General features: G+C 66.7%; 49 protein-coding genes and 1 pseudogene (2 of these 50 only partly in view). 38 read left to right on the plus strand and 12 right to left on the minus strand.

Features of this window, described 5'->3' with window-relative positions:
- On the minus strand, positions 1-1,024 hold the 5' portion of the coding sequence (locus tag ACFWF1_RS16155; RefSeq protein ID WP_379282754.1) for an NAD(P)-binding domain-containing protein. 557 nt of this gene lie to the left of the window's left edge; the window shows 1,024 of its 1,581 coding nt (coding positions 1-1,024); it begins with the start codon at positions 1,022-1,024; the stop codon falls past the left edge of the window.
- A 9-nt stretch (positions 1,025-1,033) separates the two neighbouring features.
- Positions 1,034-2,434: a class I adenylate-forming enzyme family protein gene (locus tag ACFWF1_RS16160; protein ID WP_379282756.1), complete on the minus strand. Its 1,401-nt coding sequence runs from the start codon at positions 2,432-2,434 to the stop codon at positions 1,034-1,036.
- 314 nt (positions 2,435-2,748) lie between these two features.
- Between ACFWF1_RS16160 and ACFWF1_RS16165 the strand changes: the two genes are divergently transcribed.
- The 10 genes from ACFWF1_RS16165 (at position 2,749) to ACFWF1_RS16210 (ending at position 18,156) form a co-directional block, all read left to right on the plus strand.
- Complete coding sequence (locus ACFWF1_RS16165; RefSeq protein ID WP_379282757.1) at positions 2,749-3,246, plus strand: YbaB/EbfC family nucleoid-associated protein; 498 nt, start codon at positions 2,749-2,751, stop codon at positions 3,244-3,246.
- A gap of 142 nt (positions 3,247-3,388) precedes the next feature.
- On the plus strand, positions 3,389-5,995 hold the full coding sequence (locus tag ACFWF1_RS16170) for a hypothetical protein (protein ID WP_379282759.1): 2,607 nt from the start codon (positions 3,389-3,391) through the stop codon (positions 5,993-5,995).
- Positions 5,992-6,801 (plus strand): ESX secretion-associated protein EspG, encoded by an 810-nt coding sequence (locus ACFWF1_RS16175; protein WP_379282760.1) that lies wholly within the window; start codon positions 5,992-5,994, stop codon positions 6,799-6,801. The genes ACFWF1_RS16170 and ACFWF1_RS16175 overlap by 4 nt, the downstream gene beginning before the upstream one ends.
- Positions 6,802-6,866: 65 nt before the next feature.
- Positions 6,867-8,180: a hypothetical protein gene (locus ACFWF1_RS16180; protein ID WP_379282762.1), complete on the plus strand. Its 1,314-nt coding sequence runs from the start codon at positions 6,867-6,869 to the stop codon at positions 8,178-8,180.
- Between the two features lie 100 nt (positions 8,181-8,280).
- Positions 8,281-11,205, plus strand: coding sequence for a BTAD domain-containing putative transcriptional regulator (locus ACFWF1_RS16185; protein WP_379282763.1), 2,925 nt, complete (start codon positions 8,281-8,283; stop codon positions 11,203-11,205).
- 229 nt (positions 11,206-11,434) lie between these two features.
- Positions 11,435-14,098 (plus strand): tol-pal system YbgF family protein, encoded by a 2,664-nt coding sequence (locus tag ACFWF1_RS16190; protein ID WP_379282764.1) that lies wholly within the window; start codon positions 11,435-11,437, stop codon positions 14,096-14,098.
- A gap of 26 nt (positions 14,099-14,124) precedes the next feature.
- Positions 14,125-15,024, plus strand: coding sequence for a phosphotransferase enzyme family protein (locus tag ACFWF1_RS16195; RefSeq protein ID WP_379282765.1), 900 nt, complete (start codon positions 14,125-14,127; stop codon positions 15,022-15,024).
- 841 nt (positions 15,025-15,865) lie between these two features.
- Positions 15,866-16,615 carry an SDR family NAD(P)-dependent oxidoreductase gene (locus ACFWF1_RS16200; protein ID WP_379282766.1) on the plus strand — a complete coding sequence of 250 codons (750 nt, stop codon included), beginning with the start codon at positions 15,866-15,868 and terminating at the stop codon, positions 16,613-16,615.
- An 11-nt stretch (positions 16,616-16,626) separates the two neighbouring features.
- Positions 16,627-17,010, plus strand: coding sequence for a MerR family transcriptional regulator (locus ACFWF1_RS16205; RefSeq protein ID WP_379282768.1), 384 nt, complete (start codon positions 16,627-16,629; stop codon positions 17,008-17,010).
- A 237-nt stretch (positions 17,011-17,247) separates the two neighbouring features.
- Positions 17,248-18,156: a hypothetical protein gene (locus tag ACFWF1_RS16210; RefSeq protein ID WP_379282769.1), complete on the plus strand. Its 909-nt coding sequence runs from the start codon at positions 17,248-17,250 to the stop codon at positions 18,154-18,156.
- 111 nt (positions 18,157-18,267) lie between these two features.
- Here ACFWF1_RS16210 and ACFWF1_RS16215 read toward each other — a convergent pair whose 3' ends face one another.
- Positions 18,268-19,272 (minus strand): LacI family DNA-binding transcriptional regulator, encoded by a 1,005-nt coding sequence (locus ACFWF1_RS16215; RefSeq protein WP_379282770.1) that lies wholly within the window; start codon positions 19,270-19,272, stop codon positions 18,268-18,270.
- 171 nt (positions 19,273-19,443) lie between these two features.
- Here ACFWF1_RS16215 and ACFWF1_RS16220 point away from each other — a divergent pair, with 171 nt between their 5' ends.
- From ACFWF1_RS16220 to ACFWF1_RS16235, 4 genes are read left to right on the plus strand one after another with little or no spacing between them, the layout of a single operon-like run.
- Positions 19,444-20,520: an ABC transporter substrate-binding protein gene (locus ACFWF1_RS16220; RefSeq protein ID WP_379282771.1), complete on the plus strand. Its 1,077-nt coding sequence runs from the start codon at positions 19,444-19,446 to the stop codon at positions 20,518-20,520.
- 22 nt (positions 20,521-20,542) lie between these two features.
- Entirely contained in the window at positions 20,543-22,078 is a 1,536-nt protein-coding gene (locus tag ACFWF1_RS16225) for a sugar ABC transporter ATP-binding protein (protein WP_379282772.1), read from the plus strand.
- Positions 22,071-23,039, plus strand: a complete 969-nt coding sequence (locus ACFWF1_RS16230; protein ID WP_379282773.1) for an ABC transporter permease — start codon at positions 22,071-22,073, stop codon at positions 23,037-23,039. The genes ACFWF1_RS16225 and ACFWF1_RS16230 overlap by 8 nt, the downstream gene beginning before the upstream one ends.
- The gene (locus ACFWF1_RS16235; RefSeq protein ID WP_379282774.1) at positions 23,036-24,055 is read left to right on the plus strand and encodes an ABC transporter permease; all 1,020 of its coding nucleotides are present in this window, start codon (positions 23,036-23,038) and stop codon (positions 24,053-24,055) included. The genes ACFWF1_RS16230 and ACFWF1_RS16235 overlap by 4 nt, the downstream gene beginning before the upstream one ends.
- Before the next feature lie 106 nt (positions 24,056-24,161).
- On the opposite strand, the gene ACFWF1_RS16240 is transcribed toward ACFWF1_RS16235, so the two are convergent.
- Entirely contained in the window at positions 24,162-25,097 is a 936-nt protein-coding gene (locus ACFWF1_RS16240) for a LysR family transcriptional regulator (RefSeq protein WP_379282775.1), read from the minus strand.
- A gap of 153 nt (positions 25,098-25,250) precedes the next feature.
- On the opposite strand from ACFWF1_RS16240, the gene ACFWF1_RS16245 reads away from it, so the two are divergent.
- Positions 25,251-25,562: an EthD family reductase gene (locus ACFWF1_RS16245; protein WP_379282776.1), complete on the plus strand. Its 312-nt coding sequence runs from the start codon at positions 25,251-25,253 to the stop codon at positions 25,560-25,562.
- Positions 25,563-25,636: 74 nt separating this feature from the next.
- Here the strand turns inward: ACFWF1_RS16245 and ACFWF1_RS16250 are convergent, their stop codons facing one another.
- Complete coding sequence (locus ACFWF1_RS16250; protein WP_379282778.1) at positions 25,637-27,088, minus strand: glycosyltransferase family 39 protein; 1,452 nt, start codon at positions 27,086-27,088, stop codon at positions 25,637-25,639.
- Between the two features lie 624 nt (positions 27,089-27,712).
- On the opposite strand from ACFWF1_RS16250, the gene ACFWF1_RS16255 reads away from it, so the two are divergent.
- The 4 genes from ACFWF1_RS16255 (at position 27,713) to ACFWF1_RS16270 (ending at position 32,890) form a co-directional block, all read left to right on the plus strand.
- Complete coding sequence (locus ACFWF1_RS16255; protein WP_379282779.1) at positions 27,713-28,549, plus strand: SDR family oxidoreductase; 837 nt, start codon at positions 27,713-27,715, stop codon at positions 28,547-28,549.
- 89 nt (positions 28,550-28,638) lie between these two features.
- Complete coding sequence (locus tag ACFWF1_RS16260; protein ID WP_379282780.1) at positions 28,639-29,688, plus strand: 3-oxoacyl-ACP synthase III family protein; 1,050 nt, start codon at positions 28,639-28,641, stop codon at positions 29,686-29,688.
- Between the two features lie 3 nt (positions 29,689-29,691).
- Positions 29,692-30,633 (plus strand): hypothetical protein, encoded by a 942-nt coding sequence (locus tag ACFWF1_RS16265; RefSeq protein ID WP_379282781.1) that lies wholly within the window; start codon positions 29,692-29,694, stop codon positions 30,631-30,633.
- 229 nt (positions 30,634-30,862) lie between these two features.
- The gene (locus ACFWF1_RS16270; RefSeq protein WP_379282782.1) at positions 30,863-32,890 is read left to right on the plus strand and encodes a LuxR C-terminal-related transcriptional regulator; all 2,028 of its coding nucleotides are present in this window, start codon (positions 30,863-30,865) and stop codon (positions 32,888-32,890) included.
- 10 nt (positions 32,891-32,900) lie between these two features.
- On the opposite strand, the gene ACFWF1_RS16275 is transcribed toward ACFWF1_RS16270, so the two are convergent.
- The 3 genes and pseudogenes from ACFWF1_RS16275 to ACFWF1_RS16285 form a co-directional block, all read right to left on the minus strand.
- The gene (locus ACFWF1_RS16275; RefSeq protein ID WP_379282783.1) at positions 32,901-34,118 is read right to left on the minus strand and encodes an MFS transporter; all 1,218 of its coding nucleotides are present in this window, start codon (positions 34,116-34,118) and stop codon (positions 32,901-32,903) included.
- Between the two features lie 226 nt (positions 34,119-34,344).
- Positions 34,345-35,040 (minus strand): LysR family substrate-binding domain-containing protein, encoded by a 696-nt coding sequence (locus ACFWF1_RS16280; RefSeq protein WP_379282784.1) that lies wholly within the window; start codon positions 35,038-35,040, stop codon positions 34,345-34,347.
- Positions 35,041-35,131: 91 nt separating this feature from the next.
- Positions 35,132-35,305, minus strand: a pseudogene (locus ACFWF1_RS16285) (LysR family transcriptional regulator); the annotation flags it as partial.
- 194 nt (positions 35,306-35,499) lie between these two features.
- Here ACFWF1_RS16285 and ACFWF1_RS16290 point away from each other — a divergent pair.
- Genes ACFWF1_RS16290 through ACFWF1_RS16305 form a run of 4 tightly spaced genes read left to right on the plus strand, consistent with a single transcriptional unit; the run spans position 35,500 to position 37,797 of the window.
- A complete protein-coding gene (locus ACFWF1_RS16290) occupies positions 35,500-35,946 on the plus strand; it encodes a DUF4267 domain-containing protein (protein WP_379282785.1) in 447 nt (148 codons plus the stop codon).
- The gene (locus ACFWF1_RS16295; RefSeq protein WP_379282786.1) at positions 35,943-36,443 is read left to right on the plus strand and encodes a DUF1772 domain-containing protein; all 501 of its coding nucleotides are present in this window, start codon (positions 35,943-35,945) and stop codon (positions 36,441-36,443) included. Before ACFWF1_RS16290 ends, ACFWF1_RS16295 begins: the two co-directional genes overlap by 4 nt.
- Entirely contained in the window at positions 36,440-36,859 is a 420-nt protein-coding gene (locus ACFWF1_RS16300; protein ID WP_379282787.1) for a DUF2871 domain-containing protein, read from the plus strand. Before ACFWF1_RS16295 ends, ACFWF1_RS16300 begins: the two co-directional genes overlap by 4 nt.
- Before the next feature lie 2 nt (positions 36,860-36,861).
- A complete protein-coding gene (locus ACFWF1_RS16305) occupies positions 36,862-37,797 on the plus strand; it encodes an NADP-dependent oxidoreductase (RefSeq protein WP_379282904.1) in 936 nt (311 codons plus the stop codon).
- 55 nt (positions 37,798-37,852) lie between these two features.
- Here the strand turns inward: ACFWF1_RS16305 and ACFWF1_RS16310 are convergent, their stop codons facing one another.
- A complete protein-coding gene (locus tag ACFWF1_RS16310; RefSeq protein ID WP_379282905.1) occupies positions 37,853-38,842 on the minus strand; it encodes a LysR family transcriptional regulator in 990 nt (329 codons plus the stop codon).
- Between the two features lie 323 nt (positions 38,843-39,165).
- On the opposite strand from ACFWF1_RS16310, the gene ACFWF1_RS16315 reads away from it, so the two are divergent.
- Positions 39,166-40,245 carry a transcriptional regulator gene (locus tag ACFWF1_RS16315; protein ID WP_379282788.1) on the plus strand — a complete coding sequence of 360 codons (1,080 nt, stop codon included), beginning with the start codon at positions 39,166-39,168 and terminating at the stop codon, positions 40,243-40,245.
- 17 nt (positions 40,246-40,262) lie between these two features.
- Here ACFWF1_RS16315 and ACFWF1_RS16320 read toward each other — a convergent pair whose 3' ends face one another.
- The 3 genes from ACFWF1_RS16320 to ACFWF1_RS16330 form a co-directional block, all read right to left on the minus strand.
- A complete protein-coding gene (locus tag ACFWF1_RS16320) occupies positions 40,263-41,042 on the minus strand; it encodes a class I SAM-dependent methyltransferase (protein WP_379282789.1) in 780 nt (259 codons plus the stop codon).
- Between the two features lie 9 nt (positions 41,043-41,051).
- Positions 41,052-42,113, minus strand: a complete 1,062-nt coding sequence (locus tag ACFWF1_RS16325) for a hypothetical protein (RefSeq protein ID WP_379282790.1) — start codon at positions 42,111-42,113, stop codon at positions 41,052-41,054.
- Positions 42,114-42,298: 185 nt separating this feature from the next.
- Entirely contained in the window at positions 42,299-43,498 is a 1,200-nt protein-coding gene (locus ACFWF1_RS16330; RefSeq protein WP_379282791.1) for a sensor histidine kinase, read from the minus strand.
- A gap of 742 nt (positions 43,499-44,240) precedes the next feature.
- Between ACFWF1_RS16330 and ACFWF1_RS16335 the strand changes: the two genes are divergently transcribed.
- The 14 genes from ACFWF1_RS16335 to ACFWF1_RS16400 form a co-directional block, all read left to right on the plus strand.
- A complete protein-coding gene (locus ACFWF1_RS16335; protein WP_379322191.1) occupies positions 44,241-45,062 on the plus strand; it encodes a hypothetical protein in 822 nt (273 codons plus the stop codon).
- Between the two features lie 541 nt (positions 45,063-45,603).
- Complete coding sequence (locus ACFWF1_RS16340) at positions 45,604-46,161, plus strand: flavoprotein (protein WP_379282793.1); 558 nt, start codon at positions 45,604-45,606, stop codon at positions 46,159-46,161.
- Between the two features lie 7 nt (positions 46,162-46,168).
- On the plus strand, positions 46,169-48,754 hold the full coding sequence (locus ACFWF1_RS16345; RefSeq protein ID WP_379282794.1) for a hypothetical protein: 2,586 nt from the start codon (positions 46,169-46,171) through the stop codon (positions 48,752-48,754).
- Complete coding sequence (locus ACFWF1_RS16350) at positions 48,751-49,524, plus strand: SDR family NAD(P)-dependent oxidoreductase (protein WP_379282796.1); 774 nt, start codon at positions 48,751-48,753, stop codon at positions 49,522-49,524. Before ACFWF1_RS16345 ends, ACFWF1_RS16350 begins: the two co-directional genes overlap by 4 nt.
- A 12-nt stretch (positions 49,525-49,536) precedes the next feature.
- Positions 49,537-50,007, plus strand: a complete 471-nt coding sequence (locus tag ACFWF1_RS16355) for a hypothetical protein (RefSeq protein WP_379282797.1) — start codon at positions 49,537-49,539, stop codon at positions 50,005-50,007.
- Positions 50,004-51,272 carry an aldehyde dehydrogenase family protein gene (locus ACFWF1_RS16360; protein ID WP_379282799.1) on the plus strand — a complete coding sequence of 423 codons (1,269 nt, stop codon included), beginning with the start codon at positions 50,004-50,006 and terminating at the stop codon, positions 51,270-51,272. Before ACFWF1_RS16355 ends, ACFWF1_RS16360 begins: the two co-directional genes overlap by 4 nt.
- Positions 51,259-51,717 carry a hypothetical protein gene (locus ACFWF1_RS16365; RefSeq protein ID WP_379282800.1) on the plus strand — a complete coding sequence of 153 codons (459 nt, stop codon included), beginning with the start codon at positions 51,259-51,261 and terminating at the stop codon, positions 51,715-51,717. Before ACFWF1_RS16360 ends, ACFWF1_RS16365 begins: the two co-directional genes overlap by 14 nt.
- Positions 51,710-53,065 (plus strand): AMP-binding protein, encoded by a 1,356-nt coding sequence (locus ACFWF1_RS16370; protein ID WP_379282801.1) that lies wholly within the window; start codon positions 51,710-51,712, stop codon positions 53,063-53,065. Before ACFWF1_RS16365 ends, ACFWF1_RS16370 begins: the two co-directional genes overlap by 8 nt.
- On the plus strand, positions 53,047-54,078 hold the full coding sequence (locus ACFWF1_RS16375; protein ID WP_379282802.1) for a beta-ketoacyl synthase N-terminal-like domain-containing protein: 1,032 nt from the start codon (positions 53,047-53,049) through the stop codon (positions 54,076-54,078). Before ACFWF1_RS16370 ends, ACFWF1_RS16375 begins: the two co-directional genes overlap by 19 nt.
- A gap of 2 nt (positions 54,079-54,080) precedes the next feature.
- Entirely contained in the window at positions 54,081-54,341 is a 261-nt protein-coding gene (locus tag ACFWF1_RS16380) for an acyl carrier protein (RefSeq protein WP_379282803.1), read from the plus strand.
- Positions 54,338-54,943, plus strand: a complete 606-nt coding sequence (locus ACFWF1_RS16385) for a hypothetical protein (protein ID WP_379282804.1) — start codon at positions 54,338-54,340, stop codon at positions 54,941-54,943. Before ACFWF1_RS16380 ends, ACFWF1_RS16385 begins: the two co-directional genes overlap by 4 nt.
- 2 nt (positions 54,944-54,945) lie before the next feature.
- Complete coding sequence (locus ACFWF1_RS16390) at positions 54,946-55,563, plus strand: hypothetical protein (RefSeq protein WP_379282805.1); 618 nt, start codon at positions 54,946-54,948, stop codon at positions 55,561-55,563.
- Complete coding sequence (locus ACFWF1_RS16395; protein WP_379282806.1) at positions 55,560-56,009, plus strand: MaoC/PaaZ C-terminal domain-containing protein; 450 nt, start codon at positions 55,560-55,562, stop codon at positions 56,007-56,009. The genes ACFWF1_RS16390 and ACFWF1_RS16395 overlap by 4 nt, the downstream gene beginning before the upstream one ends.
- An 11-nt stretch (positions 56,010-56,020) precedes the next feature.
- Positions 56,021-57,406 carry the 5' portion of a thiamine pyrophosphate-binding protein gene (locus tag ACFWF1_RS16400; RefSeq protein ID WP_379282807.1) on the plus strand. It continues 207 nt past the right edge of the window, so only the first 1,386 of its 1,593 coding nucleotides appear in the window; it begins with the start codon at positions 56,021-56,023; its stop codon lies off the right edge, out of view.

Here is a 57,406-nt window from a genome sequence, read left to right on the forward strand (position 1 = left end):
AGCCGCTGGTGGACTTCTTGAAATCGCGTTCCTGGGTGATCGTGCCCGCGAAGTACAGGCCGGGCACATCGGTCGACTCCCAGGCCGGGGTCTGCGCCGGGAATCGGTCGTTGATCGCCAAGGCGGGCCGGCATTCCGGCGCGAAGATCGAGGCGTCGAACCGAAACCCGGTCGCCACGATCACCCGGTCGTAGCGGATGTCCTTGGTGACTTCGTCGGCCCGGGAGAAGCTCACCGTCACCAGATACGACGAGTCCGACTGCCTGGCGATGTCGACGACGTTGCCGTCCAGGAGCGCGTTCTGCGATTTGAGCTGGTAAGTGTCCAGGAAGTTGTTGTTGACCGCGCGCAGATGCCCCACGAAGTGCGACTGCCAGGCCAACCGGATGGAATGCGGCCCGGCGACGTGGATGACGGCGGCGTTCTCGATCAGGTTGTCGGCGGTCTCGAAGGCGGAGTTGCCTTTTCCGATGATCAGCACCCGCTGGTTGGTGAATTCCGTTGGGTCCACCGACATTTCGTTGTACAGCTCCGCCGTCTCGATGCCGGGGATCGCGGGGACATAGGGTTTCGAGACACCGGTCGCCACGATCAATCGTCGCGCACGCAGCACGTCGCCGTGCTGATCGACCGCCTCGAACACGTCCGGCCTGCTGATCCGTTCGATGCGCGTGTTGTACCGGACCGACAACCCTTGTGCCGCAGCGAAATCGCCGAGGTAGCGGACCATATCATCGGCGGCGGGGAAGAACCGCTGCGTGTATTCCTTGAACGGCCGCCCGCCCAGCAGCGAGTTCCAGTCCATCCGCAGGTTCAGCTCGGGATCGTCCCAGCCGGTGTAGACCTTGTTGATCGAGATCAGCTTGCGGTGCCGGGGGAATCTGCTGAAGAACGTGCCTGCGGCCTCGCCCGCTTCCACGATCAGATAGTCGCGGCCCGCCTGCTGTAGGTGGTGGCCCAGCTGGAGACCGGCCGGCCCAGCGCCGATCACCAGGTAGTCGAGTTCGGACAAGGTTCCTCCCAAGATCGTGTTCTACCGTCGATACAGCTCCATCAAGGCTTTCTTGTCCGGCTTGCCGCTCGCCGCGATCGGCGCGTCCGGCACCACCGTGTAGGTCTGGGGCACGCTCGACTCGCCGAGTTCGGTGCGCACCAAGGCGGACAAAACGGTCGAGTCCGGCGCGTGGTCGGCGCGGGGCACGATGAAGGCGTGCACGGCCTCGCCGCGGCGGTCATCGGGTGCGCCGACGACGTATGCCTGGTCGACGTCCGGATGCTCGCACAGCACTCGCTCGATGGGACCGGCGTACACCGGCAGCGCGTCCACGATGATGACGTCGCGTGCCCGGCCGGTCAGGTAGAGGTATCCGTCGTCGTCGAGGTAGCCCAGGTCACGGGTGCGCATCCAGCCGTCGACGAGCACATCGGCGGTTTCCGCCGGGTCGCCGAGGTACTCCGACATCATGTAGTCGTTGCGCACGTAGATCTCGTTGTCCCGGATGTCGACCCGCACTCCGGGCAGCGGACGGCCGACCGAGGTGAGCACGCCCGCGCCGATCTCGTGCGGTGTCAGCGCGGTGAGACCACCGGTTTCGGTCTGCCCGTAGGCCTGATGCACCACCGGGCCCAGCACCTGCACGGCTTCGGTCAACCGGTGTGCGGTCAGTGGCGACCCGGCGACCACCATCGCGCGCAGGCTGCTGGTGTCCATCGGCGAGGCGCGCAGATCGCCCAGCATTTGGTAGAGCCGGGGGACGTTCATGATCGTGGCGGTGATCCGCAGCCGCTCGATGACGCCGGGGAACAGCGGCGTGCCGTCGGGTTCCGGGATCACCGCGGTGCCGCCGCCTAGCAGGCACAGCGCGAGGTAGTCCTGCACTACCGCGCTGGCCAGCGTGCCGAACAGCAGGTAGCGCTCGGCACAGGCCGCCAATTCCGCGGTGTGCTGACTCCAGGTTTCATGGCCCCAGGACCAATGCGCGGACATCGCCCGATATGTCTGCGCGCAGCCCTTGGGCAGGCCGGTGGTGCCACTGGTGTAGGCCACCCGGGCGATGTCACTCGGTCGCGCTTCGATTGTCAACGAGTTCGCTGGGCCGCGCAGCAGGGCCGCCACCTGCTGGTCGTCCAGCACGGCGTCCACACCGTTGCGCAAAACATGGGCTTGCTGTCGCTCGCTGAGGCCGGGCCGCACGCCGATGACACGGCAGCCGAGGGTGTACGCCGCAAGGTATGCGGCCAGCGATTCGGCGCTGACGTCCACGACCATCGCAACGCCACGTCCCGGCCCGAGCCCGGACCTGCGCAGCCCCCCGGCGATCCGGCCCATCATGGTGACCAACTCGGCCCGGGTGACCGTGCGCGCACCGTGCTCGACCACCACTTTTTCCGGAGCGGCATGCAGTGCCTGCACGATCGACTCAGGAAAGCTCACCGAACAGATGATAGTGAGTCCGGCCTCGAGATACTTTGAGATTCAACAAGTTTGGCCGCTCCGCCAAAGCCGGTACGAGCTCCCGCACCGGCCGCTCGCCGACGGTGGCACGTGGCGATGCGTCCAGATCGATTCCCCGCCGAACGTTACCCGCACCACGTTGCCCCGAAAGTCCTCGTCTACCCGGTGATTACGTCGCGCTTATGCGCTGGCTTATGCGCGAATTACCCGGGCCGTGTTGAATGCCACTGGGTGACAACTGGGCTCAGCGCGGCGCTGCGATACGAGCTCGACCTACGATGCGGAGGCTTCTGGTGGCGAACGAACGGCTGCAAGCCGATGCCGCGATGATGATGGAAGCGCTGCAGGAGCAAATGCTGGGCCTCGCGAAGATTCACCGGGACCGGTTCAGCCTCACCGCTACCGCCACCGCGTGTGACGAGCGAATCAGCGTGACCGTCAACGCCAACGGCGTTCTCATCGACACCGAGTTCGCCGACGACATCGACGACCTGACGTACGCCGAGATCGCCACGGGGATGACCGAGGCCGTGCAAGCCGCCGCCCAAGAGGTGAACGAGCAGGCCCGGCAGCTGCTGGCGCCGCTGCGCGAGCACAAATCGCAGTTGCCGCGGCTGTCCGATCTCATCGAGGGCGCCCCGGACCTCGGGTCCGTGCTGCCGGTGGTGCCGCCCGCGTCGGTCGCGCCGCCCAATTCGCCGGAACGGCGCGATGAGGACGCGGGCTCCGGTTTCGGTGCTGAGCGCGGCTTCGAGAGCCGTCGGTCGATGATCAGCGATCACGACGCCTGAGGCTGCGGCGGAATGGGACTGGATCTTCCGCTCGCGCTCCGCGGACCGGGGTTCGCGGGTGGTGCGTGGTTCGACGGTGTCGTGACCGAGGTCTGGGATATCAAGTCGCGATCTACGTCGGAGACCACGAGGAGCAATTCAGATGGGTGATGGAACGGTTCGCGACGACTGGAAAGGTCTGCGCGCCAAAGCGGATAACCACTCGCTGAATTTCAAGGGGGTGAAGCTCGATCCGAAGGTTTTCGCCGACTGTGCACAAGCGTGTCACGACCTGATCGGACGATTGGTGTGGTATCAGAACTTCATCAATGACTCCAAAATGAACAGCATGACGAACTGGTCGCTCGAGTCGGGCGGAATAGGCCTGACGGAACTTTTCAATAAAAAGGGTGTCCTCGTCTATGATGCGTTGGAAACGTTGAAGTGGACCCTGGAGGATATGGGGGACACGTTCCTCAGTGCCGGAGGGAATTATCTGCGGGCCGAAGGCGAGTCGACAGCGGTACTCGAGAAGGTCGGCGACCTGCAGAAGATGGATTCTATGCCGCCGAGAGGCGATCTGCTGAAGGATATCGAGCTCAAGGCGAACAGCAGCCTTCCGGATCCTCCGAAACCAACTGTCGCCGATACCCCGACGACCATCTCGATAACATCTTACGATGGCAGGTCTGAAGATGATTTCATTGCATTGCATAATTCTCTGACCGATCATGACAAACGAGCGTATGAGACGGGCGCCCGATATGGTTGGATGGCCGGAAAGCTCACCGAGGATTTCTCGGACTTGAACGCAGCCTTGAAAAGGGTCAAGGCTGAAATGTGGGACAGTAACGGTGCGGATCAGGCAATGAAAGCGATTCAGCGCTTCACTGACAACACGCAGCCGTTCACCAACAGTCTGGTCGATCTCGGTAATAATCTCACGTATTGCGCGCAGTGGCTGAATCTCACGTATAGCAACTTGCCAAGCGAGCGCGCGGACACCGGGGGAACGTGTAGTGACGTTCTCAGTGCATATCGCGAAACCTACAACAAATACTATGTTGTCGGAATCAAAGCTTCCGTAGGCGCGATGCCCGTAATAACCGTCGTCGGCGGCACTGCGGCTCCGCCGCCGCCACCCCCGCCTCCGCCTCCGCCGCCGCCGGATAAAGACAAAGATAAAGACAAAGATAAAGATAAAAACAACAATAACAATAACAACGGGAATGGTGACGGAAACAAAAACAACATCGATAAGAACAGTCCTGAATACAAGGCCGGCTACGAAGACGGTTACAAGCAGGGTCTGCAAGACGCCGGCGGTAAGGGCACAGGTGGCCCCGGGAACAGCGGCAGTGGTGGCCCCGGGAACAGCGGTAGCGGTGGCCCCGGAAACAGCGGCAGTGGCGGCCCCGGCAATATCGACAAGAACAGCCCCAACTACAAGGGTGGCTTCCAAGACGGCAACAAGCAGGGCCTGACCGACGGTAAGTCCGGGAACAGCGGCGGCGCGAACGGTGGCAGTGATTCGACCGGCAGCGGCGGCCCGGGTAATGGTTCGACCGGCAGCGGCGGTCCGGGCAGCGGTTCGGGTTCCGGCGGTCCTGGCGGCCAAATGCCTGATCTGGCCAGCTACAACCCGGGCGGCAGCAAGGGTGGCCCCGGCAGCGGTTCGGGTTCCAGTGGTCCGGGCCCCCAGATGCCTGATTTGGCCAGCTTCATGCCCAAGGGCGGTCCGGGCGGTGGTGAGGGTTCCAGTGGCGGCCCGGGCAATTCGCCCTACGGTGGACCCGGCGCCCCCAACCAGAACCCACCGAAGGTTCCGGAGAAGGTCCAAACGAATCCGCAGCAGTCGAACGATCCCAAGCAGCCCAATGGTGGTCAGCCGCCTAAGGGTTCACCTCAGGACGTGCTCAATAAGCTGCTCAATGGCGAGAATCCGCTGAAGGATCTGAGCCCGGAGGCGCTGCAGAAGATCGGCGCGGATCTACTCGGTGGCCTGAGTCCGGATTTGCTGAAGCAGATGACGCCGGAGGGATTGCAGAAGCTCGGTGCCGATCTGCTGTCGAAGTTGAGTCCGGAGCAGCTGAAGAAGTTCGGGTCGGACATTCTGAGCGGTCTCACCCCCGATGGGTTGAAGAACCTGAACCCGGAAACGCTGAAGAACCTGGACCCGGAAACGCTGCGGAATCTGAGTCCGGAAACGCTGAAGAACCTCGGCCAGACCTTGTCGCAGACGCCGGGCGGCGCGGATCTGCTGAAGACGTTGGCCGACGGACTGAACGGGGTCGTCAAGACTATTGGCGATGTCGTCAAGTCCGGCACCGACATTCTCGCGAATCTGGCGTCCAACGGCATGCTCGGTATCCCGGGTCTCGGCGAACTGCAACCCATGAACATCGACAATGCGCTGCCGGGCGATTTGGCGTCGGCTCTCAAGAGTGGTGCCGGACTCCCCGGCGGTCCTGGTCCCGGCCACGGTCCTGGTCCGGGCACGGAGCTGAATCCGCCGGTCAATGCGCACTCGAATCCGTCGGAGTCGTCGAAGTTGTTCCCGCGAGCGGCAATTCAGTCACAGACGGATGGACGCCTGACCTCGGGGCCCGGGGCGAGCTCGCCGGGTATGCCGATGGGGCCCGGTCCCGGCCCCGGCGCGCAGCAGGCAGGCGGAGAGTACAAGCGGGGCAAATTCCTGGACTCGGTAACCAACCTGGATGAGGCCCTCGGTCCGGACATCGCGCGGTCGCGGCCGGTGATCGAGCCGTGACCCGGCAATGGAAGTTCACCGCGCTCGAATTCATCGTCCTGTGCGATCACTATCGCGGCGGTTCGCTGCCGCGGCCGTTCCAGTTCGTGTCCGACGAGGAGATCACGGTCGACGAACTGGAACGTCGCAAACGCGTGGCATGGGAAGAGCTGCGGCCCCGGCTGGACGGCTCGTTCGACAGTGTCCTGGAGGTGCTACGCGCGCCCGAACTGTTTGTGCGAGTCAGTAGTTGGGACGAGCTGGACATGTACAACATGGCCAAGGAGCAGCGCCTGCACGCCGCGCGGGCCGGCGCGCTCGCGTACCTCTTCGAGCAGGCACCCACCTTGCTCACCTACGACACTTCGGCGTTCACGATCACCGAATGCGACCCGCGGCGGCTGGCCACCGCCGTCATCGACGCGCTCCCGCCGATGCAGGCGGGCCGGCTGCCGGACATTCCGATCGTGACCGACTCGGCCGAACACGTCACGCCGGCAACAGGCCGCAGCTACGTCGAAGACGACCGCGAGGACGCGCCGGTCTACCGGACGCAGCACTTCTTTCAGCAGCGTGCCGTGCGGACGGGCGCGATCACCGTGGTGCAGGGCCGGTCGAAGTTCGGGCCACGGGGGATTCACGAGACGGCGATGATGTGGCGGGACGTGGCGGGCGACGGACGCTACGTGATGGCGCTGGACGCGGCACCGGTCGCCGTCGCCGCCAGCCGGGAGATGCTGATCGAGCGGATCCGAGCCGATATCGACAACCTGATGCGACGCCTCGAAACACACTGGGAGTCAGGGCGTCCCGACGACCGGTACTAGCCGTTGGTTCGTAACCCGTTGCGTTGGAAGGGCTGTCGCGGCAGCGATGAGGAGGATCCGACTAGATGACCGATCCACAACAGCACGCGGCGGCGTCGACCGGTGCTGCGCCGGACGTGGCCTTCCGGATAGATGGCAACGAGCCGTCGCCTTCGGTATCCCTGGAGACATCGGAGTCGCCTGTCCCGGAGCCGGATTCGGCGGCGATCGAGCCGTCGGTCGAAGATCAGGCCGTCGTGCTGGCCCACCGGGTCGCTCAGGAGTTGGCGGTCGTCGGCCCAGCGGGCTGGCAGCGGATGACGGCTGTTTTCGCGCTGACCGTCGCGGGGGGCGCGCGCACCGTCCTCTACTACGACGACGCCGGTCGGGTGGCGAGCATCGAGCCGTCGGACGAGATCATGGAACTGGTTCGATGGCAGCGCGAGGTTTCGGCGCCGCTCGGCGACGGGCCCTGGTGGCGGATGGCGATCCAGTTCGATGTCAGCGGTCAGGTGGAGCTCGACTACGACTACGGCGACGAGCCGTTCCCCGACGAGCATCTGCTGGCGCCCGAGGCGTACCTGGCCGATCTCGAAACGTTTCCGCGCCAACGATTACCGGTGTGGTTGGCCGCCTATCTCGGTCACGACAATCGGCAGTGGCGGGCGCCGCAGCAGGCCGCGGCGCAGGCCAGGGCCGACCTGGCGGCGGGCGTTGCCGCGGTGCGGTCGGTGGACGACTTCCCGGCGCTGCCCGTGCTGTGGGCCCGCTGGGCGACGATCGCGGCGGCCTTCGTGGCCGTCGGCTCGGAGTGGGGTCCGCGAATCCAGCCCGCGCTCGGCGTTTTCGAGGGCGCGGCGCGCAGCGGTGCCACGTTGTATGTGCTGCCCGGTGGTCGGGCGGCACTTTCGGGAGGTGTGTGGAACGCCCCGGAATTAGCGGCGGCCTATCACGCGGGCAGCGGGCTCCCTGATCTGTACGCCGGAGCTCCGGACTGGGTGGCCAACCAGGTGCTGAATCCCCGTGCGGCGCGCGGGTTGATGTCGTTCTGCTATTGGTGGGAGGACGGCAGCTGGTATCGCGGTGATTCACCGTCCGCGGATCAGCTCAGTGCGGCGGTGCCGGGTATCTGGACCGACGAGACCGTGATCGACGTGGTGTGCGGCGTGCTCGGCGATGATCCTGGTCACGAGGTGCGCACCGCCGCAGCGACTCTGGTGGCCGCCGCAGCGGCGGGTGTGGTCACCCGCGATACCTTGACCGCCCTGTTCGACGACCCGGACGACGATATCGACGGCGCGCTGTACCAGCTGTCGCTGGCGGGCTTGGTGACCAAGGTGCCCGAGGCGCAGCAGGCTTCGCGGTTTGAGCGATCGGACAAAATTCTCGATCGGAAGTAAACTGCGGTCGGATTGGCCAGGTCGAATGTGAGGGATTTTTTTGGCGCCGCAGCAGTGCTCAGGTATCGACGGGGTGGGGCCAGAGGTACTTCGACTACGCATGTTGGGGCCGGTGGAGGTGTGGCTGGGGGACCAGCAGCTCGATATCGCGGCGCCGCAGTTGCTTGCGGTGCTGGCCATGCTCGCGGCCGAACCGGCGCGCACCCTGTCGACGACGCAGTTGGCTGCCCGTCTGTGGGCCGACCAGCCGCCGAAATCGGCGCCGAGTGTGCTGCGCAATCACATACTCGCGCTGCGTCGGCAGTTCGATGCGCACGGGCATACTGGTGCCGGGACCGAGTGGCTCGATTCGACCCGTGGTGGGTATCGGCTCGGTATCACGGTGGAGTTCGACGTCGTCGCGGTCGAGGGGCTGATCGCCGGCGCGGAAGCCGATCGGCGTTCGGGTGCGATCGAGGAGGCGGACGCCAAACTTACGGCGGCGCAGCAACTATGGCGCGGTGACCCGATGATCGGTCTGCCTGGACCGTGGGCGGAACGAGAACGATCCAGGCTCGGCAGGCTGCGCTTGTCCATGTACGAGGTCGCGATGGCGGTAGCGCTGGACCTCGGTCGGCATTCGGCCGCCGTTGCGGAGTTGGAGGCGCTGGTCGCGGCCGAACCGCACTCGGAGCGGTGGCACGAACTGCTGATGGTCGCGCTGCACCGCAGTGGGCGGCGGGCCGAGGCGCTCGAGGTGTATCGGAACGCGCGCCGGTTGCTCGCCGACGAGCTCGGCCTCGAACCGGGGCCCGAGCTGGTTCGGCTGCATCAGCAGATCCTGTCGGCGGAGCTGCCCGCCGCCACTAACGAAATGATGCAGATCGCCGCGGAATTCGATGCGCCACGGGTCCCGGAACAGCTGCCCTCCGACATCGCCGACTTCGTCGGACGAGAACAGCTGGCCAACGAGTTGATCGAGGTGTTGGAGGCGGACTCCGACCGCCGTCAGGTGATCGCGATCACCGGGCTCGGCGGTGTCGGAAAGACCACGCTCGCAGTGCATCTCGCGCATCGCGTACGGAAGCATTATCCGGATGGGTTGCTGCATCTCGACCTCGGCGGGATGGACGAGCATCCGCGCACGGCCGACATGCTGCTCGCGGTCGCCTTGCGCGCGTTCGGTATCGAGCCGGGCGAGCTGCCGTCGGACCTGGCGGAGCGAACGGCGCTGTGGCGCAACACCGTAGCGGGCAAGCGCATGCTGCTGGTGCTCGACAATGCGCGTGATGTCGAGCATTTGACTCCCTTGCTGCCCGGTACGGGTACGGCGGCCGTGCTTGTAACCAGCCGTTCGAGTCTGGCGGAATTGTTCGGTGCGCGGCTGGTTCCGCTGGATGTGCTCACCCCGGACGAGGCGTGGACCTTGTTGGAGCGCACGGTGTCCGCGCGGCGAATGTCGGCCGAACCCGAAGCGGCACAAGAGATTCTGCGAGCCTGCGGGCATCTGCCCGTCTCGCTGCGCATCGCCGGGGCGCGGTTGGCGAGCAGGCCGACCTGGCGGCTGTCCGCGGTGGCCGACCGGCTGGCCGACGAGCGCGGCAGGCTGGCCGAACTCGCGATCGGCAATACCAGTGTGGAATTGGTATTCCGGGAAAGTTACCGGCTGCTCGCGCCCGAGCTGGCGCGGGCGTTTGTGCTCGTCGCGTTCTCTGAGGCACCCGATCTGTCGGTCGCCGCCATTGCCGCCCTGCTGGACCGGGATCGGATCGAGGCCGAGCGGCTCTGCGAAACCCTGGTTGACCTGGGCATGTTGCAGACACCGGAACGGGGTCGCTACCGCTACCACGACTTGTTGCGGCTGTTCGCTCGCGGGACGGCCGACCTTTCGCAGCAGCAGGAATGGCCGCGGGCGCTGTGCCGGGTGATGGATTTCTATCTGGCCAGCGCGAAGAACATTGTCGAACTGCGTGATCCGGGCGTTGGCACCCACTACTACGCCAGTACCGACTCGGCTGGGCAGCGGTTCATCGACGAACGGCAGTGTGCGGTGTGGGCGCAGGCGGAGCGCTTCGGGCTGGTCGCCCTCTATCGACAGGTTGCCGAACAGGGCGATGCCCGAACCCGTACGCTCGCAGTCGATCTCGCGTTGTCGCTGGCCGTGGGTGGTGATGCGGGCGCGCACCTGCCCCAGGTGGCGCAGGTGCTCGAGCTGCTGAGCCGGGCCGCCGAAGCGGACAGCGATCAGCGGACCATGGCCAGGGCGCAACTGGCCGCCGCCGTCGCCCGGCTGGTCGGCATGGCGGATCTGAGTGCCGCGCGCACCCTTCGCAACGCCGGTGCGATTCTGTGGGAGCTGGGTGACGGGGCGGGTGCCATCATCGCCGAGCAGATGCTCGGCACGGCCATGGCCTATCAGGAGAACGTGGACGTCGCCGTCGAGCACTACCGGCGTGCCATCGAGATGGGACGGCAGCAAAGCAATCAGTGGAGCGAGGGGATGAGCTGGGCGACGCTCGCCCGCGCCTTCTGCAACGCCCGGCGCTGGCCGGAGGCTGTCGAAGCCGCCGAACATGCGCTCTACATCGCGCGACAGGTCGGCAGCCTCCGGCTCGAGTCGATGGCGTTGCACGAGTTGGGATTCGCCACGTTGCAGCGCGGCGATCCCGTGCAAGCCAAGGAGCTGTGCGAGCAAGCACTCACGGTGGCCCGCCGCGACGGCCGCAGGCATCAGGAAGGCTGGGCGTTGGCCCGCTTGGCCGAGGTGACCCTCTACAGCGGCGACGCCGAGGCCGCGGTGCCGATCGCCGCCGAAGCCGTCCGCGCCCTCACCGAGGTCTCCGCCATCGTGCGCCGCCTGCGCGCCATGTGGGTCTACAGCTACGCCCTGACCGCCGCAGGCTCCGCCGAAGAGGCCGAACCCATCCTCCGCAAGGTCGCCCAATCCAGCCGCCGCATCGGCCTGGCCCTCCCCGACATCCCCCCACCCCGCCGCACCGCCGTCGGCTCCGCCACCACCGCCCTCGCCCTCCGCCAATGCAAATGACCGGTGGCTGCCTCAGGTGGCGATCCCGCCGGTTCCGTGACCGGGCAGCCGCATGAGCGGCGCCCGGTTTGCCGCCACCTGGTCCGTGATTCCCGCGGTGCGGGAGTTCGAAAGATGTTTGTAGGCTTGACACATCACGATCTTCCAGCCCGGCCATCGGCACTATGATCGATGCCTCAGAGGCTCGCGCTAGACCACGCGAGTGATTGTGCTTGATGGGGGAAGACTGATGGCGCGTTCGGATCTGCGGCTGTTGTTCCGCTCTACGCGGGAAGGTCTTGCCGCGCAAGAAGTGTTCACCAACCGTCACGACGAGTGGGACTCAACTGTTCGTAGTCTTCGTGCGCACAAGTCCAGCGTGGGCGCCCCGGGATTCTCGGTAGTTGATTTCGGGCGCCCGCGCCGGAATGTGCTGGTGTTCTATGGCGTCGGCGGGATCGGCAAGACGGCGTTGTCGCGGCAGCTCGAGGAATGTCTGTCGGGGGGAAATACCGACGACTCGGTGTGCTGGTCCCAGCTGCCGGAGAATATAGGTCGGTTGATGCCGGTGCGGATCGACTTGGCACCGCAGGCTGGGATTGATTTCGAGGCAGCGATGTTGGCGATCCGGTTGGCGGTCGGGCGGCTCGGTGAACGGATGCCGGCCTTTGATCTGGCGTTGCGTCACTACTGGGATGTCAACCACCCGCAGGAGCCGCTGGAAGGCTATCTGCAGCGTCACGGGTTCTTGCGGAGAGCGGGCTCGGTCGCATCGTTGACCGACCATATGCGGTCGGTGATGGAGGACGTCGCCGACAAGTTGTCGTTGCCGACAGTCGCCGGCTCGGTGGCGACCACCGTTGTTCGCGGTTTGGTGGACGCGCTGCGTAAGAAGCGTGAAGCCGTGCGGACGTTGGCGCGGTGCACTCGGCTGGCGGATCTGCTCGAAGCCGACCAGGACGTCGAGACCCTCAGCTACTTCGCCCACCTGCTGGCCTGGGATCTGGCGCAGCTGCCCGCGAAAAAGTCGGGGACGCCGGTGGTTCTCCTCGACACATTCGAAGAGCTCGGGGACCGGGTGCACCGAGATTTGGAGCGGTTGTTCCAGCGGGTGATCTGGTTGATGCCGAATGTGTTGTTCATCATCACCGGACGCAACCGATTGGAGTGGGACGATCCCGCCCTGGACGGGCAACTCGATCACGCAGGACCGTTGAAATGGCCGGGGCTTGCGCCGGGGTGTGCGTCTGAGCCGTGTCAGCATCTGGTCGGATATCTGTCCAACGATGATCGCGAGCTGTATTTGCGCAGCCGCCTTACTCATGACGGCGAGCCGGTGATCCCCACTGCGGTGCGCGCGAAGATCGCCACTCGATCGCATGGTCTGCCATTGCATCTGGACCTTTCGGTGATGCAGTTCCTCGATGCGATGGAAGCGTCCGGAGCCATACCGGGACCGGAAGCATTCGACCGTGATTTTCCAGCTCTGGTTGCGCGGATCGTTCGGGATCTGACGGCGTCGGAGCGGACCGTGTTGAGAACGGTCAGCCTGCTCGATTCGTTCAGTATCGACCTCGCCACCGCAGCGGCAGGTCTGGACCGCGACGCCGCAGCATTGAATCTTGTCGAGCGCCCGTTTGTGACGAACGATCCGGATGCGCCGTGGCCCTACCGGCTCCACGATCTGGTGCGCCAAACCGTGCGAGACGCGGACGAAACCACCGACGACAGGTGGTCGCCCGCAGACTGGCACCGGGCGGCGCAACGCACTTTCGAGACCCTCGGAGCACAGTTACCCGCGGTGGTGCAGGCGCAGGATCGACGGCGGCTTTTGTCCTGTCTGACACAGGGTTTGCGGATCGCCGACGACTACGAGCTCCCGCTGGGCTGGCTTATCTCGGCCGCGTGGCGCTATGTCGACAAGAAGATCTGGGAGCCGATCGAGATTCCCGCTTTCAGTTCGGCCGAGGCCCCCACCACTCCCGCGGCCGCATTGGCTCGGGCAGCGCACACAATCTCACGCCGTCAGCGGGTCCACCGCAGCGAGACCATCGAGGAGCTGACCGCGATACTGGACACCGGGCTGCTGCCTGACGAGGCAGCCGATATGGCGCGCTATTACCTCGCCGAATGTCAACGGCACCTGGGGCAGTACGAATCCTCGGCCGCGAACCTGCACCGGGTCGCTGCCGGAACCAGTCCCCGAGCACATGACGCTGCCCGGGGACTGGCACATATCGCTCGCCACTTCGGTGATTTCCCCACCGCGCTCGAGGCGTTGGGATCACTCGACCACAACTCCGGCTATCACCGTGCACTCGGGCATATCTGGTGGCTACATGGCGATATTGCCAGGGCATGCGAAAGTTACAGCACTGGAAGAGATCTGGCGAGGGAAGATCACAACCCTGGTGATGCGGCGTTGTGCCAGGCAGGACTTGCCCTCGCCGCCTCTTTTCAGGACCGTGGTCGTGCGGACGGCCAGATAGATTTGGCCTGCGATCTCTTGCGTCGCGTGCGACTGAACTGGGGCGATATGCACGTGCAAATCGCGTGTCTTCTGAGGGATGCGGGGGCCGAACCGGACCTGCCTGAGCAGGCAGCGGAACTGGAGGCGAGGGCTGCCGAGTCGGGATTGGGTTCGTCTGTCGCCTACATTCGACTTGCCGTTTGTTTCCACCATGCGCTTCGCAGCGAAGAAGCTGAGCTGCAAACCGCCCGCGACCGATTGCGTCAACACGCATCGAATGGCGCCTATAACTATCTGGTCGAGATCACCCATTTCTTCGACGACACAGAACCTCCGCCCGATCTGCCCCGCGCGCATTGGATCGATACCACCCAACCGGCCATCCGGTGGGCACGATTGATCAACGACCGTCGCTCGGCTCTTGGGCTGGACTGCCCCGCGTGAGCGGCCACCCAACTAGACTCGCGCAGATGACAGGACAGGCCAACGGCAGTGAGTTCACCGCTGAAACCGCCCGCCGCGCATTGGAATCCGCCTGTACTACAAACGGATTGAAGCAATCGGAGGCCGAGCTCATCAGGCTTGGTGAGAATGCGATCTTCATCCTGCCGCAAGAGGGGGTTGTAGCGCGTATCGCCCGTACGGTGGCCAACCGTGATCGGGTGGAACGCGAACTAGCCGTCGCCCGCTGGCTGGACCAGAACGACTATCCCGCAGTCCGAGTCGCCGAACATCTGACGCAACCCATCGAGGCCGACCAACGCCTGGTCACTTTCTGGCATGAGGTCGACATCGTCGGCGAAGCCACACTCGACGACCTCGCAGTGCTGCTGCGCGACTTTCACGCCCTACCAGCACCGGAATTCACACTGCCCCAGTTCAACCCGTTCAGCGCGGTGCCGACGAGACTGGCCGACCCCGGAAACGCGGACCCGGACGCAGTCGCGTACTTGACCGACTTGTACGAAGAGTTACGCACCAAGTACGCGACGCTGACCTTCGACGCCCCGCTCGGGGTGATTCACGGAGACGCCCACCGTGGCAACGTCATGGTCAGCGCCGCAGGCCCGCTGCTGTCGGACTTCGAGGTCGTCGCGTGGGGGCCACGAGAATGGGATCTCACTACCACCGCGATGGCGTTGCAACGGTTCGATTTGCCCCAGCAGGAGTACGAATCCTACGTACGCATCTATGGTCGCGACGTCACCCAGTGGTCCGGATTCCCCATCATGAGTGGCGTCCGCGAACTCACCATGACCACCTGGCTCATGCAACTCGTCGACCACAGCGCAGACCGCGCTCGAGAATTCGCCCACCGCATCGATTCACTGCGCGCCGGCGACCGCCAACGACGATGGCACGCCTTCTAGCCCTGAGAACCTGCGGCGGAACGTCGGCTCATCAACGCCGTTTGCATCGAATGCAGACTTTTGGCGGCCTCAACTTCGATTGCGATATGGGCTTGTAGCAGTCGGTGTCTTGGTTGCGATGAACAGGATGTGAGGTTCGGGATCGGCGGGGGCCTGTTCGGAGTCAGGGTTGGAGCGTCCAACCGTGGATTCGGGGTAGGTGTCGGCCCATTCTCGGCCGGTGTCTCACGGGGACGGCGGACGCGGAATCGTTCCCTGCCATATGCGGGGCGAACTCAACACAAACGGGCCGCTCAGTCTAGGTCCAACGCGCCGCGGTCCCTCTCGGAAGTACCCATTCTCACCTGGGTTCTGCTGTTCGTCTGCTGCTGGCCGGTCGGTGTCCTGTTGCTGTGCCTTGCGTATCCGGAGCAGGCGAAACGGGTCTTCTGGTGGGTCGTCGGGATGGTTCGGAGATATCCGAAGACAACGGCGTTGATCGGGATCGTTGCCGGTATCGGCATCTGTATCGGAAACGCAGTGAACGGGGAATATCGAAACATACCGGGTGGGGTGGCCGTGCTAGTCGTGAGCGCCATAGCACTCGTGTGTGTTCGCGTCATAGAAAGGCGACGGGCCGCCCGGGAGATCGCAGCTCGCGCTGACGCCCAGCATGCTGCCTACCTCCGCGGTGAGGACTTCGGCATATATGGCGATGGCGGACGTCCCGCGCTGTAGCGGTAGCGCGGCTCGGATCGCGCGCCGCACAAGTGAACGATCGGGCCACGAACCGCGATGGTCATCTGCTGCAATCGGCCTCAGGCTTGACCTTCACCCTGGGGGCAAGGTTTAGCGTCGGGGCATGAGTGAGTCGATGTCGTTGGTTGGGCGTGCGGTGGTTGTTACCGGTGGGGGGAGTGGGATCGGGCGGGCGGTCGCGCGTCAGTTTGCTGCTCGGGGGGCGGAGGTGTTGGTTACCGGGCGGACTGTGGAGACGCTCGTGGAGACTGCTGCGGGTAGTGCGGTGCAGGTCGAGGTGGCTGATGTTGGTACTGCCGATGGGCGGGCTGCGATTGTCGAGGCGGCGGTTCGTCGGTTCGGTCGGATCGATGTGTTGGTGAACAATGCGGGGATTACTCGGCCTGCTCCGCTCGGGGCAATCGAAGCGGAAGCCGCCGAACAGCAGATTGCGACCAATCTTGTTGGGCCGCTGTTTCTTACGCAGTCCGCGTTGCCGCATATCGGTAGTGGCGGGGTTGTCGTCAATGTCACCTCGAATTCGCCGCATCGAGGGTGGCCAGGGGCCTCGGTGTATGGGGCGACCAAAGTGGCGATGGACTTTCTCACCAAGACCTGGGCGCTGGAGTTGGCCGATCGGGGGATCCGGGTCGTATCGATCGCGCCCGGTATGACCCGCACGCCGATCCTTGCGAACTCGGGTCTGACGCCGGAACAACATGAGTTGGCCAAGCAATTCATGAGCCGCATCCCGCTCGCCAGGGTCGCCGATCCGGACGAGATAGCCTGGTGGATCGTGACAGTGGCCCGCGCCGAAGCCAGTTATCTGACCGGTCAGGTGATCCGGGTAGACGGTGGTCTGAGCGCAGGATGAGGTGACGCGGCATGCGGATCGGTGACTTGGCCGCGCGGACCGGGGCAACCCGCCGCGCCCTGCGCTACTACGAGGAACGCGGGCTGCTACCCGACACCCGCACCGCCAACGGATACCGGGAATACGACGAATTGGCAGTCCGCCGAGTCGAAAACATCCGCCGCATGCTCTCGGTCGGTTTCACCGCCGAAGAGATCCGCCACTTCGTCCCCTGCCTGGACGCCATTACCGACCTCGACCCAACCTGCCCTGCCAGCCTCGAAGCCATCGCCCGCAAACTCTCCACCATCCAATCCACCCTCGACGACCTCACCGCAACCCGAGACCGCCTCGCCGCCCTCCTGAAAGAAGGTCACGGCGAGTCCCCCTCTGGGCCACTGCGCGAAGCAGGCTGAGCCACCGGTGAATAGCACTGTCCGTGGAGTCCCGCAGAGTGAGCACTGTTTGTATGAGGCGCACACCCGCTATAGGTGGTGTGCGGCTTTTAGAGAGGGTGAGCGGTCGGAACTCGAGGTTGTCCACACCCCCGGAGTTGTGCACATTTGGCTCGGAGGGGGGTGTGGGAGCGGGTGTGGGCGGTGAGGATTGAGCGGGTGGAGATTCCTGTGCCGATCCGTCGGCGAGATGCCGTTATGGCGGGGTTCACGGATCACGAGTTGCAGGGGCGGGGCTGGCGGCGAGTGCACCGTGGGCTGTATGTCGAATCCGCCGAGGCCGTGGGATTGACTGTCGAGCAACGTCATTGCGTGCTGGCCCGTGCGGTCGTCGCCGCGGCGGAGTCCTCCGTCGTAGTCACGCATGTGTCGGCGGCGATCGTGCACGGGCTGCCGGTGTGGAAGATTCCGCTCGCGCGTGTGCATCTGGGCCGGAACCGGCGGGCCGGCGGGCGCGTCCGCCGAAGGTCGGTCGTGCATTCGATGCCGATCGCGCCCGACGAATGGGAGTTGGTCGACGAGTTGCCGGTGACAACCGTGGCGCGCACAGTGGTCGATCTCGCCCGCACAGTGCCGTTCGAGCAGGCCGTCGTGGTCGGTGACGCGGCCCTGCGGCTCGGCAAAACGACCCGAGACGAACTGTGCGAACAGCTGGAGCGAGCAAAGGGGCGGACCGGTCGCCCGCAAGCGAGCCGCGTTGTCGAGTTTCTCGACGGGCGTGCCGAGAGCCCCGGTGAGTCGCGCAGCCGCGTCGCGATGTGCCAGCTGAAGCTGCCTGCTCCGGAGTTGCAGGCGCGCATTCTCACGCCGACGAAATCGCTGGTGGCACGAGTCGACTTTTTGTTCCCCGAGCACGGTGTCATCGGCGAATTCGACGGCGAGATCAAGTATCGCGGCGAACTCCGCGGCACCCTGAACCCCGAGGACGTAGTCATCGCCGAGAAAGTCCGCGAAGACGCCCTCCGCCGCCTCGGCTGGACAGTAGCCCGCTGGACCTGGCGCGACCTCGACACCCCCACCGCCTGGCTACCCCACCTGGCGACAGCCGCCGAAACCGCCCGCAACACAACCAGACTCGGCACCCACCTCCCCACCGCCCGCATCTAACCACCCAATCGCGACCCATGTGCTCACCCCTTCTGGAAGCCGCTCACCCGCTATACGTGGTGAGCGGTTTGCAGAAGGGGTGAGCGGTCTCCCCGGCGACTCGGCGCGCGATCACACCGTGGTCGGGGTGGTGCTTTCGCGGATTTCGAGGGTGAAGGGGATTTGGAGGTCTTGGGTGGGGAAGGTTTCGGTGGCTCGGCGGCGGAGGAGGTCTACGGCGGTTTGGGCTATGGCGGATTTGTTGGGGGCGATGGTGGTTAGGGAGGGGATGCTGAAGGCGCTTTCTTCGGTGTTGTCGAAGCCGACTATTGCCAGGTCTTCGGGGATGCGTAGGCCTCGTTCGGCGGCTTTGCGCATGGCGCCCAGGGCTAGTAGGTCGTTGAAGCAGAAGATGGCGTCTGGTGGGTCTGGGAGGTCTAGTAGGTGGTTCATGGCTTCGGCGCCGTCGCGGCGGTGGTATTCGAGGGCGGTCACGATCAGTTCGCTGCGTTCGGGGATGTTGGCTTCGGCCAAGGCTTCTCGGTAGCCGGTCAGGCGGAGGGCGGCGGTGCCGCGGTGCGGGTTGTGGCCGATGGCGGCGATGCGGCGGCGGCCGATCTGGGCCAGGTGGCCCACTGCGGTTCGGGCGGCGCGAACGTTATCGATGGCTACGTGGTCGAAGGGGACGTCTACGGCGTGTTCGCCGAGCAGGACCAGGGGGACGGCGGGAGAGAGTTCGGCGAAGTCGGCGGCCTCGAGTGCTTGCGGGCTGACGATGGCGCCGTCGATCAGGTATGGGCCCATTGACGCGAGGGCGGTGCGTTCCTGACTTCTGGTGCCCTGGGTTTGCTCGATCAGAACGCCCCACTCGTGTCGGTGGGCGGCGGTGATGATCAGGCCGGTCAGTTCGGCGAAGTACGGGATGTTGAGTTCCGGAAGGACCAGGGCGATGAATCCGGTGCGGCCGCGGCGGAGGTTGCGGGCGCCGCGGTGCGGGCGGTAGCCGGTGGCCTCCAGCGCGGCGAGCACCCTGCGCCGGTTCTCCGGTTTGACGAAGTCGTAGCCGTTGACCACGTTCGACACGGTCTTGATGGAGACGCCGGCAAGGGACGCAACGTCTTTGAGGGTGGCGGCCACTGCGCTGCTCCTCCTCGCGATCGGCCAGTCCGTGGAAACCAATTCCCGACGGATTTCTCCAAACTACTTACAACGTTGTTCCAACGTTGTAAAACTCATCTGACGCCTCGCACGGCAGCGGGGATCGGGTCGCGCTCCCGCCCTCGACGGGGTGCCCTGAAGGAGTTACCGATGCCAGTCAACAAGACCACTGTCGTTGTCGCCGCGGTCGCCACCGCGGTCGGCCTCACCCTGTCCGGATGTGCGAAATCCGAGACGGACAAGACCGCGCCCACCGGGGCCGGTCCCGCCGCGTCCGCGGCGGCGACCCAGCCGAGCGGGCAGTCGACCTGCACGCTGGCCCAGACCGGCTACCCGAAGATCGACCTGAAAACGGCGAAAGTCGGCTTCTCCCAATCGGAGAAGGAGGCCAACCCGTTCCGGATCACCGAAACCGCGTCGATCAAGGATCAGGCTGCCGCGCTGGGCATTCCGTCGGGCAATCTCGTCGTCACGAACGCGCAGAGCGATCTCAACAAGCAGATCAGCGACATCAAGTCGCTGCTCGATCAGGGCGTGCGGGCGCTGATCGTGGCACCGCTGAATTCCGATGGGCTGCAACCGGCGCTGGACGCGGCCAAGGCCAAGCAGGTGCCGGTGATCACCGTCGACCGCAAGGTCACCTCCCAACCCTGCACGGACTACCTGACTTTCATCGGCTCCGACTTCGTCGAGCAGGGCAAGCGCGCGGCCGATCAGATGATCCGGGTGACCGGCGGCCAGGGCAAGATCGCGATTCTGCTCGGCTCGTCCGGCAACAACGTAACCACCGACCGCACAAAGGGTTTCAAGGACAAGCTGGCCGGCACACCGGGGCTGACGATCGTCGCCGAGCAGACCGGTGACTTCGACCGCTCCAAGGGACTGTCGGTGATGGAGCAGCTGCTGCAGAGCCACCCGGACATCACCGCCGTCTACGCCGAGAACGACGAGATGGGCATCGGTGCGGTCAACGCCATCAAGGGCGCGGGCAAGAAACCGGGAACCGACATCAAAATCGTCTCGGTCGACGGCACGCACAATGCGGTCCAGCTCATCGTCGACGGTTCGTACAACGCGGTGGTCGAGTCGAATCCGCGCTTCGGGCCCTTGGCTTTCCAGACGCTGCAACAGTTCGAGGACGGCGCGGCCATCCCGGCGACCGTGATCATCTCCGATGACGAGTACGACGAAACGAACGCCGCCGCGAAGGCGGCCAACTCGTATTGAGCGCGCCGGCAAGCAGATTCCGATGATCGAACCGGTACTCGAGGTCGTCGAGGCACGTAAGGAGTTCGGTGGCACCCGCGCGCTCGATGGCGTGTCGTTCACTCTGCGCCCCGGTGAGGTGCACGCGCTGGTCGGTGAGAACGGCGCGGGCAAATCCACCCTCATCAAGGCGCTGACCGGCGTCTACCAGCTCGACGGTGGGCAGCTGCGTTATCGAGGCGAACCCGCGGTGTTCCCGACCCCGCTGCACGCGCAGCGGGCGGGCATCTCCACGATCTACCAAGAGGTTGATCTCATCCCGATGATGAGCATCGCGCACAACGTCTTCCTGGGCCGTGAACCGCGAAATCGGTTGGGGCTCATCGATCAACGCCGGATGTACCGGATGGCGACCGAGTTGCTCGCCGGATTCGGCATCGCCGACGATGTCCGGAAACCACTGCGCAGCCTCGGTGTCGGCGCGCAGCAGATGGTCGCGCTGGCCCGCGCCGTGTCGATCGACGCGCGGGTGGTCATCATGGACGAACCGACCTCCGCGCTGGAACCGCGCGAGGTGGAGACGCTGTTCGAGGTGATCGAGCGACTGCACGAACGCGAGATCGCCGTCGTCTATGTCAGCCACCGGCTCGACGAGCTCTATCGAATCTGCAACCGGGTCACCGTATTACGGGACGGCAAGCAGGTGCATACCGGGCCGCTGGCCGAACTCGGACGGCTGCCGCTGATCGCCATGATGCTCGGCCGCGATATCGGCGAGATCAAGGCACACGGCGCCACCAACTTCAGCGACGATCAACATGCCGCGGCCGAACAGGTGCTGCGTGCCGAGGATCTGGCCAGCAGGCACCGGCTCACCGGTGTCTCGGTCTCCGCGCGTGCGGGTGAAATCGTCGGGCTGGCCGGGCTTTTGGGTTCCGGGCGCAGCGAGACCGCGCGGGCCATCTTCGGGGCGCTGCCGCTGGATCGCGGGTCGGTCGTCATCGGCGGTAAGTCCGTTCGATCCGGCAGTACGCCCGCGTCGATCGCGGCAGGCATCGCGATGCTGGCCGAGGACCGCCGGGCGGACGGGATCATCCCGGAGTTGTCGGTTCGGGAGAACATCGTGCTCGCCGCGTTGCCGCGGCTGTCGCGGTTCGGGTTGGTGAGCCGCGCGCAACAGGATCGGATCGTCGACACCTTCATCACTCGGCTGCGGATCAAGGTTTCCGGTCCGGAGCAGCAAGTGTCCGAACTCTCCGGTGGCAATCAGCAGAAGGTGATGCTCGCCCGCTGGTTGTGCCTGCAGCCCAAGCTGTTACTGCTGGACGAGCCGACCCGCGGCATCGACGTCGGCGCGAAACTCGAGGTCCAGGCGCTGATCGACGAGCTCGCGGACGCGGGGCTGGCCGTCGTGCTCATCTCCTCGGAGTTGGAGGAGTTGCTCGACGGCGCCGACCGGCTGCTGATTCTGCGTGACGGGGCGACCGTCGGCGAACTCGTCGGCGATCAGCTGACCGAGAGCAATGTGCTGGCCGCGCTCGCCGAGGCACCGGAAGCCGAAGGGGAATCGGATGATTGAGCAGGTTGCTGTCCGGCGGCCGCCTGCGTGGCGGGGCCGGGCCACGGTCTGGTTGCAGGCGTACGGCGTGTACGCCGCGCTCGGCGGGCTGATCTTGTTCAACCTGGTGGCGACCTCGAACTTCCTGACGCTCACCAACTTACGCACCCAGCTGCTGCAGGCGGCGCCGGTGATCATCGTGGCGCTCGGCATGGCGCTGGTGATCGGGACCGAGGGCATCGACCTGTCCGTCGGCGCGGTGATGGCGCTGGCCGCCGCGATGATTCCGCAATATCTCGGCTATGGGCCTGCGGCGGCGGTGCTTGTCGCGTTGCTGGTCGGTCTGGCGGCGGGGGTGTTCAATGGAATTCTGGTGGCGCGCATCGGCATTCAACCCATCATCGCCACGCTGGCGCTACTGGTCGGCGGGCGCGGGCTAGCGCTGGTGATCGCGAACGGGCAGCTCGTCGACATCAAGAACGCGTCGTTCCTCACCCTCGGTTCCGGTGACCTGCTCGGCATTCCGATCAGCGTGCTGATCGCGGCGGTGCTTGCCGTCGGCACCGGATTGCTCATTCGCCGAACCACTTTCGGCCGCCAGCTGGTGGCGATCGGCGGCAACCGATCGGCGAGCGAGCTGGCCGGACTGCCGGTCCGGCGGGTGCTCATCACCGTCTATGCGATCTGCGGCGTGTGCGCCGGGTTGGCGGGGGTGCTGGCCACCGCCCGGCTGCGCGCCAGTGATCCGGCCGATGTCGGTCTGCTCATGGAACTTTCGGCCATCACCGCGGTCGTCGTCGGCGGCACGCCCTTGACCGGCGGCAAGGTCAGGGTGGTCGGCACCGTGGCCGGTGCGCTGCTCATGCAACTGGTGCTGGCCACCCTGATCAAGCATGATCTGCCGTCCTCGACCGCGCAGATGGTGCAGGCGGTCATCATCGTCGCGGCCGTGTATGTCGCGCGGGAGCGGAACAGCCGATGAGCACTACGATCCGGCCGGCCGAACGCCGGGCTCGCATCGGCGCTGCCGATTCGACTGCCGCCCAAAGCGTTCGGTTCCTGCTCGAGCTGCTGCAGAAGCAGCCCGCCGCAGTGGTTTTCGTCGCGGTCGCCGGTGTCGCCTGGGTGACGCTGCCGCATTTCGGCAGCGGCACCAATATGCGTGATCTGGCGATGCAGAGTTCGTTCCTCGCCGTGATCGCGCTCGGCATGACCTTCGTGATCATCTCCGGTGGGATCGATCTGTCGGCAGGTTCGGTGTATGCGCTCGGCGGCGTGCTGGCCGCGTACGGATCGCAGTGGGGGTTCGTGACGGCGCTGCTGTTGCCGCTCGCGGTGTGCGGTCTCATCGGCATGATCAACGGCATACTGGTGGCTCGAACCGGCATGGCGCCGTTCATCGTCACCTTGGCGACCTTGCTGTTCGCCCGTGGGCTACTGCTCGCTATCACCGATGAGGGCGCCACCACCTACAAAATCGAACGCGGACAGGCCTTCCTGGAGATCGGCCGTGGCACGTTGTTCGGCATCGGTTACCCGGTCTACCTCACCCTGCTGCTGTTCGCGGCGGGCGCGGTGCTGTTGCGGCGCACCGCCTTCGGTCAGGTCGTGTTCGCGACCGGCGGCTCCGAACGCTCCGCGGTACTCATGGGCCTGCCGGTGATCCGCACCAAAATCCTGGTCTACACCCTCAGCGGACTGCTGTCCGGGTTCGCAGGTGCGATGACCGCGGCCTATCTCGAATCCGGGGTCACCGTCATCGGCGTCGGCACCGAACTGGACGCGATCGCCGCGGTGGTGATCGGCGGCACGCTGCTGACCGGGGGCGTGGGCACGGTCATCGGCACCATCTTCGGTGTCCTGCTGCGCAACGTCATTCAGGACATCATCAACGAAATCGGCACCCTCGACAGCAATTACCAGTCCGTGGTGAGCGGTGCCTTCCTGCTGGTAGTGGTCGTGTTGCAGCGGCTGCTCGGCTACGTGCGCCGAGAGTGATCGCGCCTCGACATCGATCGAAACCAACAAACTATTGCGGTTCAGAACATCCGGTATTGCCGGATACCGCGCAATTTTGTGTATCGAGTGGGTTGGTGCCGGTGTCCTAGCGTGGCGGAAGTGACTGAGATCGAACCATTTCCACTGAGCACGGCAGCCAGTGTTGTTCGTGTGCCAGGGTTTTGGCGATGGTACGGATGCGGCGGTGGAGTGCTGACTGCTCGCGCGGGAGGACCAGGTGGATCGTCAGGCTGGGTGCGCCTTGCAGGGGACGCCAGGTGAGACCGGCCGGGAGAACCGTGATCGCGGCTTCGCCGGCCGGGGCGAGGGTGCGCCCGTCGTGTAGGTCGCGCTGAGACAGGTCGAAAGAGACTGCGGGGGTGTGGAATTGGGGGTTCGCGTCGCGGAACAGTGCGGCCAGCTGATCGTGGATCGCGGGGTTGGCTGTGCGGTCGGGGAGTCGTAACGGATAGGCGGCCGCGGCGGCGATCTCGATCTCGGGGTGTCCGGCGAGCGGATGGTGTTGTGCCAGTTGGACTCCGGTGCGCTGACGCCGTAGCAGGTACCGGCGTACGTCACGGCCCGGCTGTGCACCGCGGGTGATCCCGGCATCGATGCGGCCGTCGGCGACGGCGGGGGAGATCTCCGGTGTCGTCATCGGGACGGCGCTGACCTCGAGTCCGGGGCTGCTGTGAATGAGCTTGTCTACCAGGGCCGGTGCCGTTTCGGCCCCGGTGCTGAGGCTGTATCCGATGCGCAGCGTGCCCAGTTCGCCGGCTCCCGCGTTCCGGGCGGTGTCCCATGCCCGGTCCAGCGCCGCCAGCGCGGGCGGCGCGGACTCCGCCAAAGCCGCACCGGCCGTGGTCAATACGACGCTGCGGGTGTTACGAACCAGCAGGCTCGTACCGAGTTCGGCCTCCAATCGGCGCATCCGGGCACTGAGTGCGGGTTGTGCGATACCGATCCGGGCGGCCGCGCGGGTGAAGTTCAACTCCTGCGCGAGCACGAGAAAGTACCGCAGGCTCACCGTGTCCGGCGCCATATGCACTCCCTCGATTGATAACGATCCGTTCTGAGTCTATCGCGTCCCGGTCTTTCCCTCGACTACACATCAGGCCCTAACCTGCGCATATGACGATTCAACCGACCGTGGTACCGGACACCGCACGCACACCTGGCGCTGTAGGAGGTAGTCATGCATAGGCTGTTGGTCCTCTACCCCAAGCCTGCCGACCCTGACCACTTCCGCGACTACTACGTGACCAACCACCTGCCGCTGGTCATGAAGTGGCCCGGCCTGCTCGGGTGCCGCTACAGCTTCGACGTGGCGGCGGCCAAGGGAGAGGCGCCGTATTTCGCGGTCTTCGAAGCCGACTTCGAAGACGCCGCCGCCCTGGCCGCGTCGCGGGCGTCGGAGTACGGCCGGCGGGCGGCCGCCGATGTCGTCAACTACGCCACCGGCGGTGTGGTTGTCATCGACTATCCGGTGCGGGACGGCATCGGCTGAGACGCTGTCGGTGCGCTCCGGCACGCGTGGCGCCGAATCCGTTGTCCGCCGGAGGGTCTCGACAATCGCGAGGGTCAGGTCATCTCGAGGTGGCGCAGTTGCGGCCAGAGCTGCTGCCATGATGTACGCCGGTCGCTGCACAGCCATACGGCCTGATCCTCGTCGTCATCGATGAGCTTGCGGCACGACGCGAAGTGGTCGCGGAGTTCATCGGGTGCGGTGCCGATGTAGAGGACGTTGTGGGCCGAATCCGGTGGCGGCGGGAAGTAGCCGTAGCTGCGGTTGGTGCTGAATGCCGCCGGTAGTTCGCCGGGACGTGCGTATACGTCGAGGTATGCGGCGATGATGTAGGACTGGCCCATCACGATGGTGCTGTCGCGGTCCTGGGCGGGTAGCGACTGGTAGGCGGTAACGGTTCGTTGCACGATCGCATGGGGCACATCGGTTTTGGTCGATACCGCGGCGACCGCGAGCAGGCCGGCGGCCGCTGCGATGCTCAGCACGTAGGCGGGCCACACCACCCAGCCGCGGCGGCCACCGGCCAGCCTGCGCTGTTGAAATCCGACTGCACCTGCGGCACACAGTGCTCCGTAGAGCCCGCCGAGATAGTAGGGGCGGCCGTCAGTGATGACGAAGAAGACGTACAGCACCACTGCGGTCATGCCCAGAAAGCGATAGGCGCGCAGTTCCTCGGCGCGCAGCAACCGCCACAACCCGTAGAGCGACAGCACTGTTCCGGCGATGCCCGCCATGACGATCAGCGAGATGGCCACGCCGGGTCGGCCGCCGGCCAGCGCATCCGCCTCCGAGGCGACCACCGCACCCATCCGCAGTTGCGGCCAGCCGTTCCCGGCCTGCCACAGCAGGGTCGGCAGCGCGATGAGCAGGCCGATTCCGGCGCCCAGCCACAGCATCGGGCGGCGCAGCAGCTCTCGTGGACCGACGATCGCTATCGCTACCAGCAGCACCGCGCACAGCAGCAGCACCTGGAATTTGGTCTCGGCGGCGATCCCGGCGACCACGCCGAGCGCGACCAGCAACCGGTCGTCCCGCACGCGAACCCAGCGCACCAGCAGCCAGATGAGCAGCAGCCACTGCACCGGTTCCAGCGTGTAGGGAGTGAGCCAGTGGCCGGTCATGGTCACCCAGAGTGCGGTCGCCTGCGCCGCCGCCGTGAGCGTCTGCGCGCGCCGATCCCCGCCGAGTTCCCTGGCGATGAGGGCCGCGACAACAACCGCGGCCGCCGTCGCCAGCAGCGCGGGCACCCGGATCAGCACCACCGATCCCGGATCGAGCCAATCCAGTACTGCCGCCAGCGCCGGTGCCATCGGCGGCTGGTCGGCGGATCCCCAGTCCAGGTGATTCCGGCCGATCGCCAGCATGTACGCCTCGTCGAACCAGTAGCCGCCGCCGAAACTCCCGATGAAGTGGGCGAGCGCGACCACGGCCGAGATCGCGAGGACCGGCCGTCCCGCGAAGGCGGGAACGACCGGGGTGGCTGGGCGGGACCGCACCGAGAGCTGCATGTTTCGACCTCCGTCGCTGGACCAAGTCACGAAGAGTCTGCCCAGCGACCGCACCCCACCACATCAGCCGCCGCGCCCGGTCTTCGTGCGACTCGAGTAGGACCGCGGCGCGCGAATCTCATCCTTGGTGATGACCGATTCGCCTCGGCGCGGCACGCCGGAAGCACCGGGGAGCGGTGTAGGTAACATCCAGCAAATCTAATTCGATAAGACGTCTGACCGGATTTGATCAACGTTAGGAGAATGCGATGGACGTCAATAATCCCGAAGGCGCGCTCGTCTGGCTTGTCATCCTCTCGCCACTGATCGTCATCGGCGGGGCGTATGCGCTCATCAGCGGAATCGGCCGGGCGTTGGGAATCGGCTGATCGACCGGCCCCGCGTGCCACGCTGTTCGGTCCGGCGTGGTCGATGATGGCGCGCGGGGCATACCCCTATAACCCCCTACCCGCGGCCCCGAGACGTCGCTCGCGGTATCGCTGACGGCGGCCGGGCGCGTCGCATCGGCCGGGCCGGACCTGCGTGTTTCGGCAAATGTTGTTCCTGCGCAGCATGTTTCACGGTCGCGGTGGCGGTCGTCCGGTGCGGCCGACCGGGCGAAATCGTGTGGCAGGGTGAGCGGCTATGAAGACGATCCTGATCACGGGGGCGACATCGGGTATCGGCCTGGCGGCGGCGCGGCAGTGTGCGGCGGGCGGGGATCGGCTGGTGCTCGTCGGGCGGAATCCGCGGAAGCTGGCGGATGCGGCGGCGGCGGTGCGTGCCGCGGGGGCGGGCGGTGTGGACACCCTCGAATGTGACTTCGCGTCACAGGCTTCGATCCGGCAGCTCGCCAAAAGTGTGCTGGCGCAATATGACCGGCTGGATGTGCTGGCCAACAACGCGGGCGGGTACCACAAGGATCGGGTCGAGACCGAGGACGGTATCGAGGCTACGTTCGGGGTCAATCACCTCGGTGGGTTCCTGCTCACCGAGCTGCTCATCGATCTGATGGTGCGCAGTGCCCCTTCGCGTGTGCTGTTCACGTCGTCGGTGCTGCATTTCGGTGCCGGCCTGGATTTCGATGATCTCGGCCTCGAGCGCGGGTATTCGGGTGAGCAGGCCTATAGCCGATCGAAGCTGGCAAATATCCTGTATGCCAGGGCGTTGGCGCGCCGGGTCGAGGGAACCGGGGTGACGGTCAACGCTTTTCATCCCGGTGCGGTGGCCAGCGGGATCTGGGATTCGCTGCCGTGGTTCGGGCAGCCGCTGGTCGCGGTGGCCAAGCGGCTGTTCATGATCTCCGTCGAGGAGGGCGGCCGGGCGCTGAGCTATCTCGCGACCGACCCCGAGGTCGACGCGGTGACCGGCGCCTATTTCCAGAAGAACCGCATCAAGACGCCGTCGCGTCGGGCGCGGGACGACGCGCTCGGGCAGCGGCTGTGCCAGGTGAGCGCGGCCTTGGTAGCGCCCGCCGAATAGCACGGGCTGGGCAGTCAACGACAACGTTGTCGGAATTAGCAAGCGACACAACATGTTTGTCATCGGCTGATCTGCAGAAAGCAGGGGCAATGCAGCGTACGCGTTTCGAGTCGATCGGCTCGTACACTCCGGCAACCATCCGTTCCACCGAGGAGCTGATCGACAGCCTGGCCGTGCCGAGGTCGCTGGACCTGGAGCGGATCACCGGGATCAAGAATCGGCGGGTCTACGACTCGCGTCCGGACCACTATGAATCGTCGTTCGAATTGGCGCTGCGGGCCATCGACGATTGCCTGCGACATTCCGACTACAGCGCGGCCGAGCTCGACATCGTCATCTCGGCCTCCATCACCCGCACCCGTGGCAAGGAAATCTTCTGCTACGCACCGGCATTCGGGCTGATGCTCGGCAATGCGATCGGCGCGACGTCGGCCCGGCATTTCGACGTCTCCAACGCGTGCGCGGGCATGATGACCGGGGTGCTGGTGCTGGATCGGATGATCAAGGCGGGGGTGGTGCGCAACGGGCTGGTGGTGAGCGGCGAACAGATCACGCCGATCGCGGAGACGGCGGTGCGGGAGATCAGCCAGCCGTACGATCCGCAATTCGCGGCACTGACCGTCGGCGACGCGGCGGTGGCCGTGGTGCTCGACGGTCACGGCGACGATCACGACGAAATTCATTACGTGGAGCTGATGACCGCCGCCGAAGGGGCCGAGCATTGCCTCGGTATGCCGAGCGACCGGTCGTCGGGGATCGCGCTCTATACCGACAACCGCGCCATGCAGAACGAGGGCAGGTATCTGCAGGCGATCAAGCGCCTGGACACCTTCCTGCAGGAGACCGGGCGCACCTGGGAGGACGAGAAATACGACTACTGGATCCATCACCAATTCAGCGGGCCGGTCATCGAGTACCTCGGGCACCTGACCGAACAGCATTTCGGCACCCCGATGCCGCAGGCCCTGAATGTGTTGCACGACTTCGGCAATACCGCGTCGACGTCACATTTCCTGGTGCTGCACGAGTATCTCGAGCAGCAGAAGATTCCCCGAGGATCGAAGATCCTCATGATTCCCGCGGCTTCGGGCCTCGTTTCCGGCCATCTAGCCGCGACTATTTCGCGTCTGGAGGCGTAAGCCATGGGTACCACGATTATCGCGGCCGCGACCAACACGGATCTGGACACCGGCAGCTATTTCGAACTGGCCGCCCGCGCGGCCCGCAGTTGCCTGGCCGGCTCGGATGTCTCGGTCGACGAGGTCGGCATGCTGATCAACGTCGGCGTCTTCCGGGACGAGAACATTTCCGAGCCCGCGGTGTCCGCGCTCATCCAGAAGCGGATCGGGCTGGGCCTGGAATACCAGCCCGGCCGGGTGCCCGCGTTCTCCTTCGACCTGATGCACGGCGCCACCGGTCTGCTGCACGCCATCAACACCGCGGAATGCTTCCTGGCCACCGGTGATGTGGAGTACGCGCTGCTGGTGGCGGGGGATACCCATCCGTCCACCAAGCGCTACGTCGCGGGGTTCCCGTACACCGCGGGGGCCGCCGCGCTGCTGCTCGGCAATTCGCCGACGGCGGGCGGGTTCTGTCCGCTGCACAGCAGGGAGACCGGCGGGTCGGCCGAGCCGTCGGCCTGGGTGGACCTGGGTGAGGCCGGCGCGAACGGCCGCTCGGCTATGCGGATTCGGCCCGGCGTGCAGGAGTCGATCGAGCTCGCGGCGGCGGCGGTGCGGGCCTGCATGGCCGACGAGGGCCTCGACGGCGATGATTTCGCCGAGGGGCGAGCGGTGCTGCTCGCGCCGGCCCCGGTGGTGGGATTCGGGGCCGACCTGGCCGAAACTTTGGGACTGCCCATGGAATCGGTGATCGGCGTCGCCCCGGCGGTCGGCGATCCGTACACGGCGGCGCCCGTGCACGCGTATCTGAACGCGCGCGAATCCGGTGTGCTCGACACGGCCGCCTCGGTGCTGTTCCTGGCCGCCGACGGGGCCGCGGCGGCCTGTCTCGCCTACCATCCGCAGTCGGCGGCCGTCGCCACGGTGGGCGCCGGCGGTGCTTTCGGTAGCGAAAGACGTTGATGTTACGGGGATTCCGTCATTCGTGTCGGAAATGTTTCCGCGATCTTGTCGCCTTGATTCGATGACAGGGCGCGGTCGGCGACCTACGCTATGGGCACCGGCTGGATCAATGGGGCGTCCGGTGACGTCCCTGCTGCGACGATGCCGCATTTTCAGCGCACCCGAGCTGCTCTCTTCGATGGTGCCCTTCCCCAGTCGGGTACACCGCATCGACAAAGGGGGCTCGGGTATGTACCGGCAGATCGCAGCGCAGGGCGAGCAGTGGTCGGCCCTCGGCGAATCCGGGGTCGGCCAGGCGATGGCCGTGCTCGGCGGCGCGAGCACGGTCGGCTTGGTCGCCGAACTGCTCGCCGCCGACGAGGCGGCGGTGCGCACGGCCGTCCGGCAGCTCGCCGCCGGGTCGTCCGCGCGGGCGCTGTTCGACGACATCGACCTCGCCGACCGGATCCTGCGTGACACTCCGGCGCAGGTTCGCCGGGAACTGCACGCGCGCGCAGCGAAGCTGTTGCACGACAAAGGCTTTCCGGCGGACACCGTGGCCGATCAGCTGGTCGCGGCCGGCGTCGCCGACGAGCCGTGGGCGGCCGTGGTGCTGCTCACCGCCGCCGCGGCGGCGTTGGCGAACGACCAGATCGACCGGGCGGTGCAACGACTGGAGTTGGCCTACCGTGCGACGCGCGACCCGGCGGAACGCGCCACCATCGCGATCCGCCTGGTCCGGGCCGAATGGCGGCTCAGCCCGTCGAATCGGACGCGGAACTACACCCGGATGCGCGCGGCCGTGCGGGCGGGCCGGGTGCCCGCCGCGGGCTTGCCCGCCGCCGCGATGTTCCTGCTCTGGCACGGTCAGACCCAGCACGCGGATCAGGCGCTCGGACAACTGGATTGCGATCGGATCGACGAAGTGGCACCGAAGGTGGATTTTCTCTGTGCGTGGCTGCGGTCCGCGCATCCGCCGCAGGCGCAGCGTCATCATCGGCTGCTCGCGGCTCGGGCGCGGCGAGGTCTGGCGAACGTGCTGCGACCGTCACCGCACCTACTCGGCGCGGAACTGCTGACGGGGCTGTTCACCGGGCGTCCGCGCGACGAAACAGGCACCCTGGCACAGCGTTTGCTCACCTGCCATCGGCTCGACCCGAGCACCGTGGAAACCCTTGCGGCAGCGGTGCATTGCCTGATCTATACCGACCGGCTCGATACCGCGGCGGCGTGGTGCGACTCGCTGCTGGCCGAGGCCGAGGCGCGGCAGGCGCCGACCTGGCAGTCGATCTTCGCCGCCCTGCGCGCGGAAACCATGCTGCGCAAGGGCAATGCGCGGGCCGCGGCCGAGGACGCGGTGCTCGCGCTGAATCATGTTCCCGCCGAACAACTCGGCGTCTGGATCGGGACACCGGTCGCGGCGCTCGTGCGCGCGTGCACGCTGACCGGCAGGCACGCCGACGCCGAGGCACAGCTACGAAGACCCGTGCCCCGCGCCATGTTCGAGTCACGCTTCGGCCTGCCCTACCTGCACGCGCGGGGTCACCACTACCTGGCCGTCGGCGACGCCGCCGAGGCGCTGCGCACCTTCCGCCGGTGCGGGCACCTGATGCGCCGCTGGCACATGGACTTCGCCTGGCTGGTGCCGTGGCGCAACGATGTCGCCGCGGCGCACCTCGCGCTCGGCGAGGACCAGCACGCGCGCGCCGTCGCGACCCGCCATCTAGAGCTGCTCGGCACCGCGACCCGGCACCGCACCGGCGGCGTATCACTGCGTCTACTCGCCGCGACCGCCGACCGCTACCAGCGGGTCCGGTTGCTGCGCGACGCCGCGGCCATCGCCCGCTCCGGCGGTTGCGACCTCGAATTGGCCACGACCCTGGGCGAACTCGGCGCCGCGCACCGCGCCGTCGGCGACCACGAGAAGGCGCGCCTGCTGATCCGCGAGGCGACCCGGCTCGCCGATTCCTGCGGCGCCGCCCCCCTGCTGCACGACCTGCTCGGCCACCGCCCGCACCACACCGCCCGCCCCGCCCCCCGACTACGCCCGCACCCCAACGGTCTCGACACCCTCAGCCCCGCCGAACGCCGCGTCGCCGACCTGGCCGCCCACGGCAACCGCAACCGCGACATCGCCGCCGCCCTCGACATCACCACCAGCACCGTCGAACAACACCTCACCCGCGTCTACCGCAAACTGGACATCGCCCGCCGCAGCGAACTGACGTTTGTCCTCGGCGACACCCCAACCGGCTCATCCGTTTCTGCCCTCGGCTAGCCCGGGCGGGCTATTGCCGGGTCGGTACTTTCTCGGTGGTCATCGCCCGGACGTCGGGGAGGGCGATAATTGCCAGATTTACCACCGTGACCAGGACCGCCATCGTCAGGAGGGGGGCGGTGTTGCCGGTGACCGCGGCGATGGGGGCGGCGAAAGCCGTGCCGAGGGGGCGGGCGGCCAGTGACAGTAGGACGTCGTAGGAATCCGCGCGAGCCAGGGCGTCGGGTGGGAATTCGCGTTGGATTGTGGTCTGCCACACCGTGTTCAGGAGGCCGACGCCCAGCATCGCGGCACCGTAGGTGATGGCGTCGACCCACACCGGTGACAGCGTCGCGAAGCTGATCATCGGTAAGGCGAACAGGGTGCCGCACAACGAGGTCAGGACGAGCGGGCGTTGTGCTCGTAGCCGTGGTGCGATCAGGGCGCCGAGCACCACCCCGGCCATGCCTGCCTGATAGATCAGTACCCAGGACACCTCGCCGCCGAGCGAGTGCACCGCGATGAGCGGGCCGAGCGTCATGAGTACGCCCGCAGCGAGATTCGAGACGCCGTGCCCGATCAGGTTGGACCAGAACCAGGTTCGGCTGCGTACCTCGAGCCAACCGTCGGCCAGCTGGCGGAAGAACGAGACCGGGTGCTCGACGATCGGGCGCGATGCGAGCCGGAGGCCGCCGAGGGTGCAGGCCGCGAACGCGAACACCGCGGCGGTGACGATGAATGTCCAACCGGGGCCGACGGTTACCGCGAGCACGCCGGCGACGCCGGGCCCGGCGACCAGGGTGACGCCGCGCACCACGCCGAGATAACTGTTGGCCTGCAACCGATGTGCCTGCGGGACCGTCGCGAAGATGAGCGGCGACATCGTCGGGGTGCCGAAGGCGATGCCGATGCCGGTGACCGCGGAGAGAAGCGCTAGATCGGTGATTCGAACTGCGCCGCACAGCAATTCGATGCCGATCCCGAGCTGAGCGAGGCTGCGGGTCAGGTCCGCGGCGAAGGCCACCTTCTGCGGCGGGAAGCGGTCGGCCAGCACCCCGCCGATCGGCAGTAATACCAACTGCGGCAACAACTCCGCCGCGAGGACGAGACCGAGGTCGCCCGCTCTACCGGTGGCGTCGATCACCGCGAGGGTGAGCGCCATCGGCACCAGCGCGGTGGCCAGGAACGACAACGTGCGCCCGAGCATCAACCTACCGAAACCGGGCACCTGCCGCAGCGTTCTGCTCATCGGCACACCTCGCACGCATAGGGCGGGAACGACTCGAGCAAGCGCGGTCGCAACACACTCCTCGTCCCCCTGATTCCGACTGGAAACAATACAAGCGATCCCCCAACCTCGCGGCACCCGAATACGCATGTGACCCGGATCACCAAAGGCGCCGGGACCGACCCGAAGGCGCCCTTCAGCCCCCAACACCAACTGACGGCGCCCTTCGGTCTGGCTGGTTTGGGATCTAGCGGGGTGGGCAGGGTTGACTGTTGGGGGAGGCAGCGGTGAGGAGTTCCGGCGATTGTGTTCCGCGGCAGTCGTTTCGGCTTGTTGCCAGTGCGGCTTCGTTGAAGGCTCTGATGCGGGAGTTCTCCCGGGATTCGCGCCAGATGAGGCGTCCTTCCAGTGGTGGCGCGTCATCGATGGGCAGGTAGGTGATGCGGGGGTGGCTGCGGTAGCAGGAGCCTTCGTCGCCGACGATGAATCCGCCCTCGCCTGCTCCGACGAGGCTGGTGGCCTCCTGAAAAGTGTTGGCGGTCTTGCCGTGCCGGATGATCCTGCCGTCGGGGGTGTGCTTGGGCACTCGGTGCTCGGCGACGGGCGGCGGTGTCGAGTCGGGTGCGCCGATCAGGGTGATGTCGGCCAGATCGTTCAGTGCGACGGAGTCGCGCGCGGCGAGCGGGTGTGCGTTCGGGACGGCGAGCAGCGGAGGCAAGCGCCGCAGTGCCGGGCCGACGCTGAGGCCGGGCCCGGCTACCGGGTGGAATACGAACACCATCTCGACCAGGTCGGCATCCAGGGCGGCCGTGCCTTCGTACAGGGACAGTTCGCGGATGTGGACGTCGGTACCGGGGTGGGTGTCCGCGAGCCGGTCGGCCGCCTCCAGCAAGAAGGTGCTTGCGCCCGCGCCGACGAAGCCGACCTCGAGCACGCCGGACACGCCGCGGCCCGCGGCGGTGGCGCGCTCGACGGCCCGTCGGATCAGGTCGTGGCCGGGGCGCAGGGTCGTCGAGGAACCGCTGGCCGACGGGGGTGAGTGTCACCCGGCGGCTGGTGCGTTCGAACAGCGGGGTGCCGATGCGGCGCTCGAGGGCCTGGATCGTCTGGCTCACCCGTCCGGTCGAGACCTGCAGTCGCTCAGCGGATTTGCCGAAGTGCAACTCCTCGGCCAGCGTCAGGAAGGCCTCGATCTCATACCGCTCCATCGCCACTCCGTCTCGCTCGTACCGGTGCCCGTCGACCCGAGGGCTCCACTTACTACCGCCGCGACGTGCGATTTGTTCCTCCGTCGATCGTTGAGTGGAGGTAAACGTCGGTTGATCAATACGTCATTGTTCCCGGAACTCGCGTTCTGAATCCTTGGTCAGGCAGTTCAACGATCGATTTCTGGAGCACGAGTTTGAATCTCTCTCGCATAGCCACCGCACTCTCGCTGATCGGTGCGGCGTTCATCATCTATGTCGGCATCAGTTATGTGCTCACGCCGTCGACCATGGCCCCGCAGTTCGGCCTGCCCGAGTGGCCGCGCGGGGATGCGGTGGGCTTCTTGAATCTCAAAGGCATCCGCGACATTACGAGCGGGCTGATCATCCTCGCCCTGCTCGCCGCGCGGCAGCGGTTCGCGCTGGGTGTCGCCACGCTGGTGATCGCGCTGAACCCGTTCGGGGATATGTTGACGGTGCTGCACTACGACGGATCGACCGCGACGGCCATCAACGTGCACGGCCTGACCGCAGTCTTGGTCGCGTTCACCGGGGGACTGCTGATCTTCGAGCAGCGCATGCGGCGGATCGGCCACCAAATAGGCAGCGGCGCAACCTCTGTCGCCGATGAGGCAGTGCAGTGAGGGCGGCCCGATCGGTCACGCTGGTCGTGGCGGCGGTTATCACCGGGCTGATGGCGGGGCTGTTCGCGGGGTTCTCCTATGCCGTGATGCCCGGATTGCGGCGCAGCGGCGACGCCGCCTTTGTCGAAGTCATGCAGAACATCAACGTGGCCATCGTGAACCCACTGTTCATGACCTTGTTCATGGGTGGACTGGCCGCCGGACTGGCTGCCGTGGTGGTGAATTGGCGCCCCGGTGATCCGGCGGTCCGGTATTGGGCGATCGCGGGGTTCGCCTGCTACCTGCTGATGTTCGTGATCACCAGCGGCGCGAACGTCCCGCTCAACGACAAGCTGGCGGCCGCGGGTGACCCGGCCCAGATCGCCGACTTGGCCGCTGTGCGTGCGCAATTCGAGGGTCCGTGGGTGGCGTGGAACATCGCCCGCACGGTCGCGAACGTCGGTGCGCTCGTCTGCTTCGCGTTGGCGTTGCTTCGTTTTCGGCGCAGTCAGTCGTGAAGAAGCTCTATTACGCGGCGCACACCTACATGATCGTCGGGGTCGTCAGCGGTCTGTTCTACCGCGAGCTCACCAAGTGGTACGACTTCACCGGCGACACTCAACTCGGGGTGGTGCACACGCACCTGCTCGCCCTCGGGATGCTGTTCCATCTGATCGTGCTGCCGTTGGAGAAGCTGTTCACCCTGAGCACCAGCAAGCTGTTCGACTGGTTCTTCTGGGTCTACAACGCGGGTCTCGCACTGACCGTCGCGGTGATGACCGTGCACGGCATTCAGACCGTCGTCGGCGCCGAGACCAGCGCCGCGATCTCCGGCGTCGCCGGGCTCGGGCACATCGTGCTGACCGTCGGCTTGATTCTGTTCTTCATCAACCTCGGCAAGCGGATCCCGGCGCAACGACAGGGAGCAGCGTGAATATGCATGCTATCGACCAGGATTCGTTCGGTGGACCCGACGTGTTGAAGGTGGTCGAGGTGCATCGGCCCGAGCCGGGGCCCGCCGAGGTGCTCGTTCGAGTGCGGGCGATCGGGGTCAATCCGACTGACCTGTGGCATCGGGCCAGTGGCGGACTGGCGGGCGGGGAGACGCCGATCAGGTTGGGCTGGGATGTATCCGGAGTCGTCGAGGCCGTCGGGCCGGGGGTGACGATCTTCGAGCCCGGTGACGAGGTGTTCGGCCTGCCGCGTCATCCGCAACCGGCGGGCACGTATGCGCAGTACGTCACGTCCCCGGCGCGACATCTGGTGCGCAAGCCGTCCCAGCTGTCGCATGTCGAGGCCGCCGCGTTGCCGCTGGCCGCGCTCACCGCGTGGCAGGCGTTGGTGGACACCGCCGATGTCCAGCCCGGCCAGCGGGTGCTGATTCATGCCGCGGCGGGCGGTGTCGGGCACCTGGCGGTTCAGATCGCCAAGGCGCGCGGTGCCTATGTGATCGGCACCGCGCGGTCCGCCAAGCACGACTTCGTGCGCGGACTGGGCGCCGACGAGGTCATCGACTACACCCGGGTCGATTTCGCCACCGTCGCCCGCGACATCGACGTTGTCCTCGACACGATCGGCGGCGAGTACGGGCCGCGTTCGCTGACCACCCTGCGGGCGGGTGGCGTGCTCGTCTCCCTGGCTTCGCCGACCGAGGCCTACCTGGCCGACGAGGCCCGCCCGCTCGGCCTGCGCGCCGCGTTCCTGATCGTCGAAGCCGACCGAGCGGGCATGCAGCTGATCGCGGCGCTCGTCGAAACCGGGTGCTTGCGTCCACAGATCGACACGGTCCTGCCGCTCGAACGGGCTGCCGAGGCGCACGAGCTCAGCCAGAGCGGACGCGTCGCGGGAAAGATCGTCCTTACCGTCGACTGACCGCACATGGTGCGGCGAGCCATCGAAAAGTGGCTCGCCGCACCATGATTCCGTGCTAGACGACCGGTTCGATGGCTCGTCCGACGTCACGCAGGCAGTACACGCCGCATATGTCATCGACTCGACTGTCCGGCGCGGGGAACAAGGCGTCGATGCGTTGCTCGGCGGCGGTTTCGAGCACCGTTTGCACGAAGGCGGACACCCGGGCAGAGTCCCCGCTGGTCGGCCAGAGCAGGCCGTATTCGATGGGTGGCGCGTCATGGAACGGCACGAATTCGATGCCGGGGCGCGCGTGGTAGCCGCGGCCGCGGAACGCCACGGGGGCGACGCCGCGGCCCGCCGCGACGTGCGAAGGGAATTCGGTCCAGTAGGAGGCGATCGGTCCCTGCGGGATCGGGCGGCCCGATGGTGTGCGGGTGGGGAGATGGAAGTCCAGCCAGTACGGCGGGATGTCGCCGTGCAGCGACACCAGGGGGACGTCCGCGAGATCCTCCAGCGACAGGCTGTCGCGACGCGCGAACGGATGCTGGGCGGGCACCATGAGCGCGCGCGGTTCGGCGAAGATCACCGGGCCGACCGTGAGATCCGGCTCGTCGATGGGGAACTCGCTGAGCTGTAGATCGAAGTGGCCCGAGCGCAGCCCGCCGAGCGGATCACAGAGCTGTATTTCGTGCAGTTCGATCGCGCAGTCAGGATTGCGTTCGCGGAAGGTTTCGGTGGCGAGGCCGAGCAGGTCGGCCACCCACGGGGTGGAGTAGCCGACGCGGAGGGTGCCGGTGACGCCGCGGCCGAACTCGATCGCCCTGGTGATGGCCAGCCGGACGCTCTCGTAGGCGGGCCGCAGCTCGTCCCGGAGCCGTCGTCCGGCGGCGGTGAGCACGACCTGGCGGCTGGTGCGGTCGAACAGCGGTACGCCGACGCGCAGCTCCAGTTTCTTGATCGTCTGGCTGACCCGTCCCGGTGACAACCCGAGCCGTTCCGAGGTCCGTCGGAAGTGCAGCTCCTCGGCCAAGGCCAGGAACGTCTCGATCTCGTAGCGCTCGATGACCCTGTCTCCTCGACTGCGATGGAACGTTTGAGCACACGATCATCGCACGTCAGGCGCGTATTCGAGGATTCGAACCCAGGGCAGGGTGCGGCCTCGGGACCGAGGGGCGGGGCGAGGTTCGCGGGCGAAGGCGCAGAAGATTTCAATCTAGCTCGGCCGCAAGGGCATTCGCAAGGGTCGTGACATGGATGGAACAGCGGTGGCCGCGAGCCGAGCGCTACGTCAGGGTTGTGGGCAATATCGCACTTCGATGGGGGAGGGCGTAGCGGCGCCGAGGCTCGTCGCAGTGCGGCTTCTTCGTCGACGGGGAGAACCGGATAATGACGCTTGATGATCGTGTCGATGTAGCTGGTGCGAGTGGGTGGCTCGCCCAGGTGGCATCGGTTCCGGTGGAGCATGTTCCCGTTGCCTCGATCTCGCCGGGCAACACGCCGCGGGTGAGTACCGGTACGAAGGACGACCATGTCCGGTTGCTCACCGAGGCGCCGACTCCGCTGCCCGCGATCATCGTGCATCGGTCCACGATGCGGGTCATCGATGGGGCGCATCGGCTGGCGGCGGCAACCGAGCTCGGGCACGAGACCATCGCGGTCCGGTTCTTCGACGGCAGCGCGGACGACGCGTTCGTGCTCGCGGTGCAGGCGAATGTGGCGCACGGACTGCCGCTGTCGCTGGCCGAACGCAAGGCGGCCGCGCGCAGGCTGGTCGCGTCGCATCCGCAATGGTCGGACCGGTTGATCGCGGACATCACCGGGCTGTCGCACAAGACCGTCGGCGCGCAGCGACAGCGTTCACCAGGGGAAAATGCCCACCTGAACAGCCGGGTGGGCAAGGACGGCAAGGTGCATCGCCGGGAGGTCGCCGAGGGCAGGGGCGTCGCCGCCGAGATCATCAAGAGCAAGCCGGACGCGTCGCTGCGTGAGATCTCGCGGCTGGCCGGCATCTCGGTCGGCACCGCGAAGGACGTGCGCGACCGCCTGTTTCACGCCGACGCCGCACAGCGATGTCACCAGGCCGGCAGACCGGCCTCGCTCACCCCGAAAAGAACCATGCCCGAACACACTGCCGCCGCGCCTACTTCGCGCAGCGTCGCCGAGCTGGCGGACCGCGTCGGGTTCTCGGCCGCGGCGCCGGTGCAGGAGCTGATCCTGCGCAGCCTGCGCAGCGATCCCGCGCTCCGCTTCACCGACAGGGGCCGGACCCTGCTGCGGCAGTTGACCGCCTCGATCATGGACATCCGGGCCTGGGGGCAGTTGACCACGGATGCGCCGAACCACTGCTTCGACTCGCTCGCGCGGCTCGCCCGCGCCAATGCCAAGTCCTGGCATGAGCTCGCCGACCAACTGGAGAACGATCCCGCGTCCCGGCCGCCTGCCGCGGATGCGCAGCGACTCGGCTGACCGTGTACCGGCGCTCGTTACGTCCGCAACGCGCAGTCGAGCAGCATGAACAGCGGTCGGCGGAAATTCTCGTTCCACCACGGATCTTCGTCGCGCTGCCGCGGCGTCGGGTGCGGTTCGCGCAGGTCGGTGATGACGAACCCGGCCGCGGTGATCATCCGGACAGCGGTCTCGAGCGGGTAGAACCGCTGGACCGAGGCGGCAGGCGACGACCGCCCCGCGACGTCGAATTTCTGCTCGACGGTTCGGCCACCGAAGTAGGAATCGATCGCGATGGGGGCACCGTCGTCGCTCGTGCGGTCGGCGCGGGCGACGTAGAAGCAGGGGTGCATGCCGAGCGCGATCAGCCGGCCGGTCGGCCGCAGCACCCGGGCGAATTCGTGAAATCGCTTGCCGGGGTTCGTGATTCCGTGGGGCAGCCGGTTGGCGATCACCAGGTCGACGCTGCGGTCGGCCAGCGGCAGGGCCGCCACGTCGGCGAGTTGGAAGGTCGCCGTCTCGGGCCGGGCCTCGGGATGTGTCCGCGCCGCGTCGATGAACTCCTCGCAAGTGTCGACGCCCTGCACGTGCGCGGCACCGCGCCGGACGAGTTCGCGAGTGAGATACCCTTCGCCGCAGCCCGCGTCGAGAATTCGCAGCCCGCGGCAATCGCCCACGGTGTCCAGCAGCGCCGGATCGGTGATGCGTTGCTGATACTCGTCCAACCGCCCACGCACGATGTCGATCCAGAACCGCGCGTTCTGGGTGTAGGCGGAGGTCACGCGATCGTCACCCAACATACCGACCCTGTACTCCATGTGGTTTCGCTACGGCATGGACGTCAACAGTTTAGAGATGGCCGCCGCCACACGGCGGTCAGATACCGCCCGGTCCAGGCGATTTCGCAGCTGACGGGCGATTTCGCCGGTGGCGGCGCCGAATAATCGATCGTGCTCGAGCAGTACCGGAATCGCGGACGTCACGAGATAATGGAGGTACGCCTCGTTGCTGCTGGCGATGTCCTTGCTCATCTCGGCTTCGGTGTTGTACAAACCACCCTTGGCGGGCAGCGAGAAATCGGGAGACTGCGGCATATCGGCGTAATACGAAGTCAACGACCACAATTCGTTTCGCCGCAGCAGCACATTCTCGTCCAGGCTGAGCGCGTAGGCGATCGAGGCGTCGATGTCGCCCGAGCGCAGCAGCACACCGATGGTGCCGCTGCGATAGGCGAACGCCGAATTCCGTTCGCGGGCATGGGGAGAGGTGTCGGCGGGGACCGCGCCGGTGAGCTTGGTCAGCTTGTGCACCAGGATGCCGTAACCGACCGTCGTATGCAGCGAGTTGCTGCCGCCGTCGAGGATGTCGATCACCTGCAGGCCCCGCTCGACCAGTGGCGCCATGTCGGCGACCAGCCCGTGCGGTTCGGCCGAGAACAACGCGTCCAGCGCCAGATCCTGGCTGACACCCCAACATCGGGCCAGGTTCGACACCGCGGCGTGCGAGTCGAGCCGCATCATGCTGGATGCGGCCGCGAGTGCGGTCGCGACGTGCTGGGCCGACCGGCCGTCGGTCAGCAGCGCGCCGATCGGTCCGTTGGCGATGTCGAGGCCGGCCTCGTCGCACTCGCGCAGCACACTGCCGAGTCGAGATCCGTAGCTGCGCCTGGTGACGTACTCGGACAGGCCCGGCACCACCGCGACCAGCTGTTGCAACGTCGCGCCGGAGACCCGATCCAGCCATAGTTCGTTGCGCCACAGTCTCGACAGGGTGCTGGCAGGCAGCTTCGACAGGAAGACCACATCGGCCATGCTGAGCATGGCGGACGCGGCGAGCGCGCCCAGCGGTAGCGGCGTGAACAGCAGCGGCTCGTCGGCCGGAAAACTCATATCAGATCCACCACCAGGTGTGCTGTGACGCCGATACGCAGGGATGCACGTTCGAGCGCAAGGGGCCTGTGCAGTCTATGGAAGCTGAGTGGCGGGTAAACGACATTTTGATCTTCTCTTGACAGTGATCCGTTCACGCGGTGGCAGCGCCGCAGACGGAACTCGATGAACAATGGCGACGCTGCCTATCGTGCGCCGACCTGCGGGGTCGTCAGCGGTAGTCGGGCCGCGACCTCCCAGCCGCCGGAGACCGGGCCTGCCGAGATGGCGCCGCCGAGTGCCGTCGCGCGTTCGCGCATGGTGACCAGTCCGCACTGCTGACCGGTCGGCGGGACGGCCAGATTACTCATCAGCCCGGCGGGATTGCGCACCGTGATGTCCAACGTGGTCGGGTGCGCGCACATGTCGATGTCGATCGGCTGGCCCGGCGCGTGTTTCATCGCGTTGGTCAGCGCCTCCTGAACGATCCGGTAGGCCGCCTGGTCGACCGCGCTCGGCAGGGCGACGCCGTCGAGCGCCGAGTGCACGCGCACGATAACCCCTGCGGCACAGGCCTCGTCGACGAGCAGCGGCAGCTGCGCCAGGCGTCGCGGCGCCGCCGGGCCGTCGGCGCTGCCGTCCTCGCTGCCGAGCAGCCCGATCATGGTCCGCATCTCCTGCAGCGCGTGCACGCTTTCCACTCGGATCGAGCCGACGAGATCGGCCATTGCCGCGCCAGGGCTGCGGCGGGCCAGCACGCCGAGCGTCGCCTCGGATTGGATGGCGATCGCGGACAGATGACCGGCGATCACGTCGTGCAGGTCCCGCGCCATGGTCTTGCGCTCTTCGGCGACGGCCGCGCGCCGATCGAGCTCGGCGACCAGGCTCATCGCCCTCGCCCGGATGCGTTCGGCATCGGCGATGGCCTTGTGCGAGGAGACCGTGGTCGCCCACCAGATGGGCGTCGCGACGAACGCGGCCGACAGGGTGGCGACCAGCGCCGCGGTCCGCCATTCGCCCGTAATGACCAGTGTCGCAAGCACTCCCGTGGTCACGGCGGCCGCGCTGACGATCACGACGTACCGCGGCCGGTTGCCGCGTCCGTAGAGCACGGACGCGTAGATCAGGTCCGAATAGAGCAGCCAGATCGGCACCGACGGCGCGAGCAGGAGGTCGACGGTCAACGGACCGAGGCCGCAGACCAGCGCCGTCACCGGTCGGCGGCGCCGGAAGTAGGTGGCCACGCACATCGCCGCGAGCACGGCCAGTCGCTGCGCCAGCGGCGGGTCGGGCGTATCGACGATGGTGTCGAGGTCGGCGAGGTAGAGCAGCAGGCCGAGGGTGAAGCCGAGAACCGAGACCAGTGCGTCCTGTGTCTTCGCCGACAAACTCGACCAATAGCTCACTTGGTCATGACAGCACACTGCGGGGTGGACCCGGGTCCGCCGAAAGTAGGAGGCGGCTCGATCCGATGAAGGAGATACGGGAGCCGGCGGAGGCGATAGGTTCCGGATGGAACCGAAGTGTCGCAGTTGCGGAATAGGTAGGCGAAAATGCGTCATCGTAACACAGGAATGCTGTGGCGGTGCCGGAATCGCCGACAGTGCACCGGTTTTCGGTCGTCAAGTGAAGCGTTGACTTTTCTAAAAGTCGCTGTTTTACTTCCCGTTGGAAACAGCATTGACCTATACGCGGTTGTGGTGTCGGGTAGCGATGAGGGGGGATTCCACCAGGACGGATTTCGCATCGATGTGCCTGCTCGATCCCGGGTTCACTGATGGAACCCGTTGATCTCGAAATTCCGCCGGTCGGCCATATGCGTGCATACCACAGCTGGATGCGGTCGAACTGTGGAACGCGGGCTGCGCTGCGAATTGTGCTGTGGCGGACGATCGTCTCGATGAGCGTACACGTCGGTGCAGGTCGAGTTCAACTGGGACAGGTGGGATCATGATTCACAGTGACGACGGCGATTCTGTACATCTGCGAAAGGGGGAATCCTCTCCTGTGCACGAGTGGCTTTCGCAGGCATCGTCTATTCCCGTCGAAGAAGTTCCGATCGAATTGCTTTTGCCCGGTTGTTCGCCGCGCATCGAAGCAGGAACGAGCGCCGATCATGTTCGGCTGCTCGTCGAAACGGAATCGCCATTGCCCGCCATCATTGTCCACCGCGCGACAATGCGGGTCATCGATGGCGCGCACCGATTACAGGCGGCCCGGGCGCAGGGGCGGGCGACGATCGCGGTCAAATACTTCGACGGCACCGATGATGATGCATTCGCGCTCGCGGTGCAAGCGAATGTCTCGCACGGACTTCCGCTGTCGCTGGCCGAACGCAAAGCGGCCGCGCGCAGGCTGGTCGCGTCACATCCGCAGTGGTCGGACCGGCTGATCGCGAGCGTGATCGGGTTGTCACACAAGACCGTCGGGGCGGAGCGGCGGCGTTCAGGTGGGGAAAGTACCCGGCTGAACACCCGGGTGGGGCGCGACGGCAAGGCCCATCGCCTGACCGTGTCGGAGGGCAGGGAAGTCGCGGTCGAGATCATCAGGAACAACCCGGCGGCGTCACTGCGCGAGATATCGCGCGAGGCAGGCATTTCGGTGGGCACCGCCAAGAGCGTGCGCGATCGGTTGACCAGGCCCGGATGTCAGAACCAAATGGTCGGTCCGCAGCACATTGCGGGAACGGTGAATGCGACCTCGACGCAAGAACTCATCCTGCGCACGCTGCGAAACGACCCGGCGCTCAGATTCAACGACAAGGGGAAGGTGCTGCTGCGCCGCCTCGCCCTGTCCTTCACCGATATCCATGCCCTGCAGCGGCATGCCGCCGAGGCGCCCGGACATACCCGCCTCGCGCTCGCGAAACTGGCCAGGGCCAATGCCAAATCGTGGCTGGATCTGGCCGCCCGGCTGGACAACGGACTGGACCGTGCGCGACCGGATTCGGACGTCGATCGCACCGCGTAGCCGCGGTGTTCAGGCGTCGCGCTGCCCTCAATTCTATGGGCGGGATGCCCACAATTCCTTGGTATTGCCCCGCCGAATTGGCATAGACACCCCCCACTCGGGGGGATATCGGTGAGCTGCGGTAATTCCGAATGACCTGCGATTTCGTGTCCGTTCGGTATTCCGGGCAAAAGGCAAGTGCTCGGAAAGCGTGTGTAAATGGCGGGCCGAACGCCCGGTCGCGCCATTGCCGCATTCGGAATGGCTCTGCTAAAAATATGGCCGGAGCGGAATTACCGACTCCGCCACAAAAGAAACCAAGGAGATCATCATGATCGACGTCACCAACATCGCCGACCTGCACGACATCGACGCCGCGTCGGGCGCTGCGGAGCTGGTTGCCTCCATTTCGTCCAACGGCTGCTGACGCAGGTCTGAGGCTCCGGTGTTCATGTGCTCCGGCACATGAACACCGGCTCCGGCCACACCGATCTATATTTTCTCTATATTTTCCTATCTCCCGGAATTCATTCTTTTGGTTCGGAAAGGCGGGGCTGTCGTCATGCGGCTCATCTTGTTTTCCACAGGGACGCTGAACAGCTGCTTTCTGCCGGTCTGGATCAATTGGATGAAGGCGAATCGGGCCGATGACTCGGTGCGCGTGGTGCTCTCGCAGCAGGCTACAAAGTTCGTCAGCGCACACAGCCTCCACGCACTGTCCGGTTCTCCGGTGGCGATCGACGACTGGGCCGACCCGGTGCTGTGTGCCGAATCGTTCGCACCGCACACCTGGCTCGCCGGACACGACATGATCCTGATCTACCCCGCGACGCTGAACACGTTGTCGCGCATCGCATCCGTCGACGCGTCCACCCCGATGCTGAACGCCGTGCAGTGCACGTCGGCCCGGGTCGTCCTGGTGCCCAATCTGCCGCCCGGCGCCGACCGGGCGCCCGCGGTGCTGGCGCTGCTGGAGACGCTGCGCGAACGGCCGCGCACGGTGGTCGTCGACCCGGTGGCCAGGCCGAGCGCGAGCGTGTCCGAGGACGCGGCGGTGGCGCCGCCGATCTGGGACGTATTCGGCGTCATCGACGCCGAATCGGCCCGGAAGGTGGCTTGAGCGCGCCATGAAGTTCTATCTCGAGACGCTGGCCGACCCGGAATACTTTGCGCCGCTGGAACAGTGGCGGCTCGACGCGGTCCGGCATCCACACCTTGCCGCGATCCCGCACGGTCCGATCGACGGCTACGACCTGCCACCCCAGTGGGGCGTGGTCGACCGAGGACCGTGGACGATCGTCGCGCCGCTCGGGAGCGAGCTGATGCCGCAGGGCTGGAAGGTGCACCTGGCACCCGCCCTGCCCGAGGTGGCCGAGGTGGTCGCCGCGACCGCACGGGTGTGCTTCGAGCGCGGGCTGGCCTTCAAACACCTTGCGCGCCATGAATATGCGTGGGCGCTGAACGGCAAGTACGCGCCGCGCTCGGCCTCCGGGAAGGTCGCGGTCGTCTACCCGGACGCGGACACCGATCTGGACGAGCTGTTCGGCGAACTCCTGCGGGTGTTCGGCGGTTATCGCGGGCCCCGGGTGCTCGGCGACTATCGGCTCGGCGACTCGATCGTGCACACCCGTTACGGTGCGTTCACCGCACGGTACGGCCGCGATGCCGCCGGCGAACCGGTGCTCGCGCTGACCGATGCGGCGGGGGAGCTGGTGCCCGACCGACGCGGTGCGCGCCCCTATACCCCGCCCTTCGCTGAGCGGCCCGCGGCAATCGATGCCGCGTCGACCACGCCGGGCGAACAATCGCAGCGCCCGGTGTACTCCGTGGACAGCGCGTTGCACTCCTCTAACACCGGCGGTGTCTACCGCGCCAAGAACATCGAGACCGGCGATGCCGTAACGCTCAAAGAGGCAAGGCATTTCACCGGCTTCGACGCGGGCCTGCGCAGCGCGGTCGATCGGCTGCAGGCACAGCGCGACAGCATGCGGGCACTGGCCGACACCGGCGTGACGCCGGAGGTGCTCGACTATTTCACCCAGGGGGACAGCGACTTTCTCGCCTACCGCTTCGCGCCGGGGTCGACCCTGCAGGAGTGGTCGGCAGCTCGTAATCCCGCGCTGATCCAGGGACGGCCCGATCAGCCGGTGCCGGTCGAGGCCGCGCGGGCATTCGCCGCGTCGGTTACCGAGCACATCGAGCGGCTGGCCCGTCTCGTCGCCGCCACGCACGACGCGGGCATCATCCTGGTCGACCTGCACCCGGCGAACGTGATCGTCGAACCGAACGGCGAGCTGCGGATCATCGATCTCGAGGCTGCTACCGGGAGCACCGAATCGGCGGCACTGTTCGTCGGTGCGCAGGGCTTCGGCCGGCCCGGCCAGGGTGGCCGCGCCGCCGACGAGTTCGCGCTCGCCGCCACCGAGCTCTACCTATATGTGCCGATGGTGCCGATGGCCTCGTACATCACCGATGGGTTGGCGACGCTGATCGACTTCGCCGCCAACACCTTTCACCTGGCCGCGCAGTGGCGCGCGGGGATGCGCCGCAGGCTCGGCGTTCCCACCGTGCTACCTGCCGCGGAGACGCTCGACGACACCTTCGCCCGCTATATCGACCGGGTCACCGAAACCCTCCGTGACTGTTTCGATTTCGATGATCGGTATCCGATTCCGTGCAGCCCGACCGGCTTCGGTGAGCACGCGCGCTTCGGTATCGAGCACGGTCCGGCGGGCGCGGTATGGGCGCTGTCACGGTCCGGTGCGGTGCCGGATCACGTCGTGACCGGGTACACCACCTGGCTGGAGAAGAACCTCGACCAGTTCGGTGCGCTCGGCAATGGGCTGCTCGACGGCTGGGCGGGCAATGTCATCGTCAGCGCTGAGGTCGGCGCGAACGAGCTGGCCACCCGGCTGATGGACCGATTCCTCAGCACCACTAAGCTTTCCGCCTCGCCGTGGCATTTGCGCGGTGGTCTGGCCGGACAGATCCTGCTCGCGCTGTGGTGGCGGGCCAACGGCGACACCGGCTTCGGTACCGACTGGCTCGAGCGGGCCGCGGACGAACTGGAGCGCCGAGTGCGTGAGCAGCTCGGGTCGACGACCGCGATCACCGGTCTGCTGAACGGACTTTCGGGCGCCGCACTCGCGCTGTTCCGTGCGCACACGGTGCTGGCGAAGCCGAGCTATCTCGATACGGCCCGGGCCGCCATGGACGCGGAGCTGGCCACTTACGTCAGGCATGACGCCGACGACGAACCGTTGCTTTACCACTGGGACGGGAAGATTCGGATGCTCAGCTATCTGGATCGGGGCAACGCCGGACTGATGATCGCCGCCGCCGAGCTCGGCTCGGCCTGGGACATCGACGCGGACACCCGCCGCGCACTGCAACGCGCGGCGTGCAGCCGGGTGGGCGTGCAGCCGGGCCTGTACATCGGGCTGGCGGGTGGTCTCGCCGCGAATGCGGTACTGCGGGAACGCACCGACTGGTTCGACGCGGACTATCTCGACCGATGCAACGAGCAGATCGCGACGAGCATCGCCGCCTTCTCCGGCACCGGTGCGCGCGGATTCCATGTGCCAGGTCAACTGTCGGCCCGCGCCTCGGCCGATTTCGCGACGGGCGCCGCGGGTGTGCTCGCCGCGATGTCGTTCTGGTTGGGGCGCAGCCGGTCCTGGCTGCCCGGTGTCTGCCCGGGGGAGGCGCGGTGAGCGCCCCGGTCGCGGTGGTGACCGGTGGGTCGCGCGGGATCGGCGCCCGGATCTGCGAGCGGTTGGCGGCGGCGGGCTTCGAGGTGCACTTCTGCTATCGCCGTGCGCAACGCCGGGCCGAGGCGACGGTGACCAGGCTGCGCAGGTCTTACCCGGATGCCGTCGTGCATTGCCACCAGGCCGATATCACCGAACCGGCTGCGCTGGCGGAATTCTCGGCGGCGGTCGGCGAAACAGGTTGTGCGGTAACCACACTCGTGCTCAACGCGTCCGGCGGTATGGAGCACGACGCCCCACCCGGATACGCGGATGCGGTGAACGGCGACGCACAGGTGGCGGTGCTCGAGGCCTTCGCCCCGCTGCTGCGGCCCGGTGCCTCCGTGATCTATCTGACCAGCGTGCAATCCCACGGCTTCGGCACCATCGACGAATTCGACAGCTACTACGCCATCGCGCGGAGCAAGCACCGCGGTGAACAGCTGGTCGGCCGCTGGACCAACGGCCGGGCCATCGCCTTGACGACCGTGGTCAGCGACATGGTCGAAGGCACCCCGGCGGCCCTGCTGATGGATCTGCGCGAGCCGGCGGCGTCCGAGGATCGCCGCCGCGCGGCGCTGCGCTCGGGTGCGGCCCTGCCGACGGTGGATGCCGTCGCCGGGCAGGTCGAGCGCGCCGTGCTCGCGCACCGCGCGCCGGGCAGCTGGGTCGACTACGTGGCGGGCGGCGCGGTCATCGAAACATTCGGTACGACAACCGGATCCGGTAGGTAGGAAGGAGTGCACATGCACGGCACCATTTATCGTGTCGCGACGCGCGGCATGGTGATCGCGGTGGCAGGCACCGCGCTTGCTGGTTGCGGCGACATCGGCAACGTCATCAGCAAGGAGACCAACGCGCCGGCGGGGGGCGGTAATTCGGCGCTCTCGGAGCGCGCACAGGCGACCGTGCTGCGCGGTCTCGGCACCGGTTCGTTCGCCGCCGCGTGCGATCGGGTCGACTGGGCCTGCCCGATAGTCGGCGTGGACGCCGAATCGGATTACGTGGTCACCGTCCGCTCCTCGGTCGGCGATCAGCGGTGGGAACCGGCCGGGCGAGGAGCGCGCAGTGTGCTGCAGTACCTGCGGGATTCGCCGGATACCTCGACGGTGAGCACCGTCAAGTACGTCAACACCAAGGGCACGGTGCTCGACGTGGCCGACCGCATCACCGTCAAGATCGGCGATTGCGCGCTGCCCTGCGGGCGGCCGCGATGACGAGTCTGTCGATACCGCCGCTACGCAGCGACGGCGCCAGCGCCGCCGACTTCGAGCGGATCATCGAAACCGCCAGCGGCACTGCGGCGCTCATCGAGTGCCGCCGCGATCGGATCCGCGAGGTGCTCACCCCGATCGCCACGCTCGACAGCATCGACACCGAGATCACGGATTCGATCGAGCTGTTGCGCACCGCCGGACTGGAGTACGCCGCCTATCGGGCCTGCGATCCGGACAGCCAGGTGCGGGTGTTCTTGCCCGCGAACAACCTGCTGTACAGCATGGCGTTGTTCGTGGCGCTGCCCTCGTTGTTCTTCGGAAATGTGCTGGCCCGCCCCGCTTCCCGGGTGCAGGGCGCCTACCTCGAGCTCGCGCAGCTCCTGTCCGACGGCCCGATCGATATCGACGGGCGGATGCGTACTTATTCGCAGAGCACCTTCGCGGAGATCTCGCAGGGCAGCGTCGTGGTCTTCAGCGGCAAGCCGGAGAACGGGCGAAAGGTGAACGAGGAGTGCGGCAGTGGGCTGTTCCTCGGGTTCGGCACCGGTATCAATCCGATCGTGATCGGCCGGGATCTGTCCAGGCCAGAGCTTTCCAGCGCGGTGGCGGCCACGGTGGCCGCCCGGCTCTACAACAACGGCCAGGACTGCCTGTGCCCCGACGCCGTCTTCGTCGATGCCGCCCTGGCCGATGATTTTGTATCGGAGCTGGTGCACCAGCTCGGTGCCGTCCCGGTCGTCTCGACCGGTGCGGTATCCGGGCTGATCAGCGCACCGCTGGCGGACACGGCCACCTACGACCGGGCCGTCGCGGTGTTGGACGAGCTCGACTCCACCGTGGTGTGGAGCGGGAAAACCAGTGCCGACCAACGGCATTGCCCGATCGCGGTGTCGGTTCGGCGGCTGGCGGAGGTCCCGGCCGCGGTGCCGGAGCTGTTCGGACCGCTGTTCAACGTGGTGGTCTACGACCGCCTCGACGACGTGCTCGACTTTCTCGGCACCGACGAGACCGACCCCTACGGGATGTACCTCAGCGCGTTCGGTGTCGCCGAACTGGTCGGCGTCGACCGGGTGGGCAGTGCCCGAAACACCGGGGCGCGCACGGCCTTCGAGTTCGAGAACGGGCACGAGCCGTTCGGCGGGTTCGGTCCCCACGGCACGGTCTCGGCCGGCCTCGGCCGCGAGCCGGTCGGCCGGCCGCTGCTGCTGGCCGCCGAGCTGGCCCGCTACGCGGCCGAACGGGGAGACGTCGATGCCACACGATGAGCCGGTGCTGGCGCAGTTGCGCACCGAGACGGTCGGGCCGCTGGACTTTCTGCGCTGGAACACCCAGATCGGGCGGATACTGTCCGACTACCTGCACTCCCTCGACGCACCGGAGCAGGAAAAGGCTGCGGCGAACATCATTTTCTGCTCGCCGGAGGTGATCGACTGGGCCGCGGCGAAGTACGCGTCCGCCGAGCGCGAGGAGCGGCCGACCTTGCCCACCGAGGTGCTCAACGCGGACGGCTGCCGGGTCTTCGGCACCAGCACGAAGCGCGGCTGGCGCGGTGCGGCGCTGGCCGTGTCGTGCGAGCGGCACGTCGCGCTCGACGTGCTCGCGGCATTGGCCGAGGGCACCGGCGAGCCGCTGTGCGTGCTGCTGGAGGCCGAATTGACGGCGCCGGACAGTTCGGCCGCGATCACCCTCGGGAGCTTCCGCCATGTCTGACCGTCGCGAACTTCCGGTGATCGGCGGGATGCCGCTGGCCACTCATGAGCTGGATTCGATACGTCAGCAACTGGATTCGGTCCTCGTCTCCGGTGAACACGCCCTGCTCGCCCCCGGGCACCCGCGGTTGTATGCCTACGCGTATCTGACCGCGCGCGAGCTCGGGGTGCCATTCGTCCTGGGCGCACCGGAACAGCAGGCGAAGGCGTTCGACACGTACCGGACCATCGCGGGGCTGACCGTGGTGTCGTGCCCGACTGACGGTGACGTGCCCGCGGTGCTCGCGACCACCTCCGGTACCAGCGGCATCGGCCGCTACGTCGCCTGGTCGCGGGCCTCGCTGGCCTATCAAGCACGGGCCACGGCCGAACGGCTCGGCACGAACGAGACGACGAGGTACGCCACGGCCCTCGGCCTGAGCAGTTCGTACGGGTTCAGCGTGTTCAACCTCGCTCTCGAATACGGCACCGAGTTCCGCACCTGCAGCGCAACAGCTTTCAGTGAGTTGCTGGCGATGTTGACCGCGCGCAGCTGCGACAGCCTGGACACCCTGCCCGGTGTGTGGCGCTACCTGGCGCAGGCGATGCGCACCGACGCCGACATCGCGGCGGCGGTACGGGCATTGGCCGTGCGCGGCGTCGGCGGCGAGGTGGTCGCCCACGATCTGCTGGACTTCTTCGAGGATGCCGGGGCGCCGCTGCACAACGGATACGGCCTGACCGAAGCGGGGCCGAACGTGGCCATCTCGATCGGTGCGCACTACTCGCCCCGCCACGTCGGAATTCCGTTGCTGGGCACCGAGGTCCGGATCGTCGACGACGAGGTCCAGGTGCGCAGCCCCAGTGTCGCCGACCGGGTCTGGGATGCCGAACGGCGGCAGCTGATCCCGAATCCGGATCTCACCGGTGACGGCTGGCTGCGCACCAGGGACTTCGGCGCGCTCGGCGCGTCGGGGCAGCTCGCGGTGCACGGCAGGCTCGACGCGATGCTGATCAGCCAGGGCGCGAAGCTGCATGCCAGCGTGCTCGAACAGCAGGTGCGCGGCACGGCCCGCAATGCCCCCGAAGTCGCTGTGCTGCAAGTGGATCCGGCACAGAACGGGCGCAGGCGGGTGGTGCTGGTCGCGATCACCGAGCGCGATGCCGCGCACGACGCGGAGCTGACGCGGTCGATCGTGGCCAACGCCCGCGAGTTCCCCGTGCAGTTCAAGGCGCGCGAGATCCTGCTGATGCAGCATGCGGACGTGCCGCTGACGGCGGCCGGAAAAGTCGATCGTCGCAGGCTCTCGGCCCAGGTGGCGGCGCATCTGAACGGATCGATGGAGATGCCATGCACGCAACTGTCGTAGATTATCTCGGCGCTCATCGCGCGGCCGGATACGAGACCGCATCGGCCTTCGATCCGGGACCGCACATCGTCGAGGCGGAGATCGCACGCCAGTCCCGTGCCGAGGTGCTGGCGCACTGCGTGGAGACGCTGCTCGCGCGCAACCCAGAAGTGGCAGACAGTCGGCTGGTCATCGTCGATGCGACCCAGACCACCGGCGATTACTTCCCCTCCAATATCGAGGAGTACCAACCGCCGCCGAGCCAGACCTATCCGCGCCTGGCGACTTGGCAGCGTGATCGGCTGATCATCTCGCACGCCTGCGCCTCGGCCGGTTTGGCGCTCGCGATCGCGGCCGCCCTGGTCCAGCGCGGCCGATGCGACCACGCCCTGGTGCTCGGCGCCACCGCACCCGGCTTCATCGAGCGGGCCGCGTTCGCCAGTGCGGGCGCGCTGACCGACCTCGAATACTGCAGGCCGTTCGACGCGAGTGCCGACGGCACGGCCCTCGGTTTCTTCGTCGGGGCGGTCATCATCGGCTCGGCCGCCGCCGCTCGGCCCGACCGCCCGGTGATCAGCGGCATCGGCGTGCAGACGCTCGGTCTCGGCGCGCAATCCGATCTCGACAGCCAACTCTGGTGCATGACCAGCGCGGTCCGGCAGGCCGGGGTCGACCCGCAGTTCGTGGCCGCGCACGCGACCGGCACCAAGCACGGTGACCGGGTCGAGCTCGATGCGGTGGCGGCGCTCGGCCGCTCGCTGGATACCGAGCTGTACGTCTCGTCCTGCAAGGGCGAGGTGGGGCATTCGGTGCACTCCGCCGGATTGGCCTCGGCCATCGTCGCCTTCGAAACCTTGCGCGGTGGACGGATATTCGGAACGCAGCACTGCCTCGATCCGATCGAGGCCCCCGGCGCCAGGGTCGTGCCCCACGGCCACACCGTCGACCACACCGGACCGAGCGCGGGGATCGTCAACGCCTTCGGCTTCGGGGGGACTTCGTGCTCGCTTCTGGTTCAGAGAGGAAGGGAATGATTATGCCTGCCAACGAGAAGGAATTCTTCGACCTGGTCGCCGCGGAGATCGAGCGGATCAACGATCTGGACGAACTGCCCACGGTGACGGCGGAGGCGTCGATCGTGGACAATCTTGAGCTCGATTCGCTCGGCATGCTCGAGCTCGTGCTCCGCCTGCAATCGGCGTACTCGGTGTCACTTTCGGAAGAGGAAGTGATCGGCGCCAAGACCGCCGGTGACCTGCTCGACCTGGTGAACAGCAAGGATCCGGTGCTGCAATGATGAAATTCGCGGCGCTCGAACCGATTCTGACCCAGGAGGATTCGGCACACGCGGCCCGGCTCATCAGCTCCGATCCGATCTCGGCGGTGTCCACCGCGGGGCCGCAGTGGTTGCGTGATCGTCAGGCGGCGGCCGCGATCGACCGCTCGGCGGTCGCCTTCGTGATTCGCGGCGGGGTGGACGGTCTCGGCGTGGTGCGCGCCGAACGTCTGCAGACGCCAGGCGTTTTCGAGATCATGCTGCACAGCGCCGACGACGCGGCGCTGGAACAGGCCGGGGTCGGCGGCGCGCTCGACGAGTTCGTGCGCTATCTGCTGAGCGGCACCGAGGTGCATCGGATCGAACTGTGGTTCGGCGTGTACAACCGGGTGCTGCTCGACTACGCGATGAACTCGGAGTTCTTCCGGTGCGAGGGCCTGGTGCAGGACCGGTTCTTCGCCGAGGGCCGGTACTGGGACGGATTGGTGTGGTCGATCACCGGGCCGTCGCTGCGCCGCGTCCAGGCGGCCGATACCGGTGCCGCCGAGGCGGAACGGAGTTACGCGCGGACCGCGCGCCGGTTGCGTCAGGCGATCCGCGAGCACCTGGCCGAGACGGAGTAGCGGTGACGCTGTTCGGTAGGTGGACGCGGCTCGAGGAGAGTCACGGCGCCGATCCCTCGGACATGTTGACCCATGTCTTCGAGTCCGCGACGCAGCGCTTGTTCGCCGGGTCGGCCGTCGCACCCGTCGACGCTCGTGGACTCGATGATATGGCGAAGGCCTCGGATCGGTTGCTGGGCTACATCTATCGGCGCGACGGCGCGGCCGGGCAGCGGCCGATCGGCATCTACGACTGCCGATTGGCCGAGCCCGCGCGGATGCACGTCGGGGTGGTGCTGGCCGGAGATGCCGAGTGGGGCAACGGCGTCGGGATGGACGCGATGCTGGCGCTGCTGCGGTACCTGTATCACTTCGACGGCAGGCGCGGGTTCGAAATGACTGCGGCCGTGCACAATCCGAATACCATCCGGATCTTCGTGCACAACGCGGTGCGGCCGGAAGCGCTGCTGGCCGACTGCGTCGCGGACGGGCCTCGGTTGACCGCGCGGGCGGTGGGGACGCTGACCGAGCCGGAATTCGCCGAGGTCGGCTATCAGGTGCCCGGCGCGAGCGAATTCAGTGATGAGCGTTGGCGTTCCGTCCGGCAGCGGGTGGTCGCGGAGATCGGAGCACGACTATGAGTACGGTCGAGGTCGCGTCCACGCTGCTCGAACAGGTCGGCAAGCCGCCGCGGCGGTCCAGGTCGATCGAGCTGACCCAGGAACGCGTGACGGCCTTCGGCGAACTGACCGAGGACACGCAGTGGATCCACACCGATCCGGAGCGGGCCGCGGCACTCGGCGGCACGCTGGCGCACGGCATGCTGATCGCCGCGCTGATACCGGGGCTGCTGGACGAGGTGATCGAGGCCCCCGAGTGTGATCGGGTGATCAACCTCGGGTTCGACCGGCTCAGCTTCGCGTCGCCGGCACCTGTCGGCAGCGCGATCTGCTTGGACGCCAAGATGATCGACGCGCAGCCGGGCAAGGGTCACGTGGACGTGCGCTGTGACGTGACGGTGTGGCTCGACGCCGCGCGGCCGCGGGTGTGCGCGGCCGGTGTGCTGCGTTTGCGATTCGTAGTGTGAAAGGACTTGTGGTGAACGGGATCTGGGGCGACATCGTCGGACTGCTGGAGCGGACCGGGCCACGGCTGTATACCGGTGTACCGGGCGACGACCCGGACATCATCGATGCCGCGCGGGTGGCGGGTGCGCAATTCGCCGCCTTGCAGGATCAGCGTTCGGCATCGTTCGCGGCCGTTGGCTGGTCGCGGCTGAACGGCCGGGCCGCCGTGCTCGCGACCGCCACCGGGCCCAATCTGCTCAACGCGCTGATCGGTATCTCCGAGGCGTACACCTCGCGGACCCCGCTGCTGGTGGTGAGCACTATCAATCGGGATGCGGAGGTCGGCCGCGGCGGTTTCCAGGAGTTTCCGGCGGCCGCATTGAGCGAGGGCCTGTTCGTCTGGACGCACCGGGTGGCGAACGCCGCCGACCTGGCCTGGGCCGTCTCTCGTGCCCGCTATCTGGCCGAAAACGGACGGCGCGGGCCGGTTCATCTGATGATTTCGCCCGAGCTGGCCGAGGCGCGGGTGCCTGACGGTCTGGCCGAGACCCTCGTGCGTGCGCCGCTGCCGTCGGGACAGACCGCAGCGACGCTGGCTCCGGTGTTCGAGGCGCTGCGGGCAGCCCGACGGCCGGTGCTGTTGTTCGGCGGCGGTACCCGTCAATCGGACGTGGCCGAATACGGTCTGCCGCTCGCCGCGGCGTTGAACGCGCTGTGCCTGGTCACCGCGTCCGGCCGTGGCGTGTTCCCCGAGGACGACCCGCGGTTCGGCGGACTGGCAGGGCTGTACCTGCCCGAGGAGTCGCGCGCGGCGCTCGCCGAGGCCGATGCGGTCGTGGTGCTCGGCAGTCAGCTCGAGGAGACCGCGTTGATGGGCTGGGACGCGCCGGAGCGGGCGCTGCTGGCGCACGTCGACACCGATCCGGTCGTGCTCGAGCGCGCGGTGCCGGCACGTTATCCGGTGGTGTGCGATTCGGGCGTATTCCTGCGGCTGGCAGCCGATTTCGCGGGTCCGCCGAGCGAGTCGGCACCGTGGTGGCGGCCGTGGCAGCCGATGCAGGACGACGGCGCGGGCCTCGGGACCGTGCAGTTCTGGACCACACTGCGGACCGCGCTGCGGGACCAGCGCGTGGCGGTGCTCGCGCAGGAGAACGGCCTGGCCGATCTGTGGGGCTACTACGCGCCGTGCTTCACCCTCCCGCCCGGCGTGCGGCCGTTGGTGCCGAGCGAGCAGACGCCGCTCGGCTTCGGCCTCGGCGCCGCGCTCGGTGCCGCGTCCGACGGGCGTCGGGTGGTCGCGGTGGGTGGCGACGGCGCGTTTCTGACCAACCTGCCGAGCATTCTCGCGGCTGCCCGGATGGCGGCCGATATCTGCTACATCTGCCTGGACAACGGCGGATTCGGCTGGCCGTCGCTG

It is taken from the genome of Nocardia sp. NPDC060255 (assembly GCF_042727395.1).
In the GTDB taxonomy this organism is placed as follows: Bacteria; Actinomycetota; Actinomycetes; order Mycobacteriales; family Mycobacteriaceae; genus Nocardia.

Excerpts from the sequence above, each read along its gene's own strand:
- ACFWF1_RS16185 (WP_379282763.1), top strand. The coding sequence starts at position 8,281 with ATGTTGGGGCCGGTGGAGGTGTGGCTGGGGGACCAGCAGCTCGATATC.
- ACFWF1_RS16355 (WP_379282797.1), top strand. The coding sequence starts at position 49,537 with ATGCACGGCACCATTTATCGTGTCGCGACGCGCGGCATGGTGATCGCG.
- ACFWF1_RS16250 (WP_379282778.1), bottom strand. The coding sequence starts at position 27,088 with ATGCAGCTCTCGGTGCGGTCCCGCCCAGCCACCCCGGTCGTTCCCGCC.
- ACFWF1_RS16235 (WP_379282774.1), top strand. The coding sequence starts at position 23,036 with ATGAGCACTACGATCCGGCCGGCCGAACGCCGGGCTCGCATCGGCGCT.
- ACFWF1_RS16385 (WP_379282804.1), top strand. The coding sequence starts at position 54,338 with ATGATGAAATTCGCGGCGCTCGAACCGATTCTGACCCAGGAGGATTCG.
- ACFWF1_RS16240 (WP_379282775.1), bottom strand. The coding sequence starts at position 25,097 with ATGGCGCCGGACACGGTGAGCCTGCGGTACTTTCTCGTGCTCGCGCAG.
- ACFWF1_RS16265 (WP_379282781.1), top strand. The coding sequence starts at position 29,692 with ATGGGTACCACGATTATCGCGGCCGCGACCAACACGGATCTGGACACC.
- ACFWF1_RS16255 (WP_379282779.1), top strand. The coding sequence starts at position 27,713 with ATGAAGACGATCCTGATCACGGGGGCGACATCGGGTATCGGCCTGGCG.
- ACFWF1_RS16375 (WP_379282802.1), top strand. The coding sequence starts at position 53,047 with ATGCACGCAACTGTCGTAGATTATCTCGGCGCTCATCGCGCGGCCGGA.
- ACFWF1_RS16195 (WP_379282765.1), top strand. The coding sequence starts at position 14,125 with ATGACAGGACAGGCCAACGGCAGTGAGTTCACCGCTGAAACCGCCCGC.
- ACFWF1_RS16230 (WP_379282773.1), top strand. The coding sequence starts at position 22,071 with ATGATTGAGCAGGTTGCTGTCCGGCGGCCGCCTGCGTGGCGGGGCCGG.
- ACFWF1_RS16170 (WP_379282759.1), top strand. The coding sequence starts at position 3,389 with ATGGGTGATGGAACGGTTCGCGACGACTGGAAAGGTCTGCGCGCCAAA.
- ACFWF1_RS16275 (WP_379282783.1), bottom strand. The coding sequence starts at position 34,118 with ATGAGCAGAACGCTGCGGCAGGTGCCCGGTTTCGGTAGGTTGATGCTC.
- ACFWF1_RS16305 (WP_379282904.1), top strand. The coding sequence starts at position 36,862 with ATGCATGCTATCGACCAGGATTCGTTCGGTGGACCCGACGTGTTGAAG.
- ACFWF1_RS16205 (WP_379282768.1), top strand. The coding sequence starts at position 16,627 with ATGCGGATCGGTGACTTGGCCGCGCGGACCGGGGCAACCCGCCGCGCC.
- ACFWF1_RS16225 (WP_379282772.1), top strand. The coding sequence starts at position 20,543 with ATGATCGAACCGGTACTCGAGGTCGTCGAGGCACGTAAGGAGTTCGGT.
- ACFWF1_RS16320 (WP_379282789.1), bottom strand. The coding sequence starts at position 41,042 with ATGGAGTACAGGGTCGGTATGTTGGGTGACGATCGCGTGACCTCCGCC.
- ACFWF1_RS16260 (WP_379282780.1), top strand. The coding sequence starts at position 28,639 with ATGCAGCGTACGCGTTTCGAGTCGATCGGCTCGTACACTCCGGCAACC.
- ACFWF1_RS16395 (WP_379282806.1), top strand. The coding sequence starts at position 55,560 with ATGAGTACGGTCGAGGTCGCGTCCACGCTGCTCGAACAGGTCGGCAAG.
- ACFWF1_RS16360 (WP_379282799.1), top strand. The coding sequence starts at position 50,004 with ATGACGAGTCTGTCGATACCGCCGCTACGCAGCGACGGCGCCAGCGCC.
- ACFWF1_RS16340 (WP_379282793.1), top strand. The coding sequence starts at position 45,604 with ATGCGGCTCATCTTGTTTTCCACAGGGACGCTGAACAGCTGCTTTCTG.
- ACFWF1_RS16245 (WP_379282776.1), top strand. The coding sequence starts at position 25,251 with ATGCATAGGCTGTTGGTCCTCTACCCCAAGCCTGCCGACCCTGACCAC.
- ACFWF1_RS16210 (WP_379282769.1), top strand. The coding sequence starts at position 17,248 with ATGGCGGGGTTCACGGATCACGAGTTGCAGGGGCGGGGCTGGCGGCGA.
- ACFWF1_RS16315 (WP_379282788.1), top strand. The coding sequence starts at position 39,166 with ATGACGCTTGATGATCGTGTCGATGTAGCTGGTGCGAGTGGGTGGCTC.
- ACFWF1_RS16365 (WP_379282800.1), top strand. The coding sequence starts at position 51,259 with ATGCCACACGATGAGCCGGTGCTGGCGCAGTTGCGCACCGAGACGGTC.
- ACFWF1_RS16190 (WP_379282764.1), top strand. The coding sequence starts at position 11,435 with ATGGCGCGTTCGGATCTGCGGCTGTTGTTCCGCTCTACGCGGGAAGGT.
- ACFWF1_RS16270 (WP_379282782.1), top strand. The coding sequence starts at position 30,863 with ATGTACCGGCAGATCGCAGCGCAGGGCGAGCAGTGGTCGGCCCTCGGC.
- ACFWF1_RS16325 (WP_379282790.1), bottom strand. The coding sequence starts at position 42,113 with ATGAGTTTTCCGGCCGACGAGCCGCTGCTGTTCACGCCGCTACCGCTG.
- ACFWF1_RS16380 (WP_379282803.1), top strand. The coding sequence starts at position 54,081 with ATGCCTGCCAACGAGAAGGAATTCTTCGACCTGGTCGCCGCGGAGATC.
- ACFWF1_RS16200 (WP_379282766.1), top strand. The coding sequence starts at position 15,866 with ATGAGTGAGTCGATGTCGTTGGTTGGGCGTGCGGTGGTTGTTACCGGT.
- ACFWF1_RS16220 (WP_379282771.1), top strand. The coding sequence starts at position 19,444 with ATGCCAGTCAACAAGACCACTGTCGTTGTCGCCGCGGTCGCCACCGCG.
- ACFWF1_RS16345 (WP_379282794.1), top strand. The coding sequence starts at position 46,169 with ATGAAGTTCTATCTCGAGACGCTGGCCGACCCGGAATACTTTGCGCCG.
- ACFWF1_RS16180 (WP_379282762.1), top strand. The coding sequence starts at position 6,867 with ATGACCGATCCACAACAGCACGCGGCGGCGTCGACCGGTGCTGCGCCG.
- ACFWF1_RS16370 (WP_379282801.1), top strand. The coding sequence starts at position 51,710 with ATGTCTGACCGTCGCGAACTTCCGGTGATCGGCGGGATGCCGCTGGCC.